At 69.6% G+C, this 56,391-nt stretch carries 54 protein-coding genes, 2 tRNA genes and 1 pseudogene (1 of these 57 only partly in view); 38 read left to right on the forward strand and 19 right to left on the reverse strand.

Annotated features, from left to right (window positions below; all coding sequences use genetic code 11):
* Positions 1–1,499: 1,499 nt before the first annotated feature.
* The 5 genes from GB932_RS14720 to GB932_RS14740 form a co-directional block, all read right to left on the reverse strand.
* Positions 1,500–2,180, reverse strand: a complete 681-nt coding sequence (locus GB932_RS14720) for a fibronectin type III-like domain-contianing protein (RefSeq protein WP_156761439.1) — start codon at positions 2,178–2,180, stop codon at positions 1,500–1,502.
* A gap of 144 nt (positions 2,181–2,324) precedes the next feature.
* On the reverse strand, positions 2,325–2,921 hold the full coding sequence (locus GB932_RS14725; RefSeq protein WP_197517506.1) for a phosphatase PAP2 family protein: 597 nt from the start codon (positions 2,919–2,921) through the stop codon (positions 2,325–2,327).
* A 32-nt stretch (positions 2,922–2,953) separates the two neighbouring features.
* Positions 2,954–3,265, reverse strand: a complete 312-nt coding sequence (locus tag GB932_RS14730; RefSeq protein ID WP_156761441.1) for a putative quinol monooxygenase — start codon at positions 3,263–3,265, stop codon at positions 2,954–2,956.
* A gap of 27 nt (positions 3,266–3,292) precedes the next feature.
* A complete protein-coding gene (locus GB932_RS14735; protein ID WP_156761442.1) occupies positions 3,293–3,808 on the reverse strand; it encodes a methylated-DNA--[protein]-cysteine S-methyltransferase in 516 nt (171 codons plus the stop codon).
* On the reverse strand, positions 3,805–5,298 hold the full coding sequence (locus tag GB932_RS14740) for an AlkA N-terminal domain-containing protein (RefSeq protein ID WP_156761443.1): 1,494 nt from the start codon (positions 5,296–5,298) through the stop codon (positions 3,805–3,807). Before GB932_RS14740 ends, GB932_RS14735 begins: the two co-directional genes overlap by 4 nt.
* Positions 5,299–5,412: 114 nt before the next feature.
* On the opposite strand from GB932_RS14740, the gene GB932_RS14745 reads away from it, so the two are divergent.
* Both GB932_RS14745 and GB932_RS14750 read left to right on the forward strand, forming a co-directional pair.
* A complete protein-coding gene (locus tag GB932_RS14745; RefSeq protein ID WP_156761444.1) occupies positions 5,413–5,658 on the forward strand; it encodes a hypothetical protein in 246 nt (81 codons plus the stop codon).
* Complete coding sequence (locus GB932_RS14750) at positions 5,655–6,641, forward strand: SRPBCC family protein (RefSeq protein WP_156761445.1); 987 nt, start codon at positions 5,655–5,657, stop codon at positions 6,639–6,641. The genes GB932_RS14745 and GB932_RS14750 overlap by 4 nt, the downstream gene beginning before the upstream one ends.
* A 4-nt stretch (positions 6,642–6,645) precedes the next feature.
* Here the strand turns inward: GB932_RS14750 and rsmG are convergent, their stop codons facing one another.
* From rsmG to rpmH, 6 genes are read right to left on the reverse strand one after another with little or no spacing between them, the layout of a single operon-like run.
* Complete coding sequence (gene rsmG / locus GB932_RS14755) at positions 6,646–7,290, reverse strand: 16S rRNA (guanine(527)-N(7))-methyltransferase RsmG (protein WP_156761446.1); 645 nt, start codon at positions 7,288–7,290, stop codon at positions 6,646–6,648.
* Complete coding sequence (locus tag GB932_RS14760; protein WP_231916227.1) at positions 7,287–7,769, reverse strand: Jag family protein; 483 nt, start codon at positions 7,767–7,769, stop codon at positions 7,287–7,289. The genes rsmG and GB932_RS14760 overlap by 4 nt, the downstream gene beginning before the upstream one ends.
* Positions 7,766–8,836: a membrane protein insertase YidC gene (gene yidC, locus GB932_RS14765; protein ID WP_156761447.1), complete on the reverse strand. Its 1,071-nt coding sequence runs from the start codon at positions 8,834–8,836 to the stop codon at positions 7,766–7,768. Before yidC ends, GB932_RS14760 begins: the two co-directional genes overlap by 4 nt.
* Before the next feature lie 6 nt (positions 8,837–8,842).
* On the reverse strand, positions 8,843–9,193 hold the full coding sequence (gene yidD, locus GB932_RS14770; protein ID WP_156761448.1) for a membrane protein insertion efficiency factor YidD: 351 nt from the start codon (positions 9,191–9,193) through the stop codon (positions 8,843–8,845).
* Positions 9,190–9,528 carry a ribonuclease P protein component gene (gene rnpA / locus GB932_RS14775; RefSeq protein WP_156761449.1) on the reverse strand — a complete coding sequence of 113 codons (339 nt, stop codon included), beginning with the start codon at positions 9,526–9,528 and terminating at the stop codon, positions 9,190–9,192. The genes yidD and rnpA overlap by 4 nt, the downstream gene beginning before the upstream one ends.
* A 21-nt stretch (positions 9,529–9,549) precedes the next feature.
* The gene (gene rpmH, locus GB932_RS14780; protein WP_156761450.1) at positions 9,550–9,687 is read right to left on the reverse strand and encodes a 50S ribosomal protein L34; all 138 of its coding nucleotides are present in this window, start codon (positions 9,685–9,687) and stop codon (positions 9,550–9,552) included.
* 275 nt (positions 9,688–9,962) lie between these two features.
* Here rpmH and dnaA point away from each other — a divergent pair, with 275 nt between their 5' ends.
* From dnaA to GB932_RS14815, 7 genes are all read left to right on the forward strand, one after another.
* A complete protein-coding gene (gene dnaA / locus GB932_RS14785; protein WP_156761451.1) occupies positions 9,963–11,372 on the forward strand; it encodes a chromosomal replication initiator protein DnaA in 1,410 nt (469 codons plus the stop codon).
* A gap of 594 nt (positions 11,373–11,966) precedes the next feature.
* Positions 11,967–13,112 carry a DNA polymerase III subunit beta gene (gene dnaN / locus GB932_RS14790; RefSeq protein ID WP_156761452.1) on the forward strand — a complete coding sequence of 382 codons (1,146 nt, stop codon included), beginning with the start codon at positions 11,967–11,969 and terminating at the stop codon, positions 13,110–13,112.
* A gap of 10 nt (positions 13,113–13,122) precedes the next feature.
* Positions 13,123–14,310 (forward strand): DNA replication/repair protein RecF, encoded by a 1,188-nt coding sequence (gene recF / locus GB932_RS14795; RefSeq protein WP_156761453.1) that lies wholly within the window; start codon positions 13,123–13,125, stop codon positions 14,308–14,310.
* Positions 14,307–14,801: a DciA family protein gene (locus GB932_RS14800; protein WP_156761454.1), complete on the forward strand. Its 495-nt coding sequence runs from the start codon at positions 14,307–14,309 to the stop codon at positions 14,799–14,801. Before recF ends, GB932_RS14800 begins: the two co-directional genes overlap by 4 nt.
* Positions 14,802–14,919: 118 nt before the next feature.
* On the forward strand, positions 14,920–16,992 hold the full coding sequence (gene gyrB / locus GB932_RS14805; protein ID WP_156761455.1) for a DNA topoisomerase (ATP-hydrolyzing) subunit B: 2,073 nt from the start codon (positions 14,920–14,922) through the stop codon (positions 16,990–16,992).
* Between the two features lie 31 nt (positions 16,993–17,023).
* Positions 17,024–19,585, forward strand: coding sequence for a DNA gyrase subunit A (gene gyrA / locus GB932_RS14810; protein WP_156761456.1), 2,562 nt, complete (start codon positions 17,024–17,026; stop codon positions 19,583–19,585).
* Positions 19,582–19,986, forward strand: a complete 405-nt coding sequence (locus tag GB932_RS14815) for a DUF3566 domain-containing protein (protein ID WP_156761457.1) — start codon at positions 19,582–19,584, stop codon at positions 19,984–19,986. The genes gyrA and GB932_RS14815 overlap by 4 nt, the downstream gene beginning before the upstream one ends.
* A gap of 127 nt (positions 19,987–20,113) precedes the next feature.
* Here GB932_RS14815 and GB932_RS19515 read toward each other — a convergent pair whose 3' ends face one another.
* Complete coding sequence (locus GB932_RS19515; protein WP_231916229.1) at positions 20,114–20,398, reverse strand: endonuclease domain-containing protein; 285 nt, start codon at positions 20,396–20,398, stop codon at positions 20,114–20,116.
* 24 nt (positions 20,399–20,422) lie between these two features.
* The gene (locus GB932_RS19520) at positions 20,423–20,938 is read right to left on the reverse strand and encodes a type IV toxin-antitoxin system AbiEi family antitoxin domain-containing protein (RefSeq protein WP_231916230.1); all 516 of its coding nucleotides are present in this window, start codon (positions 20,936–20,938) and stop codon (positions 20,423–20,425) included.
* Positions 20,939–21,231: 293 nt separating this feature from the next.
* Between GB932_RS19520 and GB932_RS14825 the strand changes: the two genes are divergently transcribed.
* The 4 genes from GB932_RS14825 (at position 21,232) to GB932_RS14840 (ending at position 23,728) form a co-directional block, all read left to right on the forward strand.
* Positions 21,232–21,305, forward strand: a tRNA-Ile gene (locus GB932_RS14825).
* A 14-nt stretch (positions 21,306–21,319) separates the two neighbouring features.
* A tRNA-Ala gene (locus GB932_RS14830) sits at positions 21,320–21,392 on the forward strand.
* A 169-nt stretch (positions 21,393–21,561) separates the two neighbouring features.
* Positions 21,562–22,569 (forward strand): hypothetical protein, encoded by a 1,008-nt coding sequence (locus GB932_RS14835; RefSeq protein ID WP_156761458.1) that lies wholly within the window; start codon positions 21,562–21,564, stop codon positions 22,567–22,569.
* 22 nt (positions 22,570–22,591) lie between these two features.
* Positions 22,592–23,728 (forward strand): YhaZ family DNA alkylation repair protein, encoded by a 1,137-nt coding sequence (locus GB932_RS14840; protein WP_197517507.1) that lies wholly within the window; start codon positions 22,592–22,594, stop codon positions 23,726–23,728.
* 23 nt (positions 23,729–23,751) lie between these two features.
* On the opposite strand, the gene GB932_RS14845 is transcribed toward GB932_RS14840, so the two are convergent.
* Positions 23,752–24,558 (reverse strand): DeoR/GlpR family DNA-binding transcription regulator, encoded by an 807-nt coding sequence (locus GB932_RS14845; RefSeq protein WP_156761459.1) that lies wholly within the window; start codon positions 24,556–24,558, stop codon positions 23,752–23,754.
* A gap of 172 nt (positions 24,559–24,730) precedes the next feature.
* Here GB932_RS14845 and GB932_RS14850 point away from each other — a divergent pair, with 172 nt between their 5' ends.
* The 13 genes and pseudogenes from GB932_RS14850 (at position 24,731) to GB932_RS14905 (ending at position 36,132) form a co-directional block, all read left to right on the forward strand.
* Positions 24,731–25,996: an ABC transporter substrate-binding protein gene (locus GB932_RS14850; protein WP_156761460.1), complete on the forward strand. Its 1,266-nt coding sequence runs from the start codon at positions 24,731–24,733 to the stop codon at positions 25,994–25,996.
* A complete protein-coding gene (locus GB932_RS14855; RefSeq protein ID WP_156761461.1) occupies positions 25,996–26,934 on the forward strand; it encodes a carbohydrate ABC transporter permease in 939 nt (312 codons plus the stop codon). Before GB932_RS14850 ends, GB932_RS14855 begins: the two co-directional genes overlap by 1 nt.
* On the forward strand, positions 26,934–27,842 hold the full coding sequence (locus GB932_RS14860) for a carbohydrate ABC transporter permease (RefSeq protein WP_231916232.1): 909 nt from the start codon (positions 26,934–26,936) through the stop codon (positions 27,840–27,842). Before GB932_RS14855 ends, GB932_RS14860 begins: the two co-directional genes overlap by 1 nt.
* A gap of 33 nt (positions 27,843–27,875) precedes the next feature.
* On the forward strand, positions 27,876–28,781 hold the full coding sequence (locus GB932_RS14865) for a ketose-bisphosphate aldolase (protein ID WP_156761462.1): 906 nt from the start codon (positions 27,876–27,878) through the stop codon (positions 28,779–28,781).
* Between the two features lie 17 nt (positions 28,782–28,798).
* Positions 28,799–30,001: an ADP-dependent glucokinase/phosphofructokinase gene (locus tag GB932_RS14870; protein ID WP_156761463.1), complete on the forward strand. Its 1,203-nt coding sequence runs from the start codon at positions 28,799–28,801 to the stop codon at positions 29,999–30,001.
* Positions 30,002–30,006: 5 nt separating this feature from the next.
* Complete coding sequence (locus GB932_RS14875) at positions 30,007–30,996, forward strand: class I mannose-6-phosphate isomerase (RefSeq protein ID WP_156761781.1); 990 nt, start codon at positions 30,007–30,009, stop codon at positions 30,994–30,996.
* Between the two features lie 142 nt (positions 30,997–31,138).
* The gene (locus GB932_RS14880; RefSeq protein ID WP_156761464.1) at positions 31,139–32,239 is read left to right on the forward strand and encodes an N-acetyltransferase DgcN family protein; all 1,101 of its coding nucleotides are present in this window, start codon (positions 31,139–31,141) and stop codon (positions 32,237–32,239) included.
* 58 nt (positions 32,240–32,297) lie between these two features.
* Positions 32,298–33,296, forward strand: coding sequence for an ABC transporter substrate-binding protein (locus GB932_RS14885; RefSeq protein ID WP_156761465.1), 999 nt, complete (start codon positions 32,298–32,300; stop codon positions 33,294–33,296).
* A gap of 6 nt (positions 33,297–33,302) precedes the next feature.
* Positions 33,303–34,220 carry an ABC transporter permease gene (locus GB932_RS14890; RefSeq protein WP_156761466.1) on the forward strand — a complete coding sequence of 306 codons (918 nt, stop codon included), beginning with the start codon at positions 33,303–33,305 and terminating at the stop codon, positions 34,218–34,220.
* A 2-nt stretch (positions 34,221–34,222) separates the two neighbouring features.
* Entirely contained in the window at positions 34,223–35,014 is a 792-nt protein-coding gene (locus GB932_RS14895; RefSeq protein ID WP_156761782.1) for an ABC transporter ATP-binding protein, read from the forward strand.
* Between the two features lie 42 nt (positions 35,015–35,056).
* Positions 35,057–35,209: pseudogene (locus GB932_RS20715) on the forward strand (helix-turn-helix domain-containing protein); the annotation flags it as partial.
* Between the two features lie 15 nt (positions 35,210–35,224).
* Complete coding sequence (locus GB932_RS14900; protein WP_231916233.1) at positions 35,225–35,629, forward strand: hypothetical protein; 405 nt, start codon at positions 35,225–35,227, stop codon at positions 35,627–35,629.
* Entirely contained in the window at positions 35,626–36,132 is a 507-nt protein-coding gene (locus GB932_RS14905) for a hypothetical protein (protein ID WP_156761468.1), read from the forward strand. Before GB932_RS14900 ends, GB932_RS14905 begins: the two co-directional genes overlap by 4 nt.
* On the opposite strand, the gene GB932_RS14910 is transcribed toward GB932_RS14905, so the two are convergent.
* Positions 36,125–38,620, reverse strand: a complete 2,496-nt coding sequence (locus GB932_RS14910; protein ID WP_156761469.1) for an excinuclease ABC subunit UvrA — start codon at positions 38,618–38,620, stop codon at positions 36,125–36,127. The genes GB932_RS14905 and GB932_RS14910 overlap by 8 nt on opposite strands.
* A 106-nt stretch (positions 38,621–38,726) precedes the next feature.
* Complete coding sequence (locus GB932_RS14915) at positions 38,727–39,761, reverse strand: LacI family DNA-binding transcriptional regulator (protein WP_156761470.1); 1,035 nt, start codon at positions 39,759–39,761, stop codon at positions 38,727–38,729.
* A gap of 192 nt (positions 39,762–39,953) precedes the next feature.
* Here GB932_RS14915 and GB932_RS14920 point away from each other — a divergent pair, with 192 nt between their 5' ends.
* Genes GB932_RS14920 through manD form a run of 8 tightly spaced genes read left to right on the forward strand, consistent with a single transcriptional unit; the run spans position 39,954 to position 50,802 of the window.
* Complete coding sequence (locus tag GB932_RS14920; protein ID WP_156761471.1) at positions 39,954–41,489, forward strand: ABC transporter substrate-binding protein; 1,536 nt, start codon at positions 39,954–39,956, stop codon at positions 41,487–41,489.
* Between the two features lie 30 nt (positions 41,490–41,519).
* Positions 41,520–42,461: an ABC transporter permease gene (locus GB932_RS14925; RefSeq protein WP_156761472.1), complete on the forward strand. Its 942-nt coding sequence runs from the start codon at positions 41,520–41,522 to the stop codon at positions 42,459–42,461.
* Positions 42,458–44,230: a dipeptide/oligopeptide/nickel ABC transporter permease/ATP-binding protein gene (locus GB932_RS14930; RefSeq protein ID WP_197517508.1), complete on the forward strand. Its 1,773-nt coding sequence runs from the start codon at positions 42,458–42,460 to the stop codon at positions 44,228–44,230. The genes GB932_RS14925 and GB932_RS14930 overlap by 4 nt, the downstream gene beginning before the upstream one ends.
* Complete coding sequence (locus GB932_RS14935) at positions 44,227–45,069, forward strand: ATP-binding cassette domain-containing protein (RefSeq protein ID WP_156761473.1); 843 nt, start codon at positions 44,227–44,229, stop codon at positions 45,067–45,069. Before GB932_RS14930 ends, GB932_RS14935 begins: the two co-directional genes overlap by 4 nt.
* Positions 45,070–45,077: 8 nt before the next feature.
* On the forward strand, positions 45,078–46,484 hold the full coding sequence (gene uxaC / locus GB932_RS14940; protein WP_156761474.1) for a glucuronate isomerase: 1,407 nt from the start codon (positions 45,078–45,080) through the stop codon (positions 46,482–46,484).
* Positions 46,481–47,740, forward strand: coding sequence for a mannitol dehydrogenase family protein (locus tag GB932_RS14945; RefSeq protein ID WP_156761475.1), 1,260 nt, complete (start codon positions 46,481–46,483; stop codon positions 47,738–47,740). The genes uxaC and GB932_RS14945 overlap by 4 nt, the downstream gene beginning before the upstream one ends.
* 20 nt (positions 47,741–47,760) lie before the next feature.
* The gene (gene uidA, locus GB932_RS14950; RefSeq protein ID WP_156761476.1) at positions 47,761–49,560 is read left to right on the forward strand and encodes a beta-glucuronidase; all 1,800 of its coding nucleotides are present in this window, start codon (positions 47,761–47,763) and stop codon (positions 49,558–49,560) included.
* 3 nt (positions 49,561–49,563) lie between these two features.
* The gene (manD, locus tag GB932_RS14955; protein ID WP_156761477.1) at positions 49,564–50,802 is read left to right on the forward strand and encodes a D-mannonate dehydratase ManD; all 1,239 of its coding nucleotides are present in this window, start codon (positions 49,564–49,566) and stop codon (positions 50,800–50,802) included.
* 10 nt (positions 50,803–50,812) lie between these two features.
* On the opposite strand, the gene GB932_RS14960 is transcribed toward manD, so the two are convergent.
* From GB932_RS14960 to GB932_RS14970, 3 genes are read right to left on the reverse strand one after another with little or no spacing between them, the layout of a single operon-like run.
* On the reverse strand, positions 50,813–51,367 hold the full coding sequence (locus tag GB932_RS14960) for an NUDIX domain-containing protein (protein ID WP_156761478.1): 555 nt from the start codon (positions 51,365–51,367) through the stop codon (positions 50,813–50,815).
* Positions 51,368–51,401: 34 nt separating this feature from the next.
* On the reverse strand, positions 51,402–51,731 hold the full coding sequence (locus GB932_RS14965; protein WP_156761479.1) for a nuclear transport factor 2 family protein: 330 nt from the start codon (positions 51,729–51,731) through the stop codon (positions 51,402–51,404).
* 27 nt (positions 51,732–51,758) lie between these two features.
* Positions 51,759–52,523, reverse strand: coding sequence for an SDR family oxidoreductase (locus GB932_RS14970; protein WP_156761480.1), 765 nt, complete (start codon positions 52,521–52,523; stop codon positions 51,759–51,761).
* 102 nt (positions 52,524–52,625) lie between these two features.
* Here GB932_RS14970 and GB932_RS14975 point away from each other — a divergent pair, with 102 nt between their 5' ends.
* The 4 genes in view from GB932_RS14975 to GB932_RS14990 are tightly spaced (at most 32 nt apart) and all read left to right on the forward strand, a layout consistent with a single transcriptional unit that may run on beyond the window.
* Positions 52,626–53,477 (forward strand): helix-turn-helix transcriptional regulator, encoded by an 852-nt coding sequence (locus GB932_RS14975; RefSeq protein ID WP_156761481.1) that lies wholly within the window; start codon positions 52,626–52,628, stop codon positions 53,475–53,477.
* Positions 53,478–53,486: 9 nt separating this feature from the next.
* Positions 53,487–54,263 (forward strand): TSUP family transporter, encoded by a 777-nt coding sequence (locus GB932_RS14980; RefSeq protein WP_156761482.1) that lies wholly within the window; start codon positions 53,487–53,489, stop codon positions 54,261–54,263.
* Positions 54,264–54,295: 32 nt separating this feature from the next.
* Positions 54,296–55,372: an L-cysteine desulfhydrase Cds1 gene (gene cds1, locus GB932_RS14985; protein ID WP_156761483.1), complete on the forward strand. Its 1,077-nt coding sequence runs from the start codon at positions 54,296–54,298 to the stop codon at positions 55,370–55,372.
* On the forward strand, positions 55,365–56,391 hold the 5' portion of the coding sequence (locus GB932_RS14990; RefSeq protein ID WP_231916234.1) for a threonine/serine exporter family protein. Its footprint extends 533 nt past the window's final position; 1,027 of the gene's 1,560 nt are visible here — the first part of the coding sequence; it begins with the start codon at positions 55,365–55,367; the stop codon falls past the right edge of the window. The genes cds1 and GB932_RS14990 overlap by 8 nt, the downstream gene beginning before the upstream one ends.

Here is a 56,391-nt window from a genome sequence, read left to right on the forward strand (position 1 = left end):
AGTCGAATCTGGAGGGTCAGTCCTCCCGCAAGGGCGTGCCGCCGCGACCGCCCACATCGCGCTGCGGCGGGATCCGGTCCGCAATCCCCGTGGATGCCGCCGCAGCGTGGTGGGAAACAGGCGGAATGCGCGGACGCGCCGGACACGAGACCGGAGCCACCGTCGAGTGATCCGCCCCTTCCTCGCCCCGCCATGCGCCCCAGCGGGGGACCGGTGCGCGAACCCTCATCACGCACGCTCCCGTGGGTACGCCGCCCGCGACCGGGAGCCGCGCAGAAGGGATCATGCACTGATCCTGGATCAGGTCACTCGAGCGGGGCGATCGTCCACACGGAGGCTGAGCAAGGGAGCGTCCCGCTCGCGCAGGCACCACCCCTCCGCGCGACGAGACACCGTTCCCCCGGCACTCGGCGCCGTGGTCTCACCGCCCGAAGCCGAGGCTGGTCAGACGCGAACTTGGGCCGACGGGCCACCCGTCGCGCAGCGCCGTCGCTCGGCGAGGCGACGTGCAGGGGACGCGCCACCCCGCCCGCCGCGCACCCAGTGGCGAACCACCGCCCCGAGCGTGCGACCACGACTCGCGTCTGCGCGGTCAGATCGCGAACCCGGTGCGCCCGGTCGTCCCGCGCGAGCGGCGGGGCCGCCTCACGGGCGCGCTCACGGGCGCGCACAGGGCGTTTCACGTCGAATGCAGGTCGGGCGCCAGCTTGCGCACCCTCGCGGCGTCATGCACCTGCGCTTCTGCACCCATCCTCCCGGCGCAGCGGCACATCAGGCGGTCACCGAGCTCGTAGAGCACCAGCATCCCACCTGCGATGGGTCCGAGGACGCCTGTGCCTCCTCCTGCCGACACGGACCGTCGACGTCTGCAGAGGGCTCGCCTGGGCATGCACCACCGGCCGCCGCACGGCGCGAATCTTCGGTGGCACCGAAAGTCCCTCGCGACCGGGCCCTCCCACGATGTTTCACGTGAAACGCCCGCCTTCACCCACCGAGCGCGGAGCTCCCCGTTGTTCGCCGCACCCGCAGCACTCCACCGGGCACCGCGGCACAGACCAGGTCCCACGAACCGGCGACATCACCGCTGCAAGCATCCGCACGAGAATGGGCGACCTCGCCGGCTCAATCACCGAACTGGCTCGTGGGGGAGGGGCGCGTGTCACCCGAGGGCGTGTCTCATCGTCAGAGCCGCAACGAGCACGGTCGCGAGGGCGGCATCGATAGACGGACGATGGAGGCGATGCCGGGCCACGCCGTGCGAGGCTCCGCGTGACGCGCCTGCGTCAGGCGGAGAAGCGGCGTGGAACATCGTCGACCGACGAAAACGCCGCGAGTGGGCCCACGCTGCCGGTGGCTCCACGTGGCGCGCCTGCGACACGTGGAGGGACAGTGAGGCGCGTTCTCGGGGCCTGCGCAGCAGGCGATCAGTTGTGAGACATGCCCTCACTCAGCCCCCGCACGCAGTGCCACGTACAACCGCCCGCCGGACACGCGCCCAATCACCGACGCGCGCGATCGTCGCCTGGCGGCCCGGCGAACACGCCGCGCGAGAACGAACCATTCACGAAGAAGAAGACCCTGGGCGATGATTCACGTGGAACATCGCGTAGAGCGCCTGCCGCGGCACGGTTCCTGGGGATCCGCGCGGCGGTGAGCTGCCGTACCTCGAACTCCGTGCTCTGATCCGTCTCGATCGATCCGCCTGCCGACCCCTCGGACGCCCCCGACGGCGTCACCCACGACCCCGTCACGTCGTCCGAGTACTGCAGCGCGCGCAGGGCCGCGAGATCGTCATCGGACATCCGGATGGAGACGCTCTCGTGAGCTCCGGGATCGAGGTCGGCGCGCGCGAACGCGATCAGGCGCTTCGACTGCGCATCCGCCTCGTCGGGCGATGCCACGTACTCCTGGGCGGCCTCGGTGCCGTCGACGTCGCCCGCGTTCGTCGGACGGAAGCGCATCGCGACGTCTCCCTTACCGCTCGTGCTGCGGAGCGTCACACGCACCTGGGCGGCCTCGAACGCGCTGCAGCTCAGGCCGTGCCCGAGCGCGAGCAGCGGCTCGATTCCCGGCGACTCGTACCATCGGCAACCCACCTCAAGGCCCGCGGAGCAGTCGACCTGACGGACCCCCTCGTCGTCGACGATGCCCGGGTACTGTGCGTCGGTCTGCGTCGGCACGTCCCCGGGCGAGCGCGGGAACGTCCGAATCGCGTCATCTCGCGGGCCGATGCCCCTCTGAATCGTTTCACACGCGAGAGGGCCTCACGGATCATGGCAGGAGGCCCGGATCCACCGCGACATCCTCCGCGCCGATTCTTCACATCAGATCGGCGCGAGAAGCCACGATCCCCACGTCACGGCGGCCCCGAGCACCGTCCCGAGCACCACCTCGACGGGAGAGTGGTGTCCGAGCCGGAGCCTGCTCCAGACGACCAGCGGCAGGGCGAACGCCAGCCCGAGCAGCCACCACGGCGACAGCAGCAGCGACGCAAGCGTGAAGAACGATGTGAGGCAGAGCGCGTGCATCGAGACCTTCGGGCCGACGATCGTGATTCCACCGGCGACGACGAGCCCCGCGAGCATCGTCATCAGCGCCCACATGAGCAGGGCCGGCGCGTCGAGCAGCAGCATCACGACGAACCCGGCGAGCACCGAGACCAGGCAGATCGCGAACGCCCACGGGCGCTGGGATCGCTGCGTGACGTGACGATCCGTGATCCGATTGCGACGCGACGCGATCTCGAGCACGACATACGGCACGACGCCGCAGAAGACCGCGAGCAGCGCGCCCCACAGGATGCCCGCGGCCCCGGGCGCTCCCACGATGCCGCAGAGCACACAGAGCGCGACGACCGATACCGCGGGCGTGCCGATCTCCGTGACGATCCGGGCGATGCCGTCTGCGCGTGTCCGCGCCATACGCGCTCCGTCCCCGGTCGCGCGCATCCCCCTCAGGCATCGCGCAGCGGCGACCCGACGACGTCGAAGCGGTATCCGCCCATCTGCCCGCTGAGCAGCGGAGCCGCCTCCGCGATCGCCGCACGCACACTCGCGAGCTCGAGCGACGCCGCATGCGCCTCAGCCGACGTCCACAGCTCCGCGACGAACACGGTATCGGGATCGGTGTGCGCGTCGTTCACGCCCACCTCGTAGAGGAGGCAGCCCGCCGCCGCCAGATCCGGCGAACGGCGTGTCAGGATCCGAAGCACCTCGTCGCGATGCCCCGGAAGGACGCCGAGGGTTCCCACGTTGGCGAATGTCATGCCCCGATCATCCCAGGCCCGGTGCCCTCAGAACAGCTCGCCGTCGACCGGCCCGCCTTCACGCGCGAGGAGGGCGCGCTTGACGCCGAGCCCCCAGGCGAAGCCGCCGAGGGACCCGTCGGAGCGCAGCACCCGGTGGCACGGGACGAAGAGCGCCGGCGCGTTGCGGGCGCAGATCGCGGCGGCCGCACGCACGGCGCGAGGGGATCCCAGCTCGCGCGCGAACTCGGCGTAGGTGAGCGGGGCACCCGACGGAATCGCGCGGAGGGCGGCCCATCCCGCCTCCTGCAGCGGCGTCCCGCGCTGGCGCACGGGCACGCCGTCGATCGCCCCGAGGTCGCCCGCGTAGTAGGCGCGCACGGCCTCGCCGGCGGAGGTTTCATCGCGGCGGAGGTCACCCGGCGCGGCGGATCGATGGATCCGCGCCCTCACGCGATCGGGGTCGTCCGTCCATCCGGACGCGAGCACGGCTCCCGCGGTGTCCGCGATGAGGGTGAACGGGCCATCGGGGGTGTCGAGGGTCTCGACGGTGGGCGCGGTCATGCGGCGACCTCCTCGCGGTCGATGCGGCGTGCAGGCGCGGACGGCGCGGCACGCCACAGGTGGGCTGACAGATACGAGCGCCACGGCGCGGCACGGGCCGCCCAATCGGCGAGGCCCTTCGGATCCGCGGGCAGGCCGACCGCGCCGGCGCCTGCCCGAAGAACGAGGTCGCCGGGCAGGAGAACGTCGGGATCGGAGAGCACGCGCATCCGCACATAGTCGGCCGTCCAGGGGCCGATCCCGCGCATGCCGACGAGTGCGGCGCGCTGTGACGGGCCGTCGTCCGCAGACGTGAGCACGAGCCGGCCGCTCGCGATCGCCTCCGCAACCTCGACGATCGCTCGGACGCGCGACGCCGGCCCCCGCAGCACCTCGGATCCGCGCTCCGCGACCGCCTCGGGCGTTGGGAAGAGCACGCGCTCGGATCCCGCGAGATCCACCCGTACGCCGAGTGCGTCGGCGAGCCGGCCGAGGTGGGTCGTCGCCGCGGATACGGAGATCTGCTGGCCGATCATCGCCCGCACGAGCATCTCGAACGGGTCCGCCGCACCCGGCACGCGGATCCCGGGCGTCCGTGCGACGAGAGGAGCGATCGCGGGCAGCGTCGACAGCGCCGTGTCGATCGCAACCGGGTCGGCATCGAGGTCGAAGAGCCTCCGCACCCGCGCGACGAGCGCACCGAGGTCGGCGAGCTCCGTGACGTGGGCGTCGAGCCGGAGGCGCGCGCCGTCCATCCGGATCCGGAACCACGCGGATCCGCGGGGGAGGCGGACCGCCCGTGCGAACGACGCGTCGTCTGCCTCCTCCATCCCCGCAACAGCGCGCGGACGCATCCAGGCGAACAGACCCGCGGCGTCGAACGGCTCTCGGAACGGCACGGCGAGCGAGATGCCCGCGGCCCGCGTCTCGATGACCGCGGAGGATCGACGGAGGGCGCGGAGCGCGGTCGGCGTAACCCCGAACACCTCGCGCACCGTGTCGTTGAACTGACGCACGCTCGCGAATCCCGCCGAGAAGGCGACGTCCGACGCGGCGAGGTCGGTGCCGACGAGCAGGGATCGCGCCGTCTGCGCGCGGTGCGCGCGGGCGAGGGCGAGCGGACCGGCTCCGAGTTCGGCGGCGAGCAGGCGCGAGAGGTGCCGGGATGAGTAGCCGAGCCGAGCCGCGAGCCCGCTCGTCCCCTCGCGCTCGATGACGCCGTCGGCGATCATCCGCATCGCGCGCGCGGCGAGGTCGCCGCGGACGTTCCATTCGGGGGATCCGGGGGCCGCATCGGGCAGGCAGCGCCGGCACGCGCGATAGCCCGCCTCGTGCGCCGCCGCGCTCGTCGGCAGGAACGTGACGTTCTGCGGCTTCGGGGTGCGCGCGGGGCAGCTCGGGCGGCAGTAGATGCCCGTGGTGCGCACCGCCGTGACGAACTGACCGTCGAATCGCGCGTCCCGCGCGCTGATCGCACGGTACCGCTCGTCGAAGGTCATGGTCGGCGTCATGACTCCACTCTCGCACGCGATCCACGCAGACGCTCGCGGAAATCGGACATCGCGATGTCCCCGGGGTCGCAACCTCAGTTGACAGCATGGTCGCCAGCAACGTATGTTGACAGCATGGAAGCAACACAGGTTGCCAGAAGCGCCGCCGACACGAGCGATCCCCGCGCAGGCCTCCGCGCGATCGCATCGCTGCGCACCCTGGCCGACGCCCTCGAGCTCCGCCAGGTCGAGGCCGCCCTCCGCGCCGGGATGACCTGGCAGGACACAGCCGACGCCCTCGGCGTCACGAGGCAGGCCGTGCACAAGAAGTACGCGAAAAGAATCGACCCCACGATCGACGTCCCGAGGAGGACACGATGAGCAGGCTCACCCGCACCTACGCAACCGGGCAGACGCTGTCGATCGCGGCGATGGAGGAGGCCTCGCGCTTCCGCGTCCACGAGGTCGACATCGAGCACCTCTTCCTCGCCCTCGTGATCAGCGAGCAGACGGCCGGCCAGGTGCTGCGCGGCGCCGGTATCACCCTGGATGCCGCACGGGCGGCCGTCGCCGAACAGCACGCTGCGCAGATCGCGTCACTCGGAATCGCCGCCCGGCTTCCCGCCAACGGTCCGATCGCCATCCACGAGAGCGGACATCGTGAGTGGACCGAACGGGCAATCGACGTCATCGTCCGATCGAGCCCCCGGAACACCTCCGGCGATGCATCCCCCATCCTCCGCGCTCTCGTCACCGAGCCGAGCGGCATGATCGAGGAGATCCTCGCGCGTCTCGGCACGACTCCCGAGGCCGTCATCGCCCGTCTGGACGACGCGGAGAAGATCATCGAACCGCGCGAGACGAACGCTCGCGCCCGCCTCGCGCGCACCGGAACCGCGTTCGTCCCCGCGACACCCGACGCCGTCTGGGAGCTGCTGACGACCCCCGACCGGCTCCCGGAGTGGGACACGACCGTCGGTCGCGTCGAAGGAGACGGTGACGCATGGACGGCATGGGCGCGCACCGAGCACCCCGACGGCACCGCCATCCGCGTGAAACCGCATCTCGCGCGGCAGCGCGCCGAGGATCGCGCCGATGAGTCCGCGCGGCGGGTGCTGTGGCGGTTCACCTTCCCCGACGCCCCGCGCGCGAATGCGCGGATCATCGACATCGCGATCGAGTCGGCGGCCGGCGGCAGCGAACTCGCGATCACGGTCGGGTGGGAGTGCACCGCGCGCCCCGCTGGACTCCGCCGCGTGATCGCCCCCGTCGCTCGTCGCGTCCTCGCGCCGCTGCGGCGCTGGGCGCTCTGGATGCAGCATCAGAGCGTGGCCGCCGGCATCAGCCGCGCGCTGCGCGGGTGACGTCTCAGCCGCGCACGACCGCCCGGAAGACCCGCGTGGGCTCGGCGATCTCGCCCTCGCCGATGACCTCGACGCGCACCTCGCTGAGCTTGTGCTTCCGGATCACCTTGGCGGCCTTCTCGATCTCGCCGTCGACGCTCTGACCCTTGAGCAGGATCAGCTCGCCGCCGTCGCGGACGAGCGGCGCCGTCCACGGGATCAGCGTGCGCAGCGCCGAGACCGCGCGGGCCGTGACGGCGTCGAGGTACTCGTCGTACCGGCCCGCCTCCTCGGCGCGTGCGCGCTCGATCGTCACGTTCTCGAGGCCGAGATCCGAGGTCTGCTCCGCGAGCCACGCGACACGGCGCTCCATCGGCTCGATGAGGATCCACTCGACGTCCGGCCGCGCGATCGCGAGGACGATCCCGGGCAGGCCGGCGCCGGATCCGACATCCCCCACGCGCCCGTCCGCGGGGAACAGCGGCGCCGCGATGGCGGAGTTGAGGATGTGGCGGTTCCACAGCCGCGGAACCTCCTGCGGTCCGATGAGCCCCCGCTCCTCGCCGTGCTCGGCGAGGTTCCGTGCGAACCGGCGCGCCAGGTCGATGCGGTCGCCGAACAGCGCCGCGGCCTCCGCGGGCTCCGGCTCGAGCGCGTCGAGGGCGCTCACGCCTTGCGCACCACCGTGTGCCGGTCGTCGCGCTCGCCGTACGACTCGGACACGTAGCCGCGCTCGGCCACGATGTCGTGCACGATCTTCCGCTCGTACGAGCTCATCGCCGGCAGCGACGCCTGCGACGCGCCCTCGTCGAGGCGCGAGACCGCCTGGTCGACGAGGCGCGAGAGCTGCTCACGGCGCGCGTCGCGGGATCCGCCGACGTCGAGGATCAGGCGGGAGAACTCGCCCGTCTCGCGCTGCACGGCGAGGCGCGTGACCTCCTGCAGGGCCTGCACGGTCTCGGGGTCGGCGAGCACCTTGAGCGAGTCGTCGTCGCTCTCGATCGACACATAGGCGCGCCCCTGGCGCACATCGAGCTCGAGGTCGCCGTCGATGTCGGCGATGTCGAGCAGGCCCTCGAGGAAGTCGGCCGCGACGTCGCCCTCGCGCTCGAGCTGCTCGTCCGTCGGAGTATCGCTGTTCGTGGTCACGATGTCTTCCCGCTGCCCTTGTCGCTCTGGGGCGTTCCGCCCGGATTCCGCTGCTGGTTCTTCTTGGCGCGCTTGGCGCTCTTCGGCTGCACGCGCTTCGCCTTCTCCTGGCGCTCGAGCTCGGCCTGTCGGAGGAGCTCCTCCTGCTCGCGCTCGTATTCGGCCATCGAGACGACCTTGCCGTGCGCGTTGACCGCCTTGCCCTTCTTCGCGAGGCGCTCCTCGCGGGCCTGAGCGGCCTCGGATCCCGGGGTCGGGTTCTCGTGGATGATGTAGAACTGCTGGCCCATCGTCCACAGGTTGTTGAAGAACCAGTAGGTCACGACGCCGAGCGGGAAGAACACACCCGAGAAGATCATCGCGAAGGGGATGACCCAGAGCATGATGCGCTGCATCTGGTAGGCCTGACCGGTCTTCGCCTCGGGGGAGAGGTTCTTCGACACGATCTGCAGCTGGGTGATGAACTGCGTCGCGATCATGAGCGCGACGAGGATGATCATCATCACGATGGCGGCCGTCGAGGTCGCCATCGGGAAGTTGAAGTGGTCGACGAGCGTCATGCTCAGCGGCGCGATGTCGAACAGCGACGCGTCGTTGAACTGGTGCACGCGCTCCGCGGTGAAGAGCCACGAGTTGAGGCCGGTCTTGTCCTCGGCCGCCCAGATGCTGATGTCGCGCAGCGTCCAGAACAGCGAGAAGAAGATCGGCATCTGCACGAGAAGCGGCAGGCAGCCCGAGACCGGCGTGGTGCCGTGCTTCTTGTACAGGGCCATGGTCTCGCGGCTCATCGCCTCGCGCGACAGCTGATCGCGCTTGCCCTTGTACTTCGTCTGGATCTTCTTGATCTCCGGCGCCAGCTCCATCATCTTCCGCTGGCTCTTGATCTGCTTGACGAAGAGAGGGAAGATCGCGATGCGCACGATGACGACGACGCCCACGATCGAGAGCACCCACGCGAGACCGCCGTTGCCCTGCAGGCCCAGCGCCGTCCACACCCAGTGCCAGCCGACGAGGATGGCCTCGATCACCCATCGGATGGGGAAGAGGATCGTTCCGAAGAAGTCCACGGAGGGTCAGTCCTTTCGACGCGGCACGACGAAGCCGCGGGGAGTCAGGTCGTAACGGAAATTCGCGTGCGGTCGCACATCGTCCTCGCCGCCGGCCGCCCAGGGGTGACACCGCGCGATGCGCGCGAGGGCCATGCCTGATCCTCTCACGAGGCCGTGCTGCTGAACCGCCGTCACCGCATAGGCGGAGCAGGACGGGTAGTAGCGGCACACATCGCCGTACAGCTTCGAGATCGTCGCGCGGTAGCCGAGGAGGAAGAGGATCCCCGCATCGCGCGGGAGGAGCGGGAGCGCCCGCATCGCCTCGGATACGCGAAACCGCGCCGACCCTGTGGCCGACGCGGGGAGGACGCTCATGCCGCAGCCTTGCGCTCGAGGCCCCGGAGGACGTCGCGCCGCAGCTCGGCGAACGGCGTCGCCGCCGACACGGGCAGCGCACGGATCACGACGTCCGCCCCGGGGCGGACATGGGGCGTCGCCTCGAGACAGATCGCCTTGAGCCTCCGGCGCACCGTGTTGCGGATGACCGCGTTTCCGACGGCCTTGCTCACGATGAAGCCGAAACGCGGGAGCCGCGGTTCGCCCGTATCGACGACGTGCACGATGTGCGTCGCCCCCGCGCGCCGCGCGCCCCGCCGGACGACTGTTCGATAGTCGATCCCGCGGGTGATGCGCTGCGGCCGGGAGAGCACGTGCGGCTCGCCGCTGAGGCGTTACGCCGAGAGCTCGCTGCGGCCCTTGGCGCGACGCGAGTTCAGGATCGCGCGGCCGGCGCGGGTGCGCATGCGGGCGCGGAAGCCGTGCTTCTTGGCGCGACGACGGTTGTTGGGCTGGAAAGTGCGCTTGCTCATAGCCTTCTCACTCCGGGAGGAAATGTCACCGGAACTCGTTCGACCGGAGACGTCATTCAGAAATGCCCACAACGGGCACAAGTCAACCGCAACAGACTACGACGACACGCCGCGGCGACGCAAACCGTCTGCCGAACCTGTCAGTATCCCCACAGCCCCCGCGCGAACTCGCGAGAGACACGCGGATCTCCTCGCCTCGACGTTTGCGGCGGAGCGCCGACGTGACTAGCGTATTCGAAGTTATCCACAGGGTGTGAACAAAGGGGAGTGGACGGATGGCAGACGTCCCGGATGTGCCGATCTGGCGCCTGGTGCTCGCTGAGCTCGAGGAAGACGAGCGGGTCACTCCCCAGCTCGAGGGGTTCCTCAACCTCGCCGTCGCGCAGGGGGTCATGGGCGGGGCGCTGTACCTCGACGTGCCCAACGACCTGACCGCGGGCCAGATCAACAAGCGCATGCGCGAGCCGCTCATGGAGGCGCTCGCCCGGATCGGCGACGAGGTCACGTCGTTCCGCGTCGTGGTCAACCCCGAGCTCGCCGACCAGCCCTACGTCCCCGAGCCGAACCCCATCGGCGAGGAGGCGCAGACGCGCGAGCAGAAGCACGCCGAGCGATCGGGCCCCCGGCCCATCGAGCAGGCCCAGGCCCAGCCCCGCAGCGAGACGCGCCTCAACCCGAAGTACACCTTCGACAACTTCGTGATCGGGCAGTCCAACCGCTTCGCCCACGCCGCGGCCGTGGCGGTCGCGGAGGCGCCGGCGAAGGCGTACAACCCGCTGTTCATCTACGGCGACTCGGGCCTCGGCAAGACGCACCTCCTCCACGCGATCGGCGACTATGCGCAGAACCTCTTCCCGGGCGTGCGCGTGCGCTACGTCTCGAGCGAGGAGTTCACCAACGACTTCATCAACTCGATCGCGAACAACCGCGGCGCGGCGTTCAACGCCCGCTATCGCGACCTCGACATCCTGCTGATCGACGACATCCAGTTCCTGCAGGGCAAGGCCGAGACGCAGGAGACGTTCTTCCACACATTCAACACGCTCCACGACCACGACAAGCAGGTCGTGATCACGAGCGACGTCGCGCCGCGCCTGCTGACGGGCTTCGAGGACCGCATGCGCTCGCGCTTCGAGTGGGGCCTCATCACGGACGTGCAGGCGCCCGACCTCGAGACCCGCATCGCGATCCTCCGCAAGAAGGCGTCGAGCGAGCGCATCTACATCCCCGAGGACGTCATCGAGTACATCGCGTCGATGGTCTCGACGAACATCCGCGAGCTCGAGGGCGCCCTCATCCGCGTCTCGGCGTTCGCGAGCCTCAACAGGTCGGACGTCACGCGCGAGCTCGCCGAGGGCGTGCTGCGCGACATCGTCGACAAGCCGGAGGACACGGTCGTCTCGCCGACCGACATCATCCAGGCGACGGCGGCGTACTTCAAGCTCACGGTCGAGGACCTGTACGGGCCCGGGCGCGCCCAGGCCATCGCACAGGCGCGCCAGATCGCCATGTACCTGTGTCGCGAGCGCACGAACCTGTCGCTGCCGAAGATCGGCCAGCTGTTCGGCGGACGCGACCACACGACGGTCATGTACGCGACGAAGAAGATCACCGAGCTCATGAAAGAGAAACGGCAGCTGTACAACCAGGTGCAGGAGATCACGGCGCAGCTCGGCAGGCGCTGACGTCGACTGTCCCCGATTCATCCACGGGCCGATCCCGCTCGGCGCGTCGGAATCGAAGACTTCTCCACAGGTTATCCACAGGACCCCCGGTGCTCTCACCGGGGGTTCTTCGCGTGTTTCCGGCGTTCCAGGGGCCCACCAAGGTGAACGAGAGGTGACGTCATCCACAGGGGGGCCTTGACAGCCGCCGCCGCGACCCGTTAAGAGTTCTCCACGGTGTGGACAACCTGTGGATAACTGTGGAGACACGCCACCCGGCCTGTGCAGGACACGCCTCGTCGGTGTGCAAACCGCTGTGGGGGCCCGATGGACCGGCGAGCACCCTTCCACGCGTCGTCCGCAGCGCGTCCACAGGTCACAGCGATGTAGTTCCCTACTGCCGACTGCCCTCCACAGAGTTATCCACACTCTCCACAGCTGTTAACGCCGTTAAGAGATCACTCTGATGAAGAAGGGCCTCCGATCACCTCAGGACGACGTCGTTCGTGACGCGCAGGCGGAAGCCACTAGCATTGGTTCCCCGCGACAAGTGCGCATCAGCTGGTGCGCGTCTTCCGTGTCGCACAGCTTTTTCCGCACATGAGGGGGAGTTACGTGAAGTTCCACGTGAACCGCGACGTCTTCAGCGAGGCGGTCTCGTTCGTCGTCAAGCTGCTGCCGCAGCGCAACCCGCAGCCGATCCTCGCCGGCGTGCTCATCGAGGCGACCGACGACGGCGGCCTCTCCCTGTCCGCGTTCGACTACGAGGCGTCCGCCCGCACGACGATCGAGGCGACGATCGAGGAGCCGGGAACGATCCTCGTCCACGGTCGTCTCCTGAACGACATCGCGAGCCGCCTTCCGAACGCGCCCATCGAGGTGTCCACCGAGGAGGACGGCAACGTCGCCGTCGTCTGCGGTCCCGCCCGCTTCGCGCTCGCGTCGATGCCGGTCGAGGAGTACCCCGCGATCCCCGAGGTGACGGGCGAGTCCGGTCTCGTCCCCGGCGAGGACTTCGCGACGGCCATCTCGCAAGTCGCATTCGCCGCCTCCCGCGACGACGTCACGCCGGTGCTGACAGGCGTGCAGCTCGCCGTCAGCGGCACGCAGCTCAGCCTCGTCGCCACCGACCGCTACCGCGTCGCGCTGCGCGACATCGAGTGGGACGGCGGCCAGCAGGAGTCGCAGGCGCTCGTGCCCGCCCGCACCCTCACCGAGGTCGGGAAGACCTTCTCGCACGGCGGCAACATCTCGATCGCCTTCTCGGGATCCGGCGACCGCGAGATCATCGCGTTCACGGCCGGCAACAAGACGGTGACGTCGCTGCTCATCAAGGGCAACTTCCCGCCCGTGAAGCGGCTGTTCCCCGAGCAGACCGGCCACTACGCCGTCGTGTCGACGAGCGACCTCACCGAGGCGGTGCGCCGTGTCGCGCTCGTCCTCGACCGCTCGGCCCCCCTGCGCTTCACATTCGGCCCGACCGAGGTGACGATGGATGCCGCCGGCGGCGACCAGGCGCGCGCATCCGAGTCGGTCGACGCGACCCTCACGGGCGGTGACGAGGTGACGATCGGGCTCAACCCGCAGTACCTCCTCGACGCGCTGGGCGCCGTGAAGAGCGAGTTCGCCCGCATCACGTTCACCTCGAGCGACAACGCCAACAAGCTGAGCCCGATCCTCGTGACGGCGCAGACGTCGGTCGACGACGCGGCGAGCGACAACTTCAAGTACCTGCTGCAGCCCAACCTCCTGCTGCGCTGACGCGTCCCTCGTGATCGTCGAGCACCTGAGCCTCGTCGACTTCCGCAACTACGCGCAGGCGGAGCTCGAGCTGCAGGCCGGCACGAACCTGCTCGTCGGGCGCAACGGGCAGGGCAAGACCAACCTGGCCGAGGCGATCGCGTACCTCGCGACTCTCGGCTCCCACCGGGTGTCGGCCGACGCGCCGCTCGTGCGCGAAGGCAGGGAGGCCGCGTTCGTGCGGGCGCGCTTCGCGCACGGATCCCGGCGGGTCACCCTCGAGCTCCAGATCAACAAGCAGGGATCCAATAAGGCGCGCGTCTCGGGGAATCCCGTGCGTGCGAACGAGCTGCCGCGCTACGCGCAGGCGGTGCTGTTCGCGCCGGAGGACCTCACGATCGTGCGGGGGGATCCGTCTGCGCGGCGCCGCTTCGCCGACCAGCTGCTCGTGCAGCGCACGCCCCGCATGGCGAGCGTGCTCGGCGACTACGACCGGGTGCTGCGCCAGCGCACGACTCTGCTGAAGTCCGCGCGAGCGCGCGGGATGAAGGCGGAGCAGCTGACGACCCTCGACGTGTGGGACGACAAGCTCGTCGCGCTCGGGTCGCAGATCATCGATGCCAGGAGGCGGCTCGCGGTCGACCTCTCGGATCCCCTGGCGCGCGCCTATGCGGCGATCGCGGGCGACGACCACTCGCCGCGCCTCGCGTGGGCGCTGTCGATCGGCGGGGCGGATCCCGAGGAGACGGGCGGCGCGGAGGAGACTCCCGACACCGGGGCGACGACGGAGCAGTTCCGACAGGCGTTCGCGGAGAGGCGCGCGCAGGAGGTCGAGCGGGGCCTCACACTCGTCGGCCCGCATCGGGACGACCTCGTGCTGCGCCTTCGGGGCCTTCCCGTCAAGGGTTACGCGTCGCACGGCGAGAGCTGGTCGATGGCGCTCGCGCTGCGTCTGTCGTCGGCTGAGCTGCTGCGGGCGGAGTCGCCGGGCGGGGATCCGATCCTCATCCTCGACGACGTCTTCGCCGAGCTCGATGCCGCGCGGCGCGGCCGTCTCGCCGACGTCGTCGCCGGGTACGAGCAGGTCATCGTCACGGCCGCCGTTGCGCGCGACATCCCGGAGCCGCTGCGCGACAACGCCGTGCGCATCGAGGCGGGCCGGATCCTCGGCTCCCTCGCCGAGCACCCGCTCGATGAGGGCCAGGGGGAGGCTTCGTGAGCGAGGAGCGCCCGCCGGGGATCCCGGAGACGATCGCGACCTATCTGCGGCTGCGCGGGCTTCCGCTCAGCCGCGCAGCCAAGCGGAAGCGCCGGAATCGGGGGGATCCCGACGGAAGCCAGCCGTTCGCGAAGGGCCGCGATCCCGGGACGCTCGGCGACGCCATCACCGCGCTGACGACCGCGAGCGGATGGACGCCGCAGCTCGAGCGCGAGGAGCTCGCGCTGGGCTGGGAGGAGATCGCCGGCGCGGACAACGCCGCGCACTCGCACATCGAGACCTTCGCCCAGGGGCTCGTCGTCGTGCGATGCGACTCCACAGCGCGCAGCAAGCAGATGCACCTCATGCGAGCGAACTTCCTCACGCGCATCCTCGAGGTGTATCCCGATGCCGGCGTGAAGGAGATCCGCTTCTTCGGGCCGGACGTCCCGACGTGGAAACATGGCTTCAGGCGCGTTCAGGGGCGCGGTCCGCGCGATACCTACGGTTAGGACGGGTCGGATCCTGTCGGAGGGGGTTTTCTGGCCGGAGAAGGCCCGCCACGGCGTTTTCGCCCGTCCGTGCGGCTAGACTGGAGGCGCTGCCCAGACCACAAGGAGCGACCCCTTCATGACGAGCGATACCCCTCAGAACGAGCCTGATTCCACGACGGCCGACGCGGGGGGCGACAGCACGTCGACGGCGTCCGGCAGGGTCACCAACGACTACGGATCCGATCAGATCCAGGTGCTCGAGGGCCTCGAGGCGGTGCGCAAGCGCCCCGGCATGTACATCGGATCGACCGGCCCGCGCGGCCTCCACCACCTCGTGTACGAGATCGTGGACAATTCGGTCGACGAGTCCCTCGCGGGCTACTGCGACACCATCACGGTGACGCTGCTCGCCGATGGCGGCGTGCGCGTCGACGACAACGGCCGCGGCATCCCCGTCGCCGAGCACAAGATCGAGAAGAAGTCAACGCTCGAGGTCGTCCTCACCGTGCTGCACGCGGGAGGCAAGTTCGGCGGCGGCGGATATGCGGTCTCGGGCGGTCTGCACGGCGTCGGATCGTCGGTCGTCAACGCGCTGTCGACCCGGCTCGACGCCGTCGTCCGGCGCGACGGCAGCGTGTGGCGCCAGTCGTTCTCGGGCGGAGGCGTGCCGACCGGCCCTGTCGAGCAGGGCGACGCGACCGACGAGACGGGCACGTCGATCACCTTCTGGCCGGACCCGGACATCTTCCGCGAGACGGTCGAGTTCGAGTACGAGGTGCTGCGCACCCGCTTCCAGCAGATGGCGTTCCTCAACAAGGGCCTGCGCATCGAGCTGTTCGACGAGCGGCCCACCTCGACCGAGGAGGTCGAGACTCCCGAGGGCGCCCCCGAGGTCGAGCAGCGCCACGACGTCTACCTCTACGAGCGCGGGCTCATGGACTACGTCGACTACCTCAACCATGCGCGCAAGTCCGAGCGCGTGCACGAGGAGATCATCAGCTTCGAGTCGGAGGACACCGACCGGAAGATCGCGCTCGAGGTCGCCATGCAGTGGACGACCTCGTACAGCGAGAATGTATTCACCTACGCGAACACGATCAACACTCACGAGGGCGGCACCCACGAGGAGGGCTTCCGCGCGGCGCTGACGTCACTCGTGAACCGCTACGCGCGCACCAACGGCATCCTCAAGGAGAAGGACGACAACCTCACGGGCGACGACGTGCGCGAGGGGCTCACGGCCGTCATCTCCGTCAAGCTGAGCGAGCCGCAATTCGAGGGCCAGACGAAGACGAAGCTCGGCAACACCGAGGCCAAGAGCTTCGTGCAGCGGATCGTGGCGGACGAGCTCGGCGACTGGTTCGAGCGCAACCCCCAGCAGGCGAAGAACATCATCCGCAAGGCGATCGACGCCGCCTCCGCGCGGCTCGCCGCCCGCAAGGCCCGCGAGACGGCCCGGCGCAAGAGCGTGTTCGAGTCGGCCGCCATGCCCGACAAGCTCAAGGACTGCACGAGCAAGGATCCCTCGATCAGCGAGGTCTTCCTCGTCGAGGGCGACTCGGCAGGCGGCTCCGCCGTGAACGGTCGCAACCCGCTCACGCAGGCGATCCTCGCGCTCCGCGGCAAGATCCTCAACGTCGAGCGCGCGCGCGTCGACAAGGCTCTCGCCAACAAGGAGGTCCAGGCGATGATCCAGGCCTTCGGCACGGGCATCGGGCCGGAGTTCGACATCGAGAAGGCGCGCTATCACAAGATCGTGCTGATGACCGACGCGGACGTCGACGGGCAGCACATCACGACGCTGCTCCTGACGCTGCTGTTCCGATACATGCGCGGCCTCATCGAGGCCGGCTACGTCTTCCTCTCGATGCCGCCGCTGTATCGCCTGAAGTGGACCAACGCCGAGCATGAGTACGTCTACAGCGACCGCGAGCGCGACGCGCTGCTCGAGCTGGGCATCGAGAAGGGCAAGCGCCTCCCGAAGAGCAACGAGGGCGGCGTGCAGCGCTACAAGGGTCTCGGCGAGATGAACGCCGAGGAGCTGTGGGAGACGACGATGGATCCCGAGACCCGCACCCTGCGCCAGGTGACGATCGAGGATGCGGCGGCCGCCGACGAGATCTTCTCGGTCCTCATGGGAGACGACGTGGAGTCGCGACGCGGCTTCATCCAGCGCAACGCCAAGGACGTCCGCTTCCTCGACATCTGATCGACGACGGACTTCGAAGAGAGACTGACTGATGAGCGACGCAGACCTTCCCGGCGGCGAACAGCGCCCCGACCCCAACGCGGGCCACAACCACGGCAGGATCGACCAGGTCGACCTGCAGTCCGAGATGCAGCGCAGCTATCTCGACTATGCGATGAGCGTGATCATCGGCCGCGCGCTGCCCGATGTGCGCGACGGGCTCAAGCCCGTGCATCGCCGCGTGATCTACGGCATGTACGACGGCGGCTACCGCCCGGACAAGTCGTTCTCGAAGTGCACGCGCGTCGTCGGCGAGGTGATGGGTCAGTACCACCCGCACGGCGACAGCGCGATCTACGACACCCTCGTGCGCCTCGTGCAGCCGTGGGCGCTGCGCTATCCGCTCGCGCAGGGCCAGGGCAACTTCGGCACGCCCGGCAACCAGGGGGCGGCCGCCCCGCGATACACCGAGACGAAGATGGCCTCGCTCGCGCTCGAGATGGTGCGCGACATCGAGGAAGAGACCGTCGACTTCGAGGACAACTACGACGGGCGCACACAGGAGCCGACCGTGCTCCCCGCGCGGTTCCCGAACCTGCTCGTCAACGGATCCGTCGGCATCGCCGTCGGCATGGCGACGAACATCCCGCCGCACAACCTGCACGAGGTCGCGAAGGGCGCGCTCTGGGCGCTCGAGCACCCCGAGCTCCCCCGCGAGGAGCTGCTCGGCGGCCTCATGCAGCGGATCCCAGGCCCCGACTTCCCGACGGGCGCGCAGATCCTCGGCAACAAGGGCATCCACGAGGCGTACCGCACGGGGCGCGGTTCCATCACGATGCGCGCCGTCGTGAACGTCGAGGAGATCCAGGGGCGCACCTGTCTCGTCGTCACGGAGCTGCCGTACCAGGTCAATCCCGACAACCTCGCCGTGAAGATCGGCGAGCTCGCGCGCGAGGGGCGCGTGACGGGCATCGCCGACATCCGCGACGAGACCTCAGGCCGCACGGGCCAGCGCCTCGTCGTCGTGCTCAAGCGCGACGCCGTCGCGAAGGTCGTGCTGAACAACCTCTACAAGCACACCGACCTGCAGACGAACTTCGGCGCGAACATGCTCGCGATCGTCGACGGCGTGCCCCGCACGCTGCCGCTCGACCGCTTCATCTCGCTGTGGATCACCCACCAGCTCGAGGTCATCGTCCGCCGCACGCAGTTCCGCCTCCGCAAGGCGGAGGAGCGCATGCACATCCTGCGCGGCTACCTCAAGGCGCTCGACGCGCTCGATGAGGTCATCGCCCTGATCCGCCGCTCCTCGACCGTCGACGACGCGCGCGAGGGGCTGAAGGCGCTCCTCGAGATCGACGATCTGCAGGCCGACGCGATCCTCGCGATGCAGCTGCGCCGACTCGCCGCCCTGGAGCGCCAGAAGATCATCGACGAGGCCGACGAGCTCGAGGCGAAGATCGCCGACTTCAAGGAGATCATCGCGAGCGACGAGCGTCAGCGCGCGATCGTGAAAACCGAGCTCACGGCGATCGACGACAAGTTCGGCGACGACCGGCGCACCGAGATCCTCCCGGGATTCGACGGCGATGTGTCGATCGAGGACCTCATCGCGGAGGAGGAGGTCGTCGTCACGATCACCCGCGAGGGCTACGTCAAGCGCACCCGCAGCGACCTGTACCGCAGCCAGCACCGCGGCGGCAAGGGCGTGCGCGGCGCGCAGCTGCGCGCGGACGACGTCGTCGAGCACTTCTTCGTCACGACGACGCACCACTGGATCCTGTTCTTCACGACGGCCGGCCGCGTCTACCGCGTGAAGGCATACGAGCTGCCGGAGGCCGGTCGCGACGCGAAGGGCCTGCATGTCGCGAACCTGCTCGCGATGCAGCCGGATGAGCAGATCGCCGAGGTCATCGAGCTGAAGACCTACGACGACAGCGAGTTCCTCGTTCTCGCGACCCGCAACGGCCTCGTGAAGAAGACCCGCCTGACCGAGTACGACTCGAACCGCCAGGGCGGCATCATCGCGATCAACCTGCGCGACGGCGACGAGCTCGTCGACGCGATGCTCGTGAACGCTGACGACCACCTCCTGCTCATCAGCCGCAAGGGCATGTCGCTGCAGTTCCCCGCAGCCGACGACTCGCTGCGGCCCATGGGACGCTCGACCTCGGGCGTGAAGGGCATGTCGTTCCGCGACGGGGACGAGCTGCTGAGCGCCTCGGTCGCCCGCCCCGACACCTTCGTCTTCACCGTCACAGACGGCGGCTGGGCGAAGCGCACGGCGATCGCCGAGTACCGCCAGCAGGGTCGAGGCGGCCTCGGCATCAAGGTCGCCCGCCTGCACGACGAGCGCGGTGAGCTCGCCGGCGGGCTCGTCGTCCAGGAGGACGACGAGGTTCTCGTCGTGCTCGCCAAGGGCAAGGTGGTACGCTCGGCCGTTGCCGAGGTGCCCTCGAAGGGCCGTGACACGATGGGAGTCGTGTTCGCTCGCCCCGACAAGGGAGACCACATCCTGACGATCGCCCGTAACAGCGAGCGCGGACTGGGTGAGGACGAGGCCACGGAATCGGCAGAAGAATCTGCTCCCGAGACCCCCGAAGGTGACGAATGAGCACGGTAGCTGACAAGCTCGCGAAGAAGTCCGCGCAGAAGACCTCGTCGAAGCAGGTGCGTCTGCGCCTCGTCTACATCGACTTCTGGTCGGCGGTGAAGCTGTCGTTCCTCGTCGCGATCGCCGTCGCGATCGTCACGCTGGTGTCGTTCCTGCTGATGTTCCTCGTGATCCAGTCGACGGGGCTCATCGGACAGGTCGACGAGTTCATCGGCAGCTTCAGCGATGGACGCTTCTCGATCGAGGCGGCCGTCGGCCTGCCGCAGGTGTTCGCCTTCGGATCCGTCGTCGCGATCCTCAACCTCATCGTCGTCACGGTGATGGGCGCGGTCGCGGCCGGCATCTACAACATGTGCGTGAAGATCACGGGCGGCCTGCTCGTCGGCTTCACCTCGAACTGATCTGACTGAGGTGCCCCGGGGCCACGGCCCCGGGGCACCTTCGCGTGCGCTGCGTCGGAGAAATCCCCACGATCGGGGATCCTGGTCGTGAGGAGCCGATGATGTGGATTTCTCCGACGCTGTGCGGTCATGCGGCGAGATGCAGGCCCTGGGCGATCGCGGAGAGGATGAGATCCTGCACCATGGGCCAGTCGTCGATCACCTGGCGGTAGCCGACGCGAATCACGTGATAGCCCATCAGGCGCAGGACCGCGTCATGCTCGTTGTCGGACATGCGCTGCGCATCGACGTGGTGCCCGCCGTCGATCTGCAGAACGAGCCTGTCGCCGATCGGCAGATCGACGCGGTGGCCCCCGATCCACACCTGTTGGCGCAGCGGCAGCTTCAGCCATCGCAGGCGCGGAATCACCACCGATTCGAGTCCCGAGTCGGAGAATCACCGCATCTCGGTCATGATCCGCCGGGCCTGCGGGCCGAACGGGAGCCGCTTCACGATGTCGCGGTCGATGAGCTCCTTCCGTGCGGCCGACTCCCACACGACGAGCGCCTTCTCGTAGGGCTGGCAGGCGGCGGCGTAGCCGAGCGCGTTCACGATGCTGTCCTCGAGAGCATGCCGCGGGCGCGGGGCGACGGGCTGGCCCCAGTGGACGTGGGCCGCCGTCTCGGCGAGGACGCGCCCGTTGGACGGGGCCGCGACGTGCGGATCCGACGAGCCGAAGGTCCACAGCCCGGCACGCTCCGCTCGCGTCACGCACGTGATCGTCACGCCGAGCGTGGCCGCGCGCTGCAGCATGGGATCCGCGCCAGGGAGCGCGACCCAGCCACGCCGCAGCCGTACGACGGTACCGGCTGCGAGGGCGCGGCGCAGGTCGTGGCGGGTGACGCCCGCGTCGCGGAGGTCGTCGGTCGCGGCGACGCCGTGCCGGGCTTTGAGTTCACGGAAGAGCCTCATGCACGGCACTGTCACAGATCCGCGCGGCGCACGTGCGCCGCAGAACCCCGAAAGTGGAACAACTTGGCGAAGTCCGCGCCTGTGGACACGCTGATCCGCCGGTCCTGCGGCGTTCCCGCGCCGCTCCGTCGGAGATCTCCCCTGGATCGGGATCCTCGGCCTGAGGATCCGATGCTGTTGATTTCTCCGATGCTGTGCGCGTGCGCCACGCCCGGGGTGCGCGGACGAATTGGAGCGGCGCACGCGCGTCATGTATGCTCTTGCAGGTTGGCAGGTCATCCTGCTGGTGTCACGGGGCTATAGCTCAGGCGGTTAGAGCGCTTCACTGATAATGAAGAGGTCCCAGGTTCAAGTCCTGGTAGCCCCACTCCACCTCCTCGCGGGGCCTTAGCTCAGTTGGTAGAGCGCCTGCTTTGCAAGCAGGATGTCAGGAGTTCGAATCTCCTAGGCTCCACATCTTCACCTCCCCGATGCGCTCGACCGGGAGACCGTACGTGGATCTGCGTTGGCTCTCAGCCTCGGAACACGAGATCGCGGAAGCGATCCAGCGGTACCGGCTCCGCTCGCGACCGCGCTGGGTGCCGACGAGACGCCAGGTGCTCGTGCATGTCAATCATTGTCTGATGCTCTGGTATCTCTGCATCGTGCTGATGGTCCTCGGCGTTCGCATCGACACCCTGCAGGACAACCGCATCGAAGCGCGGGACATCAGGGACATGGCGGTGTGCGCTGCCGTCTTCGCGGTCTGGGTCGTCGCCGCCGTCTGGCTCCGACGGTGGTCGGAGAGGCCGCCATCATCCCGGGCACGGATTCGACAGGGGCGACAGATGCTCACTGCCTTCGCCAATGGCTTCGCCTCTCAGCCCCGGCGGGGTGCCGCGTTCTCCTCGCTGATCACGGCGGAGCAGCACGCTCACTGCTTCCCGCGCTTCGTCGCAGAGGGTGTCGAGTTCGGCAATGTCGGATTCCGGAGGCGATCGCGTTCGGGATCCTGGCAGTACATCGCGTTCCGTCTGCCCGTGCCGCTCCCGCACATGCTGCTCGACTCCACAGAGAGCGGGAGTCTCGCTCCGATGCTGCCGGTGCACGTGGGCAGGCACCAGGAGCTCTCGCTTGAGGGAGACTTCGATCGCTGGTTCCAGATGTACGCGCCCGCCGGCTACGGGCGGGATGCGCTGTTCGTGCTCACCCCGGATGTCATGGCGGTCCTGATCGATCACGCGCATGGGTTCAGCATGGAGATCGTCGGGGAACGGGTGGTGTTCTTCCGGCCTGGAGCGGCCGACTACTCGAATCCTGATCCGTGGAACGTCGTGGCGGAGATCGCCGAAGCAGTCATGGATCCGTTCCTGCGCAATACGTCGCGCTACCGCGACGCACGCATTCCTGAGCAGAACGTCTCCCCGACCATGGAGACGGTGCGAGCAGCCCTCGCAGCACCCGGTGGGCGGTGGGCCGAGCCGTTCCCTCGGATCGCAGACGACGGTGCTCGGCTTGACCTGGAAGACCGTCGCACGGGCGTGTGGTGGATGCTCGGCGCGATCGGATGGGGAGCAGCGCTCATGGCCCTCTATATGGTGCCCGCAGCCTTCGCCTTCGCAGGATTCATGTCGATCGCCGACGGCAGATGAGACCGCCGCATAGGGTGATCTCGTGCCGAATCCCGTCGCGACGCGCGAACCGCTGAAGGATCAGCTCTTCAATGCTGCGAAGGTGGCGGTGGTCGCCGCCGAGATCCGCGGTGTGCACGCCGCCTTCGACGCGGACGACTTCACCGACGCGGTGGTCGCGCGGCTGCCCGAGCTCGAACTGAAGCAGCGCATCAGCTGGATCGCGGGGTGCCTGCGCGAGCGGCTCCCCGAGGGCTTCGCCGACGCCGTGCGTATCCTCGTCGACGCGCTGCCCGCGCCGGCGGATCCGGGCCTCGGCGATGGCGACTTCGGCGACTTCATCTACGCGCCGTACGGCGAGTTCGTCGCCGCGTACGGCTGCGACGAGCAGCACCTCGGCCGCTCGTTGGAGGCGCTGCGGCAGATCACGACGAGGTTCTCGGCCGAGTATGCGATCCGACCGTTCCTCAACCGGTTCCCCGATGAGACGTATCGGGTTCTCGAGGAATGGAGCCGCGATGAGCACTACCACGTGCGCCGTCTCTGTTCGGAGGGGACGAGGCCGCGCCTGCCCTGGGGCCAGAGGGTCACCACGGATCCGCTGCGCGCGGTCGCGCTCCTCGACGAGCTGCACGCGGATCCGACGCGCTTCGTGACCAGGTCGGTCGCCAACCATGTCAACGATCTGTCGAAAACGGATCCCGATCTCGCGCTCGACACGCTCCGGCGCTGGCAGCGGGCGCAGCGACAGGATCCACGCGAGCTGGCGTTCATCGTCCGGCATGCGACGCGCTCGCTGGTGAAGGCGGGGCACGTCGGCGCGATGGAGCTGATCGGCATCGCGCCAGGGCAGAGCATCGAGCTCGTCGAACTCGAGGTGCCCGCGTCGGTGCGCCTCGGACAGAGCCTCGATCTCCGCGTGCGGATCCACTCGCTGCACGACGCCGAGGCGATCGTCGACTTCGCGATGCATTCGCCGCGCGCCGACGGCCGCCTGAGCCGAAAGGTGTTCAAGCTGGGCCGCGTCGCGCTGCCGGCGGGCGAGACGGTGACGCTGACGAAGTCGCATGCGCTGCGGCGGAACATGACGACCCGCACGATCCGCCCCGGCACCCACGGGCTGGAGATCGTCGTGAACGGGTACGGCCACCCCGTGCGGGAGTTCGACGTCAGCGAGTGACGGGGGTCCACGCGACGGCGCGGTCAGCTCGGCGCGATGACCTCCACCTCAGCCGCCGCAAGCGCGTCGGCCAGAGCGCCCACCGGGGGCGCGTCGGTGATGAGGGCATCTGCCTTGTCGAGGGCCCCGATGCGGGCGAAGAGCCGGTGGTCGAACTTGGAGGAGTCGGCGAGGATGAACGTGCGTCGGGCGTGATCGATCATCTCCGACATCATGCCGGCGTCGGCGAGATTGCTCGCGCTGTATCCCGCCTCGTCGACGGCGCCGACGGCGATGAATGCGACGTCCGCCGAGACATCGAGATCGGGACCGCCCGGTGCCGGCCGGAAGCTCACGGGCCCCGTCGTCGCCTGGGTGATCGTACGGACGGACCCGCCGAAGACGAAGAGCTCGCGCAGCGAGGCCTGTGAGAGCTCCCCGGGGAGCACGAGGCTGTTCGTCGCGATCGTCAGGTCGCGCTTGTCCTTGAGATGCCGCGCGAGTGCGAGGGTCGTCGTTCCCGAGTTGATGATGGCGACGGATCCATCGGGGAGCTGCGCAGCCGCGAGCTCGCCGATGGTCTCCTTCTCGTGCGCGCGCACGCGCATGCGAACCGAGAGTCCTTCGTCAGGCGGGGCCCCCTGGTCGGTGCTGACGGCGCCGCCATGGGTGCGGATGAGCTTCGCGTCGGCGTCGAGCTGGTCGAGGTCACGCCGGACGGTGTCGATCGACACCTCGAAGTGCTCGGCGAGCTCTCCGACGGTGACGTGGCCGCGCGCGGTGACGTAGGCGAGCAGCTCCGCCTTCCTCCCCGCGGGCAGGCGCCGAACGCGTGGCTTCTCGGTGTCCATGTGCCCATCCTATGCATGAGAACCGTTCTCAAACAGCAGGAAGCGGCAAAAAAGAGCAATATTCGCTTGAAAACAGCACAGGCATGCAGCTAGTCTCGCATCACGCATCGAAAAGCGGTGAAAAGCCGTAGATAACGGCACGTTCAGGAACGTTCGGGCAAAGGAGCTCAACATGAAGAACACGCGGAAGTCGCTCATCGGCCTCGCCCTCGTCGGCACGGCCGGGCTCGTCCTCGCCGGATGCTCGAGCGACGGCGGGGGTGCGGGCGGAGAGGTCACGATCGAGTTCGCGCAGTGGTGGGAGCCGGAGCTGCCCAGCGGCGAGCTGCGCGCGCTCGTCGACGAATTCGAAGAGGCGAACCCCGGCATCACCGTCGAGCTCCTCAGCGGCCCCTACAGCTCGACGCGCGAACAGCTGTTCGCCGGAGCGGCGTCGGGCACGATGTCGGACGTCGTCGGCCTCGACGGGGCATGGGTGAACGACTTCGCGCGCCAGGGAGCGATCGCCGACCTCTCCGACCTGATGTCGAGCGCCGGCTACGACGACAGCCAGCTCGCCTCGCAGGTGCAGGTCGACGGTTCGACCTACATGATCCCGGCGGCCAACTTCGTCTACCCGCTCTACACGAACGACGACCTGCTGGCAGGGGCGGGCGTGGATGCACCCCCGACCGATCGCACCGAGTTCGCCGACGCCGCGCGCGCCATCACCGAGAGCGGAGACGCGTACGGCACCGCGATGCCGCTCTCGCTCGAGTCGCCGAGCGGCGTCCAGAACCAGGTGATGTCGTGGGTGTGGGCGTCGGGCGGATCCATGCTCGCTGACGGCCAGCCCGACCTCACGAACGACGAGGTGACGAGCGCGATCGAGTACTTCGACGAGCTCTACCAGGACGGCGTCTTCGCGCCCGGCGCGTTCACGATGCGCGAGCAGGACATGGTGGAGGAGTTCACCAACGGTCGCGTCGGCATGATGGTCGACTCGCTCGCGCACCTCACGCTGATCCGCGAGGCGAACCCGGACCTGAGCTTCTCGATCAGCGCGCTCCCCGCGGAGGACGGCTACGAGGGCGAGAGGGGCATCCCCTACGCCTCGTGGGGCGTCGGCGTCTCGGAGTCATCCGAGCACAAGGACGAGGCGTGGGCGCTCGTGGAGTTCCTGATGAGCGAGGACGGCAACGCCAAGCTGTCGTCGATGGCGGGCGCCTTCCCGGGCAACGTCGATGCGGAGCCCGACTTCATCGACGACGACCCCATCTACCAGGAGGCGTTCGACATCTACCAGCAGGGCTACCCGGCGAACGAGTTCACGGGCCTGCCGGTCGCGGAGGAGCTGATGCGTCAGTTCGACACCGAGTTCCAGCGGATGCTGGACGGCGACATCGCGGTCGACGAGATGCTCCAGACGGTGCAGGACAGCTGGATGCAGGAGTTCTGATGCCGACCGTCGCAGAGCGGCCGGCGGCGCAGCTACGCGGCACCGGGCGGACGCCGCGATCGTCGGCCCGTCTGTCGCGCCGCGCCGAACCCTATGGCTACATCGCGCCGACGGTCATCCTGATCGGGCTCCTGCTCGTCATCCCCATCTCGGTGGTGGTCTGGTACTCACTGTTCGACAACGCGGTGACCGACAAGAGCCCGGAGTTCGTCGGCATCGACAACTACGCCGAGCTGCTCTCGGACGGCGGGTTCTACAAGGCGCTCGTGAACACGCTGGTCTTCACGGTCACGAGCGTCGCGGCGCACCTCGTGCTGGGCCTCGCCTTCGCGCTCCTGCTCAACTCACAGCTCATCGGGCGCGTGAGCCTGGCGATCTACCGCGCGATCTACGTGCTGCCGTGGCTGTTCACGGTCGCGATCATCGCGGTGCTGTGGCGGCTCATCCTCAGCCCGAACGGGATCGTCAACTACCTGCTGAGCTTCTTCGGGGGCGAACAGATCGAGTGGCTGGCGAGCCCGACGCTCGCGCTGGGCGCCGTGACCTTCATCAACATCTGGGCGGGCTATCCCTTCTTCATGGTCAGCCTGCTGGCCGGGCTGCAGGGCGTGCCGGCCGACCTCTACGAGGCGGCCCGCGTCGACGGTGCCGGCGCCTGGCGCCGATTCACCGCCGTGACGCTGCCGCAGATCCGGCCCGTGATCATCAGCATGTCTCTGCTCGATCTGATCTGGACATCGCAGCAGTTCGCGCTGATCTGGATGACGACGGGCGGCGGCCCCGTCGATGCGACGGAGCTCGTCAGCACCTTCACGTACAAGCTCGCGTTCACACGCTACGAGTTCGGCCTCGCGTCGGCGAGCGCGGTGATCGTGCTGCTGCTGTCGATGATCCTCGCCGTGCTCTATGTCCGCCATCTGCGTCGAGAGGGGAAGTGATGATGGCCTCGAATGCGCCCTCCGCAACCCAGCTGATCGTCACGAAGCACCGTGTCCCGCGCCGACCCGTCTCGAGCCGGACGCGGCGCGCATGGGCCAGATCCGGCACGATCGCCGGCCTGGTGCTCGGTGCGCTCTTCGCGGGGCTGCCGATCCTGTGGATGCTCTCGAGCTCGTTCAAGTCGAACACCCAGATCTTCGAGTCACCGCCGAGGCTGATCACCGAGGCGTTCAGCTTCGACGCGTACGTCGCGATATTCACGGATCCCGAGAAGGTGCGCTTCTTCGTCAACAGCTATGTCGTGGCGCTGAGCGTCGTGGCATGCACGCTGGTCGTCGCGATCCTGACCGCGTATGCGTTCAGCCACTTCGACTTCCGGTTCAAGGGCGTCCTGAACGTCGTGATCGTGAGCGTGCAGGCGGTTCCGCCCATCACCCTTCTGATCCCCTATTTCGGGCTCGTCGTCGTGCTCGGGCTCTACAACACCTATCCGGGCCTGATCCTGACCTATCTCGTGTTCACGCTGCCCTACGCGATCATCATGATGACCGCGTACTTCAACAGCCTCCCGCGGGAGTTGGACGAGGCGGTGCGCATGGACGGCGGCGGCAGCTGGACGGCCCTCTGGAAGGTTCTCGTGCCGGTCGCGACGCCCGGCATCGTGTCGGTCGGCATGTACACGTTCATGCTCGCGTGGAACGAGTACCTCTTCGCCCTGACGCTCACCAGGACCGTCGACATGCGCACCGTGCCGATCGGCATCCAGCTGCTGATGGGCCAGCACTCGTACGAGTGGAACCAGATGATGGCGATGAGCGTCGTCGGATCGGTCCCCGTTCTCATCCTCTTCCTGTTCTTCCAGCGCTTCTTCATCGGCGGCCTGACGGCCGGATCCGTGAAGAGCTGACCCTCGATCCGTCATCCCAAAGGAGACATCCGCATGCTCATTTCCGGCAAGGACCTGCTCGCCGTCGCCCACGCCCACGATTTCGCGATCCCCGCGTTCAACGTGGCGGACTATCACATGTTCAACGCGCTCGTGGAGATCAGCGAGGAGAAGAACTCGCCGCTGATCGTCGCGATCCACCCGAACGAGATCAGCCTGCTCGGCTTCGACGTCATCCACGCGATCCGCAATCGTCTGCACCGCTCGCCGATCCCCGCGATCATCCACTGGGATCACGGGGCGTCGCACGATCAGATGGTCGCGGCGATCCAGGGCGGGTTCACGTCGGTCATGCTCGACGCGTCAGCCGAGCCCTTCGACGTGAACGTCGCGATGACGCGCCGCGCGGTCGACACCGCACACGCCGTCAATGTGTCGGTGGAGGGTGAGCTGGGCACGATCGGCAAGATGGAGACCGCCGATGGCGGCATCATCTTCACGAATCCCGATGACGCGGTGACCTTCGTCGAGCAGACGCGGGTCGACAGCCTCGCGGTGGCCATCGGCACGCGCCATGGCATCTATCCGTCCGACATCCAGCCCGAGCTGAAGCTCGACCTGCTCCGCGAGATCAAGGCGGCCGTCGGCATCCCGCTCGTGCTGCACGGCGGATCCAACAACCCGGACCACGAGATCGAGGAGGCCGCGCGCAGCGGCGTGAACAAAATCAACATCTCGAGCGACATCAAGGTCGCCTATCACCAGGCGCTCCGCGGGGTGCTGAAGGATGAGAGCCTGCGCGAGCCTGACGGGATCCAGCCTCCGGCGCTCGAAGCGATGAAGCAGACGGCGGCGCAGAAGATCGATCTGTTCGGGGCGACGGGCAAGGCGACGCTCTACTCGCCGCTTCCGGCGACGACGCCCGATCTGTTCGCGACGGGTCACGGCGAGACCTACTGAGCGACGAGGAGCACATCATGCGGGTTCTGCTGGGAATGCAGGGCACGGTCGACTTCGTGATCGACTGGCGACCGGTCGAGATCGAGCGCGTTGCGAGGGAGTTCCGCATCACGGCGGTCGAGCTCGACTCGCCGGCCGCGATCACGGGCGAACGGTCGCTCTTCGTCGCGCTGCTCCAGCATTTCGCCGAGGGGCGCGGCGGGGAGCGGTTCGTTCCGTCTTCCGATGTGGTGAAGGATCTGGCGAAGCGGTTCCGCACCGAGGTGACGCTGGGCGGGACGTGCGTGCGGGCCGCCCTCCTGCTGCGCAGCCTCGGGGTGCCCTCCCTCCTCCACCTGGTGAGCGAGGATGCGCACTCCCGGCGCCTGCTGCCGGACGACTGCGCCTACATCACGAGCGCGACCGAGGACACGCTGGATCCGCACCTCATCGTGCAGTACGCGCAGGGTGACAGCGTCACGATCGACGGGCGGCGGCTCACGGCGCCGTCGGCGAATCGCGTGATCATCGCCAATGATCCGCCCGCGAGCATGCTGCGGCTGTCGCCGCGGCTCGCGGAGGAGGTGGCGCGCGCCGACCTGTTCCTCGTCTCGGGTTTCAATACGATCCAGGACCCGCGGGTGCTGCAGGAGCGCCTGGCGCAGATGCAGGAGGTGCTCGCGCAGAGGGCTGAGGGGTCGACCGTCGTGTACGAGGACGCGGGGTTCCACGATCCGCAGTACGCACCCGTGGTGTCCCATGCGCTCGGTCCGCTCGTCGACGTGCTCAGCATGAACGAGGACGAGCTGCAGGTGCGCATCGGTCGCGAGATCGACCTGCGGGACGTCGGACAGGTGGCGCGCGCGATCGCGGAGCTGCGGGAGATGATCCCGGATCCGACTCTCGTCGTGCACACGCGGTTCTGGTCGGTCGCGGTCGGGGATCGGGCGGAGGAGTTCGCCGGCGCTGTGGATATGGGGAACGCGTCGGCTGGCGCGCGGTTCCTGCGCGGCGACGGCATCACGGCCGACGATATCCGCGAGGTGGCCGACGGCGCGCGACAGACCGAGATCGTGCCGCTCGCACGCGATCTCGAAGATCAATTGGGCTCCGGCGCACGCTGCCTCGCCGCATTCGACGTGCGACCGCGGGTGCCGACGACGATCGGGCTGGGCGACACGTTCGTCGGGGGATTCCTCGCCGAGATCGCCCTTCGGGCATCGGCGGAGGCGGCCGCGTGACCGAGATGGTGGCGCTGCCGTCGAACCGACCGAGCGCGCGATTCTATCGAGGCGGCCAGCGCATCAGCGCGTTCCGGGGCGAACCGCGGGGCACGGGATCGCACGAACCCGAGGATTGGATCGCGTCCGTCACGAGCGTCGCCGGAGAAGGCGACAAGGGGAGGAGCAGGCTGCCGGATGGGCGATTCCTCGCCGACGCGGTCGCGGATGATCCGGGCGCGTGGCTCGGAGACGACCACACGGCGGCGTTCGGCGCCGACACCAAGCTGCTGGTGAAGCTCCTCGACGCCGGGCAGCGACTGCCCGTTCACGCGCACCCGGATGCGAGGTTCGCGCGTGAGCGCCTCGGTCACCGCCACGGCAAGGCCGAGGCCTGGTGGATCCTGTCGCCGGGAGTCGTCCATGTGGGCCTGGCCGAGCGGGTGACAGCGGAGGACCTGCGCGCGCTCGTCGAGACCCAGCGCACCGACGAGATGCTGGCGCTGCTCCATGAGGTGAGAGTCGAGGCCGGCGACGTCGTCTTCGTGCCGCCCGGCACCCTGCACGCGATCGGAGAGGGGATCCTGCTGCTGGAGGCGCAGGAACCCGAAGACCTGTCGATCCTGCTCGAGTGGAACGGCTTCGACATCGACGGTCGCGAGGCGGGCCACCTCGGCGTCGGGTTCGAGACCGCTCTCGGAGCGGTCGACCTCACCGTGAGGTCGCGCGCAGAGATCGACGCGCTCATCCGTCGCCCGGCGCGCGGGGAGAGCTCCCTGCCGGAGCAGGCCCTCGAGTGGTTCCGATTCGATCGCGTGGCCGTCGAGGGTCGGGCGACGATCGCCCAGGGCTTCGCGATCCTCGTCGTCGCGGACGGCGCGGCGACGCTGGCGCCGTCGTGCGGTGCGTCACTCGAGGCGCGGCGCGGCGCCACGATCCTCCTCCCGCACGCCGCCGGCGAGGTGGTGGACACGGGTGCGGCCGAGTTGATCGTCGCCCGCCCGCCGGCTCCGTGACGACCCCGGCCTGCGCACATGTGCCCCTGATACGGTCGTCAGGTCGGCATCTTGCCGGCGTCAGAGAAGACTTCTCGTCTGCCGATCCGCCTCCGGGCTCTCCGTGATCCGTCGCCTCCTCTGTGTGACCGCGAGGAGTTCGATGAACGCTCATCTTCCGACCCAGCCGACCGCGATCGTCTACTGCGAGGGCCAGTTCGGCGCGCAGGACGGCAAGACCGCCAACGGCCTCGTCCGGCATTCCGAGAAGTACGAGATCCTCAGCGTGATCGACAGCACCCGCGCGGGCACCGACGCGGGGGAGTTCCTCGACGGCACCCGCAACGGGATCCCCGTGCTCGCGGATCTCACGGACGCGATCGCCCACGCGGGCCGCGTCCCCGACTACCTCATCTGCGGCGTCGCGCCCGCCGACGGCCTGCTGTCCGAGGCGCAGCGCGTCGTGCTGCTCGACGGCATCGCCCGCGGCATGCACATCATCAACGGCCTGCACGAGTTCCTCGCCGACGACGTCGAGTTCGCCGCCGCGAGCCTTCTCGCCGGCGTCACCATCACCGACATCCGGCGCCCCCGCGAGACGAAGGACCTGCACCTCTTCTCGGGCCGGATCACGGGCGTCACGTGCCCGCGCATCGCGGTGCTCGGCACGGACGGCGCGATCGGCAAGCGCACGACGGCGACGCTCGTCGTGCGGGCGCTCGTCGACCGCGGGATCCGCGCCGTCATGGTCGGCACGGGCCAGACGACGATCATCCAGGGCGGCCGCTACGGCGTCGCCCTCGACGCGCTCGTGCCCCAGTTCTGCTCCGGCGAGGTCGAGAATCAGGTCGTCGCAGCGTTCGAGGGCGAGGATCCCGACATCATCATCGTCGAGGGGCAGGGCGCGCTGAGCCACCCCGCCTACCTCACCTCGGCGCACATCCTGCGGGGCAGCCGGCCCGAGGGCGTCATCGTGCAGCACGCGCCCCGCCGCCGCGTGCTCGGCGACTTCCCCATGGTGGCCATGCCGACGCTCGAGAGCGAGATCGCCCTCATCGAGGCCTTCGCCGCGACGCAGGTGATCGGCGTGACCGTCAACCACGAGGGCATGACGGACATCGAGATCGACGACGCGATCGACGACATCGAGCTCGCGCACGGCGTGCCGGCGACGGATCCGCTCACGCGCCCCCTCGACCGCCTCGTCGACATGGTGCTGCAGGCGTTCCCCGCGCTCGCCGACCGCCGAGCCGCGCTGGCGTAGTCCGAGCGGGTACCATTCACAGGTCACACCCGCCCGACGCATGCCACAAGGACGTCACATGTCTCAGCCCCGTTCCCGCTTCCTCGCCGCGGTCGGCATCGGCGCCGCCGCACTGCTCGCCCTCGCCGCCTGCTCGTCGCCGGACGACGGCGGATCCGGGGCGGAGCCCGCCGGTGACCAGGCGTCGATCGGCATGCTGCAGTTCGTGCAGCACCCCGCGCTCGACGCGGCGACGGAGGGCTTCAAGGAGGCCCTCGCGGACGCGGGCGTCGAGGCCGACTACGACGACCAGAACGCGCAGGGCGAGGTGGCCAACACCAACACGATCGCGACGACGTTCGCGAGCGCCGGACACGACCTCGTCTTCACGGTCGCGACGCCGGCCGCGCAGGCCGCGGCGCAGTCGATCGTCGACACCCCCGTGCTCTTCACCGCCGTCACCGACGCCGAGGCCGCCGGTCTCGTCGACTCGAACGAGGCGCCCGGTGCCAACGTCACGGGCACGAGCGACCTCAATCCGGTCGCGGATCAGCTGGCGCTGCTCGCCGAGATCGCCCCCGACGCCGAGTCGGTCGGCGTCGTCTACAGCTCGGGCGAGGTGAATTCCGAGGTGCAGGTCGAGCTCGCCAAGGAGGCCGCGGCGGAGCTGGGCCTCACGATCGAGGAGGCCACGGTCTCGAACTCGGCCGAGGTGCAGCAGGCGACGCAGTCGCTCGGCGACGTGGACGCGATCTACGTGCCCACCGACAACACGGTCGTCTCGGGCATCGCCGCGCTCATCCAGGTCGCCGAGCAGAACGGGATCCCCGTCGTCAGCGGCGACGCCGGCCCCGTCGAGAGCGGCGCGATCGCGACGATCGGCATCGACTACGGCAAGCTCGGCTACCAGACCGGCGAGATGGCCGCCGCGATCCTGCAGGACGGCGCGGATCCCGCCGAGATGCCCGTCGAGACGTCGAATGACGTCGAGCTGATCATCAACCCGGCCGCGGCCGAGCGGATGGGCGTGGAGCTTCCCGCGTCCGTCACGGACCGCGCCGACCGCGTCATCGAGTAGCGGCGCATGATCGGAGCGGTCGAGCTCGGCCTCCTCTACGGGGTCATGGCGCTGGGCGTGTACCTGACGTTCCGTGTGCTGAGGTTCCCCGATCTCACGGTCGACGGCAGCTTCACGACGGGCGCGGCGGTGGCCGCAGCCATGATCACGGCGGGCCAGAACCCCGTGCTGGCGACCCTCGCGGGCGGCGGCGTCGGCCTCATCGCAGGGCTGGTGACGGGTCTGCTGCACACGAAGGGGAAGATCGACGGGCTGCTCGCGGGCATCCTCACGATGATCGCCCTCTGGTCGGTGAACCTGCGCATCATGGGCGGCGCGAACGTGCCGCTGCTGCGCGAGGAGACGCTCATGACGCCTCTGCGCGACGCGCACCTGCTCGGCCGCACGTGGGTCGGCGTGCTCATCTTCTTCGCGGCCGTGTTCGTTCTCAAGCTCATCGTCGACTGGTTCCTCTCGACCGATCTCGGCCTCGCGATCCAGGCGACCGGCAACAACAAGCAGATGATCGGCAGCCTCGGCGCCGACACGGATCGCACCACGATCCTCACGCTCGCCCTCTCGAACGGCCTCGTCGGGCTCTGCGGCGCGCTCGTCGCGCAGTACCAGGGCTTCTCCGACATCAGCATGGGCATCGGCCTGATCCTCGTGGGCCTCGCCTCGGTGATCCTCGGCCAGGCGGTGCTCGGCCAGCGGTTCATCTTCCTCGCGAGCCTCGCCGTCGTCGTCGGCGCCGTCATCTACCGCGTGATCATCTTCGCCGCCCTGCAGGTGGGCCTGGATCCGAACGACATGAAGGCGATCACGGCGGCGCTCGTCGTCGTGGCCCTGCTGCTGCCCCGCTGGGGCTTCCTCAAGCGGGTCCCGTCCTGGCGAGACCTGCGCGGCGGGCGGGCGCCCGCCCGAGCCGAGATGAAGGGGGCGTGACGATGCTCACGATCGACGGCGTCAGCAAGACCTTCTTCCCCGGATCCGTGAACGAGCGCCGCGCGCTCGCCGGCGTCGATCTGCGCCTCGACGAGGGCGACTTCGTGACGGTCATCGGCTCGAACGGAGCCGGGAAGTCGACCCTGCTCAACGCGGTCGCGGGCCGGATCCCCGTCGACGCGGGGCGCATCGACATCGACGGCACGACGGTCAACAGGCTGAAGGAGCACCGCCGCGCGCAGTTCGTGGGGCGCGTCTTCCAGGATCCGATGGCGGGCACGGCGCCGGACCTCACGATCGAGCAGAACCTCTCGCTCGCGCTGCTGCGCGGGAAGCCGCGCGGGCTGCGGCGCGGCGTGACGAAGGCGCGGCGAGAGCGCTTCGCCGAGGAGCTGGCGTCGCTCGAGCTCGGCCTGGAGAACCGCCTGAAGGCGAAGGTCGGGCTGCTGTCGGGTGGTCAGCGGCAGGCGCTGTCGCTGCTGATGGCCGGCTTCACGCACCCGCGGATCCTGCTGCTCGACGAGCACACGGCGGCTCTGGATCCGCAGCGCGCGGCCCTTGTGACCGGCCTCACGGGCCGCATCGTCGACCAGGGCGGGCTCACCACGCTCATGGTCACGCACAACATGGAGCAGGCGCTCGCCCTCGGCAACCGGCTCATCATGATGCACGAGGGGCGGATCGTGTTCGAGGCCGACGCGGCGGTCAAGCGCACGCTCACGGTCGAGGCTCTCCTGGCGGAGTTCGGCAAGATCAAGGGGGCGAGCTTCGACGACCGGGCGATGCTCGGCTGAAGGGATGTCCAGAATAGGGCGAATTCGCCCTATCATGGATCTATGGTGAGCAGGCAGTTGGCGCAGCTTCGCCGTCGCCGAGGGCTTCCGGCGACGGAGCTCAGTGCGCGTACGGGGATCGACACGAGCGCGATCTACGCGTTCGAGCGCGGTCGACGTGACCCGCGTGCTGCGACGCTGCAGTCCTGGGCGCGAGGTCTGGACGCGCGCGTGATCGTCGTCAGCACGCACGGCCTGCCCACGGCGGCGGATACTGCGGAACTGATCCGGGGCTATGTGTCGGCGGGGGATCAGAATGCCGCGACGGAGACGCTCCTGCAGTTCACGCACAATCTTCGAGTCAGCGACCCGCTGACGGTCGCGGCGCTCACGATCGACGAACCGTCCGACGCCGGCGCGGGGTGGGCGTGGAGCATCGCCGGAATCGTCGAACTGGAGTGCGAGCGGGTCGGGGTCCCCATCCCGGAATGGGTTGCAGAGACGGTCGGTGACCCGGAGGCGCGGTGGACCCCGTGGGCGCCCGAGCTGAACGAGCTGGTGGACGTGACGCGAGTTCCGGATGCCCTCCGTCGCCGTGGAGTGCTGATCGAAGCCGGTGAACTGGAATCGGCATGACGCAGGATGACCGCTTTCGACCGCAGGCACCATCGGCGCGACTGACTCGCGACGAGTTGGAGGTCGGACTGCGCGACATCGTGACGCGCCTTCACGCACGCGGTCAGACGGCCGATATCCGAATCGTCGGCGGCGCGGCGATCGCCCTGTGGCACAACGCGACGCGCGGGGCGACGCAGGACATCGACGCCGTTCTCTCTCCGGTCGACATCATTCTCGACGTTGCGAGCCAAGTCGCTGCGGAGCACGGGTGGCCAGACGACTGGGTGAACGATAAGGCGCACATCTTCCTCCCCAGCGGGTTGGGAGCGCGGGGCGAGGAGTGGGTCCCGGCCTACTCGCGCGATGGTGTGACGGTCTGGGTCGCGTCCACAGACATGCTGATCGCCATGAAACTGCACGCGGCGCAGCGGCGGGGCCGCCGTGAATACGAGGACCACCGCCACTCATATGACCCATATCGACCACTCCAGCCGGTGGAGCGGTCGATACGGGTCACCTGATCGAGACGGGATCCGACCCGAAGCGCGCCGCCAGCACGCGTGACGTTGCGCCGATCCCCGCCGCGGCGATCTCGCGCGGGTGGCCCTCCGCGACCACACGGCCGCCGTCGGGGCCCGCGCCGGGGCCGAGGTCGATGAGCCAGTCGGACGCTGCGGCGAGCTCCATGTTGTGGTCGGCCATGAGGATCGTGTCGCCCTCGTCGACGATCTGCCGGAACAGGGCGCCGAGCACGCGCGCATCGGTCGGGTGCAGGCCGTTCGCGGGCTCGTCGAGGACGAACAGGGCACGCTCGCGCCGCTTCCGCGCCCGGAGGGCAGCGGCGAGCCGGAGCCGCTGGGCCTCGCCGCCCGAGAGGGTGGACGACGACTGGCCGAGCAGCAGCCCGCCGAGGCCGACGCGCTGCAGCGCCTCGAAGTGGCCCGCCGCCCGCAGCGGCTCGGCGAATCGGGTCGCCGCGGCGTCGATCGACAGGTCCAGCACGTCGGCGATCGTCAGGCCGTCGACCGTGATCTCGAGGGTGTCGGCATCGAATCGTCGGCCCTCGCACTCGGGGCACGTGCCGTGCGAGGAGGGCAGGTGCACGAGGTCGATCGTGATCGCCCCGAGCCCCTCGCAGCGCGGGCAGCGGCCCTTCGCGGTGTTGAACGAGAACCGCGACGCCGTGTAGCCGCGCTCCTGCGCCTGCGGCGTCTTCGCGAACAGCGCGCGGATCCGGTCGAAGATGCCGAGATACGTGCCGATGACGGATCGCGGCGACCGGCCGATCATGCTCTGGTCGAAGCTGACGACGCGGTCGAAGGCGTCGAGGCCCGTCGCGGACGCGCGGGCGAGCCCCTCCCGCTCGCGCGCGCTCGCGAGGGCGTGGGGCGCGTCGTCGTCGAGGAGGGCGGCGGCGCCGGATCCGCGCACGAGCGAGGCGACCGATCGCAGGAGGGAGCTCTTGCCGGATCCCGAGACGCCCGTGACCGTCGTCAGGCCTCCGACGGGGAACGAGGCCGTGACGTCGGCGAGCGTGTTCGCCGCGAGGCGCTCGCAGCGCGCCCACGAATCGAACGCGCGCGGATCCCGCCACGGGGATCCGACGGGCTCGTTGCGCAGCCGCGCGCCCGTGGATCCGTCGCCCGAGAGGGCGTCGTCGACCGGGCCGGCGTACATCACCCGCCCTCCCCGCGCCCCGCCGCCGGGCCCGAGCTCGATGACCCAGTCGCAGCGCCGCACGAGCTCCATGTCGTGCTCGACGAGGATCACCGTGTTGCCCGCGTCGCGCAGGCGCGCGATGTGCGCGAAGAGGTGGTCGGTGTCGTCGGGGTGCAGGCCGGTCGAGAGCTCGTCGAACACGTAGACCATGCCGTGCAGGCCGCTGTGGAGGTGGGCGGCGAGGCGCAGGCGCTGCAGCTCGCCGGGGGAGAGCGTCGCGGCGGATCGGCGGGGAGCGAGGTAGCCGACGCCGAGCTCGTCGATCACCGAGGTGCGCTTGTCGAGCTCGTCGAGGAGGACGTGCGCGGCGTCGCTTTCCGCGGATCCCGGATCCGCGCCGCGCGCCGACAGGGCGCCGCGGAGGAATCGCGCGAGGTCCGCGAGGCTGCGCCCCTGGGCCTGGGCGATGCTCTCACCGCCGATCGTCACGCCGAGCGCCGCGCGGGCGATGCGGGATCCGCCGCACTCGGGGCACGGTTCGTCGGTGAGGAAGCCCTCGGTGCGCTCGCGCACGGCGGCGCTGCTCGTCGTCACGAGGGTGTCGAGCAGGTAGCGGCGGGCGCTGCGGAACGTGCCCTTGTATCCGCGGGGGATCCGCTCGCGCAGCGTCTCGGGGTCGACGGTCACCTCGGGCGTCTCGTCGGTGGTCAGCAGCCAGTCGCGGGTCGCGGCGGGCAGGGCGTGCCATGGCGCGTCGACGTCGATCCCGAGCGTCTCGGCGATGTGGGTGAAGTTGCGCCCCAGCCAGCCGCCGGGCCATGCGGCGATCGCGCCCTCGCGGATCGTGAGCGCCTCGTCGGGCGTCGCGGCGGGCAGGTCGATCTCGTGGATCCGCCCCGTCGCCGCGCACGCGGGGCAGGCGCCCTCGACGGTGTTGGGCGAGAACGCCGACGCGAGGAGTCGCCCCTGCCCCGCGGGGTAGGTGCCCATGCGCGAGAACAGCACGCGCAGCAGATCCGACACCTGCGACAGGGTGCCGACGGTCGAGCTGTCGGGCGGCGTCGAGACGAGCTGCTTCACGGCGATGGCGGCGGGCAGCCCCGTGATGCGGTCGACCTGCGGGGCGGCGACGGATCCGAGCAGGTGGCGCGTGAACGGCGAGACCGACTCGAGGTACCGGCGCTGCGCCTCGGCGTAGATCGTGTCGAACGCGAGCGACGACTTGCCGGATCCGGAGACGCCGCAGATCGCCACGAGCCGGCCGTGCGGGATCGACACGGTGATGTCGGCGAGGTTGTGCTCGCGGGCCCCGACGACGGTGAGCTCGGTGGCGGGGCGCAGCGGATCCATCCCCGCCACCGTATCGGGCGGGGATGGCAGGCGGATGGGCGCTTCGAATGCCTCGGATCGCTCTATACGCGCGGTCTTGGGGCGATCTGAGGCATTCGAAGGGGCGCTATGCGCTCGCCGGCGCGCCGGTGGACTCGCGGATGACGAGCTCGGTGGCCAGGGGAGAGGGATCCGCGGCGTCGCCGGCGTCGAGCGTCGCGACGAGCCGCCGGATCGCGTCCGACCCTGCCCGGTCGAGGGGGCTGCGCACCGTCGTGAGGGCGGGCGTCGTGAGGTCTGCGCCGAAGATGTCGTCGAAGCCCATGATGCTCAGCTCCCCGGGTACGGCGACCCCCTCGGCGCGGCTGGCGCGCAGCAGGCCGATGGCCATGAGGTCGTTGTAGGCGAGCACGGCCGTCGCCCCGGACGCGCGCACGCGCCGGAGCGCCGCCTCGCCGCCCGCGACATCGGGAGACGCCGAGCCGATCTCGACGAAGGTCATACCGCGCTCGACGGCGCGTTCGAAGAGCCGCTCGCCGCGCTCGCGCGACATCCACGAGGTCGTCGGCCCCGACAGATAGGCGATCGACGTGTGGCCCAGATCCCTGAGGTGATCGATCGCCTGGGCGACGCCGCCGTCGATGTCGGGCACGATCGCGGGGAGGTCCTCGACGCGGCGGTTGACGAGCACGACGTCCTTCGTCGCGGCGATCCGGCGGATCTGCTCGTCGTCGAGGCGGGCCGCGGCCAGCACGACGCCGTCGACGGCGGGAAGCAGGCGATCGAGCGTGCCGTACTCGACCTCGCCCGACTCCTGTGACTCCGCGAACACGAGGGTGTAGCCGAGCTCGCCGCACGCCTGCTCGGCACCGCGCACGAGGCGGAAGAACACGGGGTTCGTCACGTCGGAGACGACGAGCCCGAGCATGCGCGTGCGACCAGTCGGAAGCGCACGGGCCATGGGGTTGCCGCGATAGCCGAGCTCGGCCGCCGTCTCGCGGATCCGCTTCTCGGTCTTCGCCGCGATGCGCCCCGGCTTGTTCAGGGCGCGCGAGACCGTCGACGGGCTGAGGTCGAGCGCGCGCGCGATGTCGTAGATCGTCGCGGATGGCTTCCGGTTGCCGCCCGCGCGCTGCGCGGAGCCGAACTGCTCGGTCACCATCTGCCCCCGTTGGTCGATTTCTGCTCAGCCCATCGTGGCACAGCCGAGCCGTGCCTGGTGACAGCGCGCGACAATCGGTCGCCATCGTGGCTTGACTCATGATGAAGGCTCACCTAGCATCAGTGATGGCAACCGATTGACAACTTCTCGCACCGATGCGCTGTTGCCCACCTCGAGACAAGGACATGGACGATGAAGTTCACGAAGACAGCAGTCGCCGCCACGCTGATCGTGCCTGCGCTCGCGCTCGCCTCCTGCACGGGCGGCGGGCAGGCGGAGGGATCCGCGGGGGACGACGCTTCCGGCGGCACCCTGACCATCGGGTCGATCCAGGATGTGTCGTCGTGGGCGGCGGAGGACGCCCACGTCGGCCACGGACTCGTCCCGTACCAGGCCCCGTACGACACGCTGATCCGGCGTGACGAGAACGGCGAGCTGCAGCCGATGCTCGCGACGAGCTGGGAGTACGACGACGCCCGCACGACGCTCACGCTCGAACTGCGCGATGACGTCACGTTCAGCGATGGCGCGGTGTTCGACGCCGAGGCCGTCAAGACGAACTTCGAGCACTTCCAGGAGGACGCGCTGCGGCAGGCGAGCCAGTTGGCCGCGCTCGACAGCGTCGAGGTGGTCGACGCGACGACGGTCGTGCTCCATCTCACGGCGCCCGATCCTGCGCTCGAGTTCAATCTGAGCCAGGCGGCCGGACTCATGGCGAGCCCCGATGCGGTCGGGACCGAGTCGGCCGACACCGTCCCCGTCGGGAGCGGGCCGTATGTGCTGAGCGAGAGCGAGAGCGTCGCGGGCTCTCAGGTGGTCTTCACGGCGCGTGAGGACTACTGGGCCCCCGAGCTGCAGCAGTTCGACCGCGTCGAGTTCCGGATCCTCGAGGACGTCTCGGCCCGGCTCAACGCCCTCCAGTCCGGCCAGGCCGACATCGCCGTGCTCGACGCGACGACCTTCGAGCAGGCCGAGGGCGCGGGACTCGAGATCATCGACGACTACCAGGTCGACTGGCACGGCCTCACGATCTTCGATCGCGGCGGAGAGCTGAACCCCGCCCTCGCAGATGTCCGCGTGCGTCAGGCGCTCAACTACGCCGTCGATCGGGAGGCCCTCGTCGAGCAGAACGAACGCGGCCACGGAACCGCCACGGCGCAGCCATTCGGCCCCGACAGCGGCGCCTACGTCGACGAGCTCGACGAGCGATACCCCCACGACCCCGAACGCGCACGCGAGCTCCTCGAGGAGGCCGGCTACGGCGACGGCGTCACGATCGACGTGCCGCTCATACCGGGTTGGGACTCGCTGCACGCCGCCCTCCGTCAGCAGCTGGGCGAGGCGAACATCACCCTGAACTCGGTGCCCGTGCAGTTCGCGAACATGTTCGGCGACATCTCGCAGCGCAAGTTCCAGTTCCTCTACTTCAACCTCTTCCAGAGCGAGGCGTGGGTGAACGTCCAGCAGCTGCTCGTCGAGGGAACGCTCTACAACCCCTTCGGCACGAGCGACCCCGAGCTCACGGGACTCATCGACGAGCTGCAGGCGGCCGGCGAGGACGGAGACGAGATCGCCCAGCAGGTGAACGAATACGTCGTCGAGAACGCGTGGTTCGTGCCTCTCTACCGACTGGACCAGGTCGTCGCATACGACTCGGACGCGATCGACGCCGTGAAGCAGCCGCAGCAGGCGTTCCCGTCGCTGTACAACATCGCGCCCGCCGCGTAGCCCCACGACGACAGCTGGAAAGGAGGGGGCATGCTCACCTTCATCGCGAAGCGCATCGTCTCGGGGGCGCTGCTCCTGGTCGTGATCTGCGCGCTCACCTACACACTGCTGTTCTTCTCCGGCCAGGACATCGCCCGCAACCTCGCGGGCGACCAGGCGACGGAGGCCCAGGTGGCGCAGCGGGCGCAGGAGCTGGGGCTAGACCGGCCCCTCCTCGAGCGCCTCGTCTCGTGGTCGACGGGCGCTCTCTCCGGCGACCTCGGCACCTCGTGGTTCACGGCGCAGCCGGTCGCCGCGACGGTCGCGTCGCGCCTCCCCGTGACGCTCGTGCTCGTGATCGTGTCCATCGGGCTCGTCGCGGTGGTCGCCGCGGCGATCGGCGTCGCGGCGGCTGTCCGCGGCGGCTGGGTCGACCGGCTCGTGCAGGTCGGATCCGTCGCCGGCGACATCGTGCCGAACTTCGTCCTCGCGCTCGTCCTCGTGATCCTCTTCGCGATCAGCTGGGAGATCTTCCCCGCGGTGAGCACGATCACGCCGGGCGCGCCGCCGAATGTGTGGGTGGCCTCCCTGACGCTCCCCGTCATCGCGATCGTCATCAGCGCGGTCACGGGCAGCACGCAGCAGTTCCGCAGCGCGATCCTCCTGCAGCTCGAGAAGGAGTACGTGCGCACGCTGCGCAGTCGCGGGATCGGCGAGGGGGAGATCCTCTTCGCCCACGTGCTGAAGAATGCGGCTCCCGCGGGGCTCACGGTGCTCAGCCTGCAGTTCGTGGGGATGCTCGGCGGCGCCGTCATCGTCGAGCGCATCTTCTCCATCCCGGGCATCGGCTCGACGGCGATTGCGGCGACGACGCAGGGCGATATCCCCGTGGTCATGGGCGTCGTCATCGCGACGGTCACGATCGTCGTCGTCGTCAATCTGCTGGTCGACATCGCCAACGGCTGGCTCAACCCGAAGGTGCGTGTGTCATGAGCAGCACGGAACTCGTCGTCCTGGAGTCGATGCGCGTCCGCACATCGCCTCTGCGGCGCCTCCTCACCAACCCGATGGGGCTCGTCTCGCTCGCGATCCTCGCGGTCGCGGTCGTCATCGCGGTGCTCGCCCCCGTCGTCGCGCCGTTCGATCCGAACTACGCCGCGGTCGGGAACGCGTTCGCGTCGCCCGGCGGCGAGCACCTGCTCGGCACCGACAGCGCGGGGCGCGACGTCTGGAGCCGGCTCGTCCACTCGACGCAGATCACGCTCCTCTCCGCGCTGCTCTGCGCCGCCGTCGCCATCGCGATCGGCCTGCCGAGCGGCCTCATCGCGGGCTTCTACGGCAGCATCTTCGACGGCGTCGCGAACTGGTGCGCGGGGCTCATCATGAGCCTGCCCGGCATCATCGTCCTGCTCACCGCGCGCGCCGCCTTCGGCCCGTCGGTCTGGATCACGATGATCGTGTTCGGGGTCCTCATCAGCCCCAGCTACTTCCGGCTGACGCGGACGGCGGTGCAGTCGACCCGAAACGAGCTGTACGTCGACGCCGCCCGCGTCGCGGGCCTCAGCGATGGCCGCATCATCGCGCGGCACATCCTGTCGGTCGTCCGCGCGCCGATCATCATCCAGACCGCGATCATCTGCGGCGTCGCGATCGGCATCCAGAACGGGATGGAGTTCCTCGGCATCGGTGATCCGCTCACCGCCACATGGGGCGCGATGATCAACGACGCGTACCGCAACATCTACACGGCGCCGCTCCTCATCCTGTGGCCGGCGATCGCGATCGGCCTCACGATCGGATCACTCGTGCTGCTCGGCAACGCCATCCGCGACGCGCTCGACGGCGGATCGACGGTCGAGGCGCGCCACACGCAGCGGCGCTCGCGCCGCGGATCCGCGCCCGTCGCGACCGACGCGACGCACCTCCTCGAGGTGCGCGGCCTGCAGACCGGCTACCCGCGCCCCGACGGATCCACGAATGTCGTCGTCAAGGGCGTCAGCCTCGCCGTCGACCGCGGAGAGGTCCTCGGCATCGTCGGCGAGTCCGGCTCGGGCAAGACCCAGACGGCGTTCTCGATCCTCGGCCTTCTGCCCCAGAACGCGCGCATCGTCGGCGGCGAGATCGTCTACGACGGCACCGTCACGGTCTCGGGCGACCGCGGCACGGACCAGAACGCGCTCGGCGCGCTCCGCGGCACCCGGATCGGATACATCCCGCAGGAGCCGATGTCGAACCTCGACCCTGCCTTCACGATCGGATCCCAGCTGATCCGCCCCATGGTGAAGGGGCTCGGCATCAGCGGTGCCGAGGCGCGGCGACGCGCCGTCGCCCTCCTGGATCGCGTCGGGATCCCGGATCCCGAGCGCACGATGCGGGCGTTCCCGCACGAGATCTCGGGCGGAATGGCGCAGCGCGTGCTCATCGCCGGCGCGGTCAGCTGCGATCCGGATCTGATCATCGCCGACGAGCCGACGACCGCGCTCGACGTGACGGTCCAGGCGGAGGTGTTCGAGCTGCTGCGTGAGATGCAGCGCGAACTCGGCATGGCCGTCATCGTCGTGAGCCACAACTTCGGGCTGATCGCCGATCTCGCCGACCGCGTCGTCGTGATGCGCGAGGGCAAGATCGTCGAGGAGGGCCCGGTGCGCGAGGTGCTGCGGGATCCGCAGCACCCGTACTCGCGGCACCTGCTCGCCTCCACCGTGGCCGGCCGTGAGCCGCTCACGCCCCTGCTCGCCCCGACGACGGGAGGTGCGCGATGACCGCGCTGCTCCAGATCGACGACCTCGTCGTCGAGTTCCCGGGCAAGGGCCTGTTCCGCCGGCCCTTCCGCGCCCTGCACGGCGTCTCGCTCTCCGTGGAGGCGGGAAGGACCCTCGGCCTGGTCGGGGAGTCGGGATCGGGCAAGACGACGATCGGGCGCGCAGCGCTCGGGCTCGCTCCCGTGACGAGCGGATCCATCACGTTCGATGGCCGCGACATCAGCCACGTCTCCCGGCGGGTGCGGCGGGAGATCTCCCGAGACCTGCAGGTCGTCTTCCAGGACCCGTACGGATCCCTCAATCCGGCGATGGAGATCGGCGAGATCCTCGCGGAGCCGCTGATCGCGCAGGGAGCGTCGCGTCGCGACGCGCTCTCGCGGGTCGGGGAGCTGCTCGACCGCGTGCACCTGCCGTCCGATGCCGCGGACCGCCTGCCGCGGGAGTTCTCGGGCGGACAGCGGCAGCGCGTGGCCATTGCGCGCGCCCTCGCCCTGCGCCCCAAGCTGATCGTGTGCGACGAGGCCGTCTCCGCCCTCGACCTCTCGACCCAGGCGCGCGTGCTCGACCTCCTCCTCGAGATCCAGCGCGACACCGACGTCGGGTACCTGTTCATCTCGCACGACCTCGACGTCGTGCGGCACATGAGCCACGACATCGCAGTCCTCTACCGGGGCGACATCGTCGAGACCGGCCCCGCCCGCAAGGTCGGCGACGACCCGGATCACCCGTACACGCGGCGGCTCCTGCTCGCCTCGCCCGTGATCGATCCCGACAAGCAGAAGAAGCGCCGCGAGGCGTTCCAGAAGCTCGACCCCGCCGACTTCTCGGTGACGACATGAGAGGCGCCATGGCTCCGACCGCGCTCACCCTGGACCCGGATCGGCTGCTTCCCGCGGACCCCGGCACGCGCGAGATCGCCCGCGAGCTGTTCGCGCAGGTCGAGCACCTGCCGATCGTCTCCCCACACGGGCACGTCCCGGCGGAGTGGCTCGCCGACGACGAACCGTTCGCGGATCCGACGAACCTGCTGCTCTCGCCGGACCACTACGTGACGCGCCTGCTGCACGCGTCGGGCGTCGACCTGGCCGCCGTCGGCGTCGGAGGATCGGACGTCGACGCCCGAGCAGCGTGGCGCGTGTTCTGCGAGAGGTGGCCCGTGTTCGCCGGCACCGCGTCGGCGGGATGGCTCGAGCACGTCTTCGCCGAGGTGTTCGGGATCGCCGAGGCGCCATCGGCCGGCACGGCCGATGCCCTGTTCGATGCCCTGTCGGCCGCGCTCGCCACCGACGCCTTCCGCCCGCGCGCCCTGTTCGACCGATTCCGCATCGCGGCGCTCGCCACGACCGACGATCCGCTCGACGCGCTCGACGGTCATCGACGCCTCGCAGAGGATCCGTCGTTCCACGGACGCGTGCTGCCGACCTTCCGCCCCGATCGGTATCTCGATCCCGCGGCTCCGGCGTTCACGGACGACGTCGCGCGGCTCGCCGACGCCCAGGGGCGACCGGTCGACGACTTTCGGGGGTACCTGGAGTCCCTGGCCGAGCGCCGTGCGCATTTCATCGCCCGCGGGGCCGTCTCGGCCGACCACGGGGTCCCCGACGCGTACACGACGGCGCTCGACGAGGTCGATGCCGCGTCTCTGTACCGCCGAGCGGTGCGCGGCGAGCTGTCGTCCGCCGAGGCGCGGGAGCTCCGCGGACACATGCTCGTCGAGATGGCTCGGATGAGCATCGACGACGGCCTCGTGATGACGCTGCACCCCGGCGTGCTCCGTGGCCACAACACGGCGACCCACGAGACCTTCGGGCCCGACTCCGGTCACGACATCCCCGTCGCCGCCGAGTTCACCCGCAACCTGCGCCCGCTGCTCGAGCGGTTCGGGCTCGTGAAGGACTTCCACCTCGTGCTGTTCACCATCGACGAGACGGCGTACTCGCGCGAGATCGCGCCGCTCGCGGGCTTCTACCCGTCCGTGTTCATCGGGGCGCCGTGGTGGTTCCTCGACGCCCCCGACGCGATCGGCCGATTCCGGTCGGCCGTCACCGAGACGGCGGGATTCTCCCGCGGATCCGGCTTCATCGACGACACGCGCGCCTTCCTGTCGATCCCCGCCCGCCACGACGTCGCCCGCCGCTGCGACGCCGGCTTCCTCGCGCGCTACGTCGCGGAGGGCCGCATCACGCGCGAGCGAGCGCGCGAGATCATCGTGGACATCACGGACCGACAGCCGCGGGAGGTGTTCAAGCTGTGACCGGGCTCACCCGCGCCGCTGCAGGGCTCGGAGCCGCTCCTCCCGTGCGCATCGCGCACCTCGGGCTCGGCGCGTTCCACCGCTCGCACCAGGCCTGGTACACGGCCCGCACCGCGCCCGAATGGGGCATCGCGGCCTTCACCGGCCGCGGCCCCGCGGCGGCGATCCCGCTGCAGGAGCAGGACGGCCTGTTCACGCTCGTCGAGCGGGGGCCGGCCGCCGACGCGGCCGAGATCGTCGGATCCCTCGCCCGGGCGCACGACGGCCGCGACGTCGCCGCGCTGTCGGCCGTCGTCGCGTCGCCCGCGACCGCGCTCGTGACGCTCACGATCACGGAGGCCGGATACGCGCCCGCCGAAGACGCCCTCGCGGCGGACCGCCGCGCGCTCGCGGTCGCCGATCCCGGCCCGCCGCGCACGGCGCTCGGCCGGCTCGCCCTCGCCCTCGAGGCACGCCGCCGCGCCGACGCGGGGCCGATCGCCGTCGTGCCGTGCGACAACCTCCCGGGCAACGGCCGGATCCTGCGCGATGCGCTCCTCGCGACCGCCGCCGAGGCGCCGCGCCTCGCCGAGTACATCGAGGCATCCGTGTCCGCCGTGTCGACCTCGGTCGACCGCATCACCCCGGCCGTCACGGACGAGGATCGCGCGGCCGCGGCCCGACTGACGGGGTTCGAGGATCGCGCCCCGGTCGTCGCCGAGCCGTTCCATGACTGGACGCTCGCGGGAGGCTTCCCGGCGGGACGGCCAGAATGGGAGGGAGCGGGCGCGCGCATCGTCGACGACATCGCCCCCTACGAGCACCGCAAGCTGTGGCTGCTGAACGGCGCGCACACGATCCTCGCGTCGGCCGGTCCGCGCCGCGGCCACGCGTCGGTCGCGGCAGCGATGGGCGACGACGCGGTGCGCGGCCTCGTCGAGGCCTTCTGGGACGAGGCCGAGAGGCATCTGCCCGCGGAGCTCGACGCCCCCGCCTACCGCGAGGCGCTCGCCGCGCGCTTCCTCAACCCCCGCATCGAGCACCGCCTCGCGCAGATCGCCCGGGATTCCGAGATCAAGGTCCGCGCGCGGATCCTGCCCGTGCTGCGACGCGAGCGGGAGGCCGGGCGCGACGCGGCCGGCTGCCTCGCGGCGCTCGCCGCATGGGCCGACGGCACGGAACGCGAGACCGAACCGCTGCTCGCGGACCTCGCCGCGGACCTCGCGCCGCTCGCCGCCGACGTGGACGCGCTCCGCATACGCATCAGACAGAACTGACGAACGAGAGAAGAGGATCCATGCTCACGCCCCAGGAATCCGAGACCCGCGACCAGAGGCTCCTCGACGGGATCTGGCGCTTCCGCACGAGCACCGACCCCGCCGAGCGCCCGTGGGAGTCGCCGCTCGCGGATGCCCGCGACATCGCCGTGCCCGGCAGCTACAACGATCAGTTCGCCGACGACGCGATCCGCATGCACGTCGGGTGGGTCTGGTATCAGCGCGAGGTGCGGATCCCCGCCGGGTGGGACGGTCAGCGGATCCTCGTGCGCATCGACTCCGCGACGCACGAGGGACGCGTGTATGTGGACGACGCGCTCGTCGCCGAACACGTCGGCGGGTACATGCCGTTCGAGGCGGACATCACGGATCTGGTCTCCCCGGGCCGGAACGTCCGGCTCACGATCGGCGTGAACAATCTGCTGACGAACGAGACCATCCCGCCGGGGCGCGTCGAGACCGATGCGCTGGGCGCGACGCGCAACCTCGGCCGCTTCGACTTCTTCAACTACGCCGGGCTGCACCGGCACGTGCGTCTCGTCGCGACGCCCCGCGAGCGGATCACCGACATCGCCGTCGCGACGCTCGCCGCGCAGCCCGAGGAGGCGACGATCTCGTATCGCGTCGACGCGGACGGTCCGGTGCGGGTCGCGGTCGTCGACGCCGATGGATCCGATGTCGCGACGGCGGATGGCGCGTCCGGCGAGATCGGGATCCCGTCGCCGCGCCTCTGGAATCCGGGTGCCGGCGAGCTGTACGAGCTGCGCGTCGAACTGCTCGACGGCGACCGCGTCGCCGACGTCTATCGGCAGACGTTCGGCATCCGCACGATCGAGGTCCGCGGATCCGAGTTCCTCATCAACGGGCAGGCCTTCTATTTCCGCGGCTTCGGCAAGCACGAGGACAGCAATGTGCGCGGGCGCGGGCACGACGATGTCCTCCTCGTGCACGACTTCGCGCTGCTCGATTGGTCGCACGCGAACTCGTTCCGCACCTCCCACTATCCGTATGCGGAGGAGGTGCTCGATCACGCCGATCGCAACGGCATCGTCGTGATCGACGAGACGGCGGCCGTCGGCCTGAACCTCGCGATCGGCGGCGGTGTGCACGGCCTCGCCGAGCAGGCGGCGTTCAGCGAGGCGATGTTCAACGATCGCACGCAGGCGGCGCACGCGCAGGGGATCCGCGAGCTCATCGCCCGCGACCGGAACCATCCGTCGGTCGTGCTGTGGTCGATCGCGAACGAGCCCGAGGCGGTCGAGCCCGCCGCGCGCGACTACTTCGCGCCGCTCGCGCGCCTCGCACGGGAGATGGATCCGACCCGTCCCGTCTGCTACGTCGGCGAGGGCCGCGCGAGCTTCGACACCGACGCGATCGTCGATCTGTTCGACGTCGTCTGCCTCAACCGCTACTACGGCTGGTACGTCGACAACGCGAACATCGCCTCGGCGGAGGTGCGCCTCGAGAAGGAGCTGCGCGGCTGGGCCGACACCCACGGCAAGCCCATCATCATCACGGAGTACGGCGCCGACACGATGGCGGGCCTGCACTCGGTGTTCGAGCAGTCGTGGTCGGAGGAGTACCAGGCCGCGCTGCTCGACATGTACCACCGCGTCTTCGATCGCATCGACGCCGTCGTGGGCGAGCAGGTGTGGAACTTCGCCGACTTCCAGACCTCGCCGGGCATCATCCGCGTCGACGGCAACAAGAAGGGCGTCTTCACGCGCGACCGCCGGCCGAAGCAGGCCGCGCACCTGCTGCGCGCGCGGTGGGCGACGGCCGACGGCCCGTTCGGCGCCCCGAACCAGAAGGAGAGCTGAACCATGTTCGTCGACAGGGCCGAGGTCATCGTCACGAGCCCGGACAGGAACTTCGTGACGCTGAAGATCACGACGTCCGACGGCGTCACGGGGCTCGGCGACGCGACCCTCAACGGGCGTGAGCTCGCCGTCGTCGCGTACCTCACCGAGCACGTCGTGCCGCTGCTGATCGGGCGCGACCCGTCGCGGATCGAGGACGCCTGGCAGTTCCTCTACCGCGGTGCATACTGGCGCCGCGGCCCCGTGACCATGGCATCGATCGCCGCCGTCGACATGGCGCTGTGGGACATCAAGGGCAAGGTCGCCGGGATGCCCGTGCACGAGCTGCTCGGCGGCGCGTCGCGCGAAGGGCTGCTCGCCTACGGGCACGCGTCGGGCAAGGAGCTGCCCGAGCTGTTCGACTCGGTGCGCGAGCACCTCGACGAGGGGTACCGGGCGATCCGGATCCAGTCGGGGATCCCCGGGCTGAAGGCGATCTACGGGATCGCCTCGCAATCGGCCGATACGGGTGGGGGAGACGCCAGATACGACCACGAGCCCGCCCGCCGCGGCGCGCTGCCGGTGCAGGAGGACTGGGACACGCGCGCCTACCTGCGGCACCTGCCCGGGGTGTTCGAGGCGGTGCGGAACGAGTTCGGTCCCGAGATCCCGCTGCTGCACGACGGCCACCACCGGATGACGCCGATCCAGGCCGCGAAGCTCGGGAGGTCGCTCGAGCCGTATGACCTGTTCTGGCTGGAGGACTGCACGCCGGCCGAGAACCAGGAGGCGCTGCGCCTGGTGCGCCAGCACACGACGACGCCGCTGGCGATCGGCGAGATCTTCAACACGGTGTGGGACTTCCAGGACCTGATCCGCGAGCAGCTCATCGACTACGTGCGCGGCGCCGTCACGCACATGGGCGGCATCACGCCGCTGAAGAAGACGATGGACTACGCGGCGATGTACCAGATCCGGTCGGGATTCCACGGGCCCACCGACATCTCCCCGGTCGGGATGGCGGCGCAGGCGCACCTGGGCCTCGCGATCCACAACTTCGGGATCCAGGAGTACATGCAGCACGGCGCGAAGACGAACGAGGTGTTCCAGCAGTCGTACACGTGGGAGAACGGGCTGCTGCACCCGGGCACGAAGCCGGGCCTCGGCGTCGAGCTCGACGTGGACGAGGCGGGGAAGTACCCGTACGAGCGGGCGTACCTGCCGTACAACCGCCTCGCCGACGGCACCGTCCACGACTGGTAGGCCGCCGCCTCTATGCCGGATCCGGCGCGAGCACCCGCAGCCGCACGGCGGCCATCGCGAAGGCCGCGATCGACTCGCCGTCGGTGATCTCGCCCGTCGTCGTCATCCGCAGCGCGTCGTCGAGCGGCACCCAGCGCGACGACGTGATGCCCTCTTCGGCGCGGTGCGCGGTCGCGTCGCCGGCCTCGCGGAGGTCGCGGGCGATGAAGACGACCTCCGGGGCGACGCAGATCCCGTTGAGCGCGTTCATGCGCCCGGCCTCGATCCACTCGCCCGCCTCGAGGCCCGCCTCCTCGAGCAGCTCGCGCCGCGCGGCGATCTCGGGGTCCTCGCCATCGGATCCGCCCGCGACGACCTCCCACGAGGGCCCGACCGTGTAGCGGTCGACCTCGACGAGCAGCACGCGGTCGTCGGCGTCGAGGGCGACGACGAACACGGCGGGATGCCGCAGCTCGACGACGCCGTAGATGCCGTCGGATCCATCGGGCCGTGCGACCGCGTCCTCCCGCACGCGGATCCAGGGGTTCTCGTATGCGGTGCGGGTGCTCTTCGTCGACCAGGTCACGGATCCATTGTCTCGGGATCCGCGCCCCGCGCCGTCAGCCTTCGCGGATCGTCATGCTCGCGAGCCGGTTGCCCGCGACGCGGAAGGTGAAGAGCGAGCGCCCGTTGGCGTGGGTGGAGCGCCAGTCGCCGACGACGGTGATCTCGTCCCCCTCCTGCGTCGCCTCCTCGGGGGTGAGCACGCCGGTGGCGCCGATGAACTCGCCGTCGCTCCACCCCTTGATGGCGTCGCGGCCGGTGAACACGCGGCCCCAGTCGTCGACGAAGCCGTCGGGCGCGAAGGCGTCGAGGAAGCCCTGCTCGTCGTGGGCGTTCACGGTCGCGATGAAGCTCGCGACGGGCTCCGGAACGGTGATGTCGGTCATGCGAACCTCCTGATCAGCCCGGCCCGGTCAGGACCGGTGCGGATCCAGCCTATTGAGGCGATCGACGACCTGGGCGTACTCGCCGCGCTGCTCCGCGAACCGCAGGGGCTTCACCTTCTCGACGAGGACCTCGGCCGCGTCGGGCTGTGCCTGGAGGAGCGCGACGACCTCGGCGACGAAGTCGGCGAGCGGCATCGCGATCGGGCTCTCCTTCTGCCCCGGCATCAGGTTGGTCGCGACGGCCGGCGGGGCGATCTCGGTGACGCCGACGCTCGTGCCGGCGAGCTGCAGTCGGATCGACTCGCTGAGCATGTGGATCGCGGCCTTCGTCGCGTTGTAGGTGGGCGTCGCCGCGAGCGGCACCGACGCGAGGCCGGACGACACGGTGAGGATCGTCGCGTCGGGCCTGGTCCGCAGGTGGGTGACGAACGCGGCGATGAGGCGGATCGGACCGAGCAGGTTCGTCTCGACGATGCGCTCCGCAGTCGCGAGGAACGCGGCGGGATCCGTCCAGTCCTCCGCCTGCATGATGCCGGCCATCGGCACGAGCACGTTCACGTCGGGGTGCTCGGCGATCACTCGGCGACTCACATCGGCGATGTCGTCGGGATCGGCCGTGTCGATCCGATAGCCGTGGATCCCCGGGTGCGCGGCGGTGATCTCGTCGAGCAGCTCGGTGCGGCGCCCGCCGACGATGACGACGTTGCCGCGCTCGTGCAGAGCGACGGCGAGGGCACGGCCGATGCCGCTCGTTGCGCCCGGGATGAAGATGGTGTTTCCTGTGATGTCCATGGCCACGAGTCTGTGCGGGACGGGGCGACCGTTCCAGAGAGCGATCATCCAGGGATCCGCGATCCCTGGCACGGGCGGCGGAACCGGCTCCATACTGACGAGATGGATCGTGATGCGCTGTCGGACTTCCTCATGCGCCATCGCGGCGCGCTGCGCCCCGCCGATGTGGGGCTGTCGGAGGGCGCGCGGCGGCGCACGTCCGGCCTGCGCCGCGAGGAGGTCGCGTCGCTCGCGTCGATGTCGACCGATTACTACGCGCGCCTCGAGCAGCGGCGCGGCCCGCAGCCGAGCACGCAGATGCTCGCGTCGCTCGCCCGCGCCCTGAGGCTCACGCTCGATGAGCGCGACTACCTGTTCCGTGTCGCCGGGCACAGCGCGCCCGCCCGCGCCTCCGATTCGGGGCATGTCGCGCCCGCGCTCCTGCGCGTGCTCGATCGCCTCGCCGACACGCCCGCCATGATCCTCAGCGCCCTCGACGAGGTGCTCGTGCAGAACGATGCGGCGCGTGCGCTGTTCGGCGACGCGTCGGGGCTCACGGGCTTCGCGCGCAGCGGCATCCACCGCTGGTTCGTCGACCCCGACCGTGAGCGGGCGCTGTATCCGCTCGAGGATCACGAGCGGCACGGGCGCTCGCGGGTCGCGGCGCTGCGTGCCGCGTACGGCACGATGGGCGCCGAATCGCGGGCCGGCGAGCTCGTGCGCGAGCTCTCGCGGCGGAGCGAGGAGTTCGCGGCGATGTGGGAGGCGCACGAGGTGAGCACCCGATTCGAGGACCGCAAGACCTTCGTGCACCCCGCGGTCGGGCGCATCGAGGTCGACTGCCAGGCCCTGCTGACGGAGGATCAGACGCAGGCGCTGCTCGTCATCACGGCGGATCCGCGCAGCGCGGACGCCGAGAAGCTCGCCCTGCTGACGGTGCTCGGCACGCAGGACCTGGCCCCGAGCGAGTCGTAGACTCGCCGGGTGCCCGATATCGACCTGCTGACGATCGCCCTGCTGATCGTCGCGGGGCTCGTCGCCGGCTGGGTCGATGCCGTCGTCGGGGGCGGCGGGCTCGTGCAGCTGCCCGCGATGATGCTCGTACCGGGCATCGCGCCGCTGCAGGCGCTCGCGACGAACAAGGTCGCGAGCATCATGGGCACGTCGGTCGCCGCCGTCACGTTCGCGCGGCGGGTGAGGCCGGATCCACGCACCGCGATCCCGCTCGCCGTGATGGCGCTGCTCGGGGCGATCGTCGGCGCCATGATCGCGACATTCATTCCAGAAGAGGCATTCACCCCGATCATCCTCGTGGTGCTCATCGCCGTCGGGGCATTCACCGTGCTGAAGCCGAAGATGGGCGTGCACGCGAATCGGCGCTGGCACGGGGCGAGGCACGTCATCGCGGCGGCGCTCATCGGGCTCGCGGTCGGCACATACGACGGCGCGCTCGGCCCGGGCACGGGATCCTTCTTCGTGATCCTCCTCGTCAGCGTGCTCGGCTACGCCTTCATGCCCGCATCGGCGCTCGGCAAGATCGCGAACTTCTGCACGAACCTCGGCGCCCTCATCTTCTTCGTCCCCGCCGGACACGTGCTCTGGGGCCTCGGCCTCGCGGTCGGCGCGGCGAACCTCGTCGGCGGCTACATCGGCGCGCGGATGGCCGTGTCGAAGGGCAGCCGCTTCGTGCGGATCGTGTTCATCGTCGTCGTCGCCGTCCTCATCCTGAAACTCGCCTACGACCTCGTGATGGGGTCCTGATTCCGCGGCCGGCCGCAACTACGCTCGGACACATGACGGAACGACGTGCCTGGGTGAACGACGCGATCCGGCTGCTCGAGGCCGACGCGAATCGCAGCGCCGACACCCACCTGCACGTGTTCCCGCTGCCGCCCGAGTGGGGCATCGACCTGTACCTCAAGGACGAGTCGGTGCATCCGACGGGCTCGCTCAAGCACCGCCTCGCGCGCTCCCTCATCCTCTACGGCCTCGTGAACGGCCGCATCGGCCCGGACACCGTCCTCGTCGAGGCGTCGAGCGGATCCACGGCCGTCAGCGAGGCGTACTTCGCGCGCATGCTGGGGCTCGAGTTCGTGACGGTCGTGCCCCGCTCGACGAGCCCCGAGAAGATCGACCTCATCGAGTTCCACGGCGGGCGCTGCCACTTCGTCGACAGCCCGCCGGAGATCTACTCGGAGGCCGAGCGGCTCGCGTCCGAGTGCAATGGGCACTACCTCGACCAGTTCACATACGCCGAACGGGCGACCGACTGGCGCAGCAACAACAACATCGCCGAGAGCGTGTTCGAGCAGCTGTCGGAGGAGCGCTGCCCGATCCCGCGATGGATCGTCGTGAGCGCCGGCACCGGCGGCACGAGCGCGACGTTCGGCCGGTATGTGCGCTATCGCCGCCATCCGACCGAGGTGTGCGTCGTCGACCCCGAGAACTCGGCCTTCTACGGCGGCTGGGAGACCGGATCCGCAGACTTTGCCACGGGCATGCCGAGCCGCATCGAGGGCATCGGCCGGCCCCGGATGGAGCCGTCGTTCATCCCGAGCGTCGTCGACGAGATGATCCGTATTCCCGATGCGGAATCCATCGCCGCGATCCGTCTGCTGCGCGAGCGCACCCTGCACTGGGCGGGCGGATCCACGGGCACGAACCTCGCGGGGGCCTTCCGGATCATCGCGCGCATGCGCGCGGCGGGCGAGACGGGATCCGTCGTCACGCTCATCTGCGATGGCGGCGCCCGGTACGCCCACACGTACTACGACGACGGGTGGGTCGCCGAGCAGGGCATGGATCTCGCGCCGCATCGCGCGCGCATGGATCGGTTCCTGGCCACGGGGGAGTGGCGCGAGGATGCCTGAGGGCAAGCGGCACCGCAGCATGCTCGCCGGCGTCCGGCGGGCGCTCTGGAGCGATCCCGCCAAGCGCCGCATGACCGAGCAGATCCCGATCATCGACGAGCGGATGGCGCAGAGCATCATCGACCTCGCGATGCGGGTCGCCGAGGTGATGCTGTCGATCGGCGCCAGCGCGAAGGAGGTCACCCTCGCGGCGCTGCGCATCACCACGGCCTATGGCCTGCGCAGCGTGCACGTGAACGTCACCTTCAACTCGGTGATCCTGTCGGATCATCGAAACGGCGCGGGGGATCCGATCACGCTGATGCAGGTCGTGCGCTCGGCCGCGCCGGATCACGCGAAGCTGCAGCGCCTGCAGGCGCTCGTCAACGAGATCGAGAGCGGCATGCCGCTCGATGACGCGATCGCCCAGTTCCACACGGTGCGCCGGACGCCGTTCATGTATCGGACCGGTGTGACCGTGGTCGTGCAGGCGCTGCTGGGCGTCGCGGTCGCCCTCATGTACGGCGCCGGCCCGTTCACGCTGCTGCTCGCCTTCGTCACGGTGCTCGCCATCGCGCTCGCGCAGCTCGGCCTCGCGCACCTGCGCGTTCCCCTGTTCTTCACGCAGGCCGCGGGCGGGATCGTGCTCGTCGCGTGCGCGGTCGGCGCGTTCGCGCTGTCCGAGGCGGGGGTGGGGCCGTTCGTCGACGTGCGGCCCTCCGTCCTCGTGTCGTCGGGCATCGTGATGATGCTCGCAGGCCTCGCCGTCGTCGGCGCCGCGCAGGATGCGATCGACGGGTTCTCGCTCACGGCGGGCGGCCGGATCCTCGACATCGCGGTGATGACGATGGGGCTCGTCGTCGGCATCCTCGTCGGGCTCGAGGCGGCGCACCAGCTCGGCTTCGGCCTGCAGATGCCCGAGCAGGTGCTCGACTTCGGCACGTCCTTCGGCCACCTCGCGGGCGCCGTGCTCATCTCGGCGGCCGTCGCCGTGCTCAACGGGGCGGGGATCCGCATCATCCTCGTCAGCGCCGTCCTGG

This window comes from Microbacterium karelineae (assembly GCF_009745985.1).
GTDB lineage: Bacteria > Actinomycetota > Actinomycetes > Actinomycetales > Microbacteriaceae > Microbacterium > Microbacterium karelineae.

What these genes read in the sequence shown, in the direction of transcription:
- GB932_RS14725 (WP_197517506.1), bottom strand. Translation starts at nt 2,921, where the DNA reads ATGGCGCGGACACGCGCAGACGGCATCGCCCGGATCGTCACGGAGATC.
- GB932_RS14730 (WP_156761441.1), bottom strand. Translation starts at nt 3,265, where the DNA reads ATGACATTCGCCAACGTGGGAACCCTCGGCGTCCTTCCGGGGCATCGC.
- GB932_RS14735 (WP_156761442.1), bottom strand. Translation starts at nt 3,808, where the DNA reads ATGACCGCGCCCACCGTCGAGACCCTCGACACCCCCGATGGCCCGTTC.
- GB932_RS14740 (WP_156761443.1), bottom strand. Translation starts at nt 5,298, where the DNA reads ATGACGCCGACCATGACCTTCGACGAGCGGTACCGTGCGATCAGCGCG.
- GB932_RS14745 (WP_156761444.1), top strand. Translation starts at nt 5,413, where the DNA reads ATGGAAGCAACACAGGTTGCCAGAAGCGCCGCCGACACGAGCGATCCC.
- GB932_RS14750 (WP_156761445.1), top strand. Translation starts at nt 5,655, where the DNA reads ATGAGCAGGCTCACCCGCACCTACGCAACCGGGCAGACGCTGTCGATC.
- yidD (WP_156761448.1), bottom strand. Translation starts at nt 9,193, where the DNA reads ATGAGCGTCCTCCCCGCGTCGGCCACAGGGTCGGCGCGGTTTCGCGTA.
- rpmH (WP_156761450.1), bottom strand. Translation starts at nt 9,687, where the DNA reads ATGAGCAAGCGCACTTTCCAGCCCAACAACCGTCGTCGCGCCAAGAAG.
- dnaA (WP_156761451.1), top strand. Translation starts at nt 9,963, where the DNA reads ATGGCAGACGTCCCGGATGTGCCGATCTGGCGCCTGGTGCTCGCTGAG.
- gyrB (WP_156761455.1), top strand. Translation starts at nt 14,920, where the DNA reads ATGACGAGCGATACCCCTCAGAACGAGCCTGATTCCACGACGGCCGAC.
- gyrA (WP_156761456.1), top strand. Translation starts at nt 17,024, where the DNA reads ATGAGCGACGCAGACCTTCCCGGCGGCGAACAGCGCCCCGACCCCAAC.
- GB932_RS14815 (WP_156761457.1), top strand. Translation starts at nt 19,582, where the DNA reads ATGAGCACGGTAGCTGACAAGCTCGCGAAGAAGTCCGCGCAGAAGACC.
- GB932_RS19520 (WP_231916230.1), bottom strand. Translation starts at nt 20,938, where the DNA reads ATGAGGCTCTTCCGTGAACTCAAAGCCCGGCACGGCGTCGCCGCGACC.
- GB932_RS14835 (WP_156761458.1), top strand. Translation starts at nt 21,562, where the DNA reads ATGCTCTGGTATCTCTGCATCGTGCTGATGGTCCTCGGCGTTCGCATC.
- GB932_RS14845 (WP_156761459.1), bottom strand. Translation starts at nt 24,558, where the DNA reads ATGGACACCGAGAAGCCACGCGTTCGGCGCCTGCCCGCGGGGAGGAAG.
- GB932_RS14850 (WP_156761460.1), top strand. Translation starts at nt 24,731, where the DNA reads ATGAAGAACACGCGGAAGTCGCTCATCGGCCTCGCCCTCGTCGGCACG.
- GB932_RS14855 (WP_156761461.1), top strand. Translation starts at nt 25,996, where the DNA reads ATGCCGACCGTCGCAGAGCGGCCGGCGGCGCAGCTACGCGGCACCGGG.
- GB932_RS14860 (WP_231916232.1), top strand. Translation starts at nt 26,934, where the DNA reads ATGATGGCCTCGAATGCGCCCTCCGCAACCCAGCTGATCGTCACGAAG.
- GB932_RS14865 (WP_156761462.1), top strand. Translation starts at nt 27,876, where the DNA reads ATGCTCATTTCCGGCAAGGACCTGCTCGCCGTCGCCCACGCCCACGAT.
- GB932_RS14870 (WP_156761463.1), top strand. Translation starts at nt 28,799, where the DNA reads ATGCGGGTTCTGCTGGGAATGCAGGGCACGGTCGACTTCGTGATCGAC.
- GB932_RS14875 (WP_156761781.1), top strand. Translation starts at nt 30,007, where the DNA reads ATGGTGGCGCTGCCGTCGAACCGACCGAGCGCGCGATTCTATCGAGGC.
- GB932_RS14880 (WP_156761464.1), top strand. Translation starts at nt 31,139, where the DNA reads ATGAACGCTCATCTTCCGACCCAGCCGACCGCGATCGTCTACTGCGAG.
- GB932_RS14885 (WP_156761465.1), top strand. Translation starts at nt 32,298, where the DNA reads ATGTCTCAGCCCCGTTCCCGCTTCCTCGCCGCGGTCGGCATCGGCGCC.
- GB932_RS14890 (WP_156761466.1), top strand. Translation starts at nt 33,303, where the DNA reads ATGATCGGAGCGGTCGAGCTCGGCCTCCTCTACGGGGTCATGGCGCTG.
- GB932_RS14895 (WP_156761782.1), top strand. Translation starts at nt 34,223, where the DNA reads ATGCTCACGATCGACGGCGTCAGCAAGACCTTCTTCCCCGGATCCGTG.
- GB932_RS14905 (WP_156761468.1), top strand. Translation starts at nt 35,626, where the DNA reads ATGACGCAGGATGACCGCTTTCGACCGCAGGCACCATCGGCGCGACTG.
- GB932_RS14910 (WP_156761469.1), bottom strand. Translation starts at nt 38,620, where the DNA reads ATGGATCCGCTGCGCCCCGCCACCGAGCTCACCGTCGTCGGGGCCCGC.
- GB932_RS14915 (WP_156761470.1), bottom strand. Translation starts at nt 39,761, where the DNA reads ATGGTGACCGAGCAGTTCGGCTCCGCGCAGCGCGCGGGCGGCAACCGG.
- GB932_RS14920 (WP_156761471.1), top strand. Translation starts at nt 39,954, where the DNA reads ATGAAGTTCACGAAGACAGCAGTCGCCGCCACGCTGATCGTGCCTGCG.
- GB932_RS14925 (WP_156761472.1), top strand. Translation starts at nt 41,520, where the DNA reads ATGCTCACCTTCATCGCGAAGCGCATCGTCTCGGGGGCGCTGCTCCTG.
- GB932_RS14930 (WP_197517508.1), top strand. Translation starts at nt 42,458, where the DNA reads ATGAGCAGCACGGAACTCGTCGTCCTGGAGTCGATGCGCGTCCGCACA.
- GB932_RS14935 (WP_156761473.1), top strand. Translation starts at nt 44,227, where the DNA reads ATGACCGCGCTGCTCCAGATCGACGACCTCGTCGTCGAGTTCCCGGGC.
- uxaC (WP_156761474.1), top strand. Translation starts at nt 45,078, where the DNA reads ATGGCTCCGACCGCGCTCACCCTGGACCCGGATCGGCTGCTTCCCGCG.
- uidA (WP_156761476.1), top strand. Translation starts at nt 47,761, where the DNA reads ATGCTCACGCCCCAGGAATCCGAGACCCGCGACCAGAGGCTCCTCGAC.
- manD (WP_156761477.1), top strand. Translation starts at nt 49,564, where the DNA reads ATGTTCGTCGACAGGGCCGAGGTCATCGTCACGAGCCCGGACAGGAAC.
- GB932_RS14965 (WP_156761479.1), bottom strand. Translation starts at nt 51,731, where the DNA reads ATGACCGACATCACCGTTCCGGAGCCCGTCGCGAGCTTCATCGCGACC.
- GB932_RS14970 (WP_156761480.1), bottom strand. Translation starts at nt 52,523, where the DNA reads ATGGACATCACAGGAAACACCATCTTCATCCCGGGCGCAACGAGCGGC.
- GB932_RS14975 (WP_156761481.1), top strand. Translation starts at nt 52,626, where the DNA reads ATGGATCGTGATGCGCTGTCGGACTTCCTCATGCGCCATCGCGGCGCG.
- cds1 (WP_156761483.1), top strand. Translation starts at nt 54,296, where the DNA reads ATGACGGAACGACGTGCCTGGGTGAACGACGCGATCCGGCTGCTCGAG.